Origin of the sequence: Caballeronia sp. INDeC2 (assembly GCF_023631325.1) — a bacterium.
In the GTDB taxonomy this organism is placed as follows: Bacteria; Pseudomonadota; Gammaproteobacteria; order Burkholderiales; family Burkholderiaceae; genus Caballeronia.
In genome coordinates, this window is sequence record NZ_JALQDG010000040.1 from 110,630 (window position 1) to 168,300 (window position 57,671).

Annotated in this window: 46 protein-coding genes and 1 pseudogene (2 of these 47 running past the window's edge); 26 read left to right on the top strand and 21 right to left on the bottom strand. The window is 63.6% G+C overall.

The genetic code is table 11. The features are described from left to right. On the bottom strand, positions 1 to 749 hold the 5' portion of the coding sequence (pdxR, locus tag NCS28_RS24995) for a MocR-like pyridoxine biosynthesis transcription factor PdxR (RefSeq protein ID WP_250516460.1). The gene continues 706 nt to the left of window position 1, outside the view; only the first 749 of its 1,455 coding nucleotides appear in the window; it begins with the start codon at positions 747 to 749; the stop codon falls past the left edge of the window. An 85-nt stretch (positions 750 to 834) separates the two neighbouring features. Here pdxR and NCS28_RS25000 point away from each other — a divergent pair, with 85 nt between their 5' ends. Together NCS28_RS25000 and NCS28_RS25005 are read left to right on the top strand one after the other, a co-directional pair. Next, a complete protein-coding gene (locus NCS28_RS25000; protein WP_250516461.1) occupies positions 835 to 1,458 on the top strand; it encodes an FMN-binding negative transcriptional regulator in 624 nt (207 codons plus the stop codon). 6 nt (positions 1,459 to 1,464) lie between these two features. Continuing rightward, on the top strand, positions 1,465 to 2,088 hold the full coding sequence (locus tag NCS28_RS25005) for a LysE family translocator (RefSeq protein WP_250516462.1): 624 nt from the start codon (positions 1,465 to 1,467) through the stop codon (positions 2,086 to 2,088). A 10-nt stretch (positions 2,089 to 2,098) separates the two neighbouring features. On the opposite strand, the gene NCS28_RS25010 is transcribed toward NCS28_RS25005, so the two are convergent. Genes NCS28_RS25010 through NCS28_RS25025 form a run of 4 tightly spaced genes read right to left on the bottom strand, consistent with a single transcriptional unit; the run spans position 2,099 to position 6,806 of the window. Further along, positions 2,099 to 3,478, bottom strand: coding sequence for a CoA transferase (locus NCS28_RS25010; protein ID WP_250516463.1), 1,380 nt, complete (start codon positions 3,476 to 3,478; stop codon positions 2,099 to 2,101). 52 nt (positions 3,479 to 3,530) lie between these two features. Then, positions 3,531 to 4,532 (bottom strand): 4-hydroxythreonine-4-phosphate dehydrogenase PdxA, encoded by a 1,002-nt coding sequence (gene pdxA / locus NCS28_RS25015; protein ID WP_250516464.1) that lies wholly within the window; start codon positions 4,530 to 4,532, stop codon positions 3,531 to 3,533. 25 nt (positions 4,533 to 4,557) lie between these two features. Next, the gene (locus NCS28_RS25020; RefSeq protein WP_250516465.1) at positions 4,558 to 5,811 is read right to left on the bottom strand and encodes a four-carbon acid sugar kinase family protein; all 1,254 of its coding nucleotides are present in this window, start codon (positions 5,809 to 5,811) and stop codon (positions 4,558 to 4,560) included. Further along, positions 5,808 to 6,806, bottom strand: a complete 999-nt coding sequence (locus NCS28_RS25025) for a 2-keto-3-deoxygluconate permease (RefSeq protein ID WP_250516466.1) — start codon at positions 6,804 to 6,806, stop codon at positions 5,808 to 5,810. Before NCS28_RS25025 ends, NCS28_RS25020 begins: the two co-directional genes overlap by 4 nt. A 231-nt stretch (positions 6,807 to 7,037) precedes the next feature. Between NCS28_RS25025 and NCS28_RS25030 the strand changes: the two genes are divergently transcribed. Further along, the gene (locus NCS28_RS25030; RefSeq protein WP_250516467.1) at positions 7,038 to 7,817 is read left to right on the top strand and encodes a DeoR/GlpR family DNA-binding transcription regulator; all 780 of its coding nucleotides are present in this window, start codon (positions 7,038 to 7,040) and stop codon (positions 7,815 to 7,817) included. Between the two features lie 18 nt (positions 7,818 to 7,835). Here NCS28_RS25030 and NCS28_RS25035 read toward each other — a convergent pair whose 3' ends face one another. Together NCS28_RS25035 and NCS28_RS25040 are read right to left on the bottom strand one after the other, a co-directional pair. Continuing rightward, positions 7,836 to 10,331 carry a hybrid sensor histidine kinase/response regulator gene (locus NCS28_RS25035; protein ID WP_250516468.1) on the bottom strand — a complete coding sequence of 832 codons (2,496 nt, stop codon included), beginning with the start codon at positions 10,329 to 10,331 and terminating at the stop codon, positions 7,836 to 7,838. 165 nt (positions 10,332 to 10,496) lie between these two features. After that, complete coding sequence (locus tag NCS28_RS25040) at positions 10,497 to 11,375, bottom strand: SDR family oxidoreductase (protein ID WP_250516469.1); 879 nt, start codon at positions 11,373 to 11,375, stop codon at positions 10,497 to 10,499. Positions 11,376 to 11,479: 104 nt separating this feature from the next. Between NCS28_RS25040 and NCS28_RS25045 the strand changes: the two genes are divergently transcribed. The 3 genes from NCS28_RS25045 (at position 11,480) to NCS28_RS25055 (ending at position 20,967) form a co-directional block, all read left to right on the top strand. Continuing rightward, entirely contained in the window at positions 11,480 to 12,331 is an 852-nt protein-coding gene (locus NCS28_RS25045; protein ID WP_250516470.1) for a LysR family transcriptional regulator, read from the top strand. A 159-nt stretch (positions 12,332 to 12,490) separates the two neighbouring features. Next, on the top strand, positions 12,491 to 13,768 hold the full coding sequence (locus NCS28_RS25050; RefSeq protein ID WP_250516471.1) for an autotransporter strand-loop-strand O-heptosyltransferase: 1,278 nt from the start codon (positions 12,491 to 12,493) through the stop codon (positions 13,766 to 13,768). A gap of 89 nt (positions 13,769 to 13,857) precedes the next feature. After that, positions 13,858 to 20,967: an AIDA repeat-containing protein gene (locus tag NCS28_RS25055; RefSeq protein WP_250516472.1), complete on the top strand. Its 7,110-nt coding sequence runs from the start codon at positions 13,858 to 13,860 to the stop codon at positions 20,965 to 20,967. A 64-nt stretch (positions 20,968 to 21,031) separates the two neighbouring features. On the opposite strand, the pseudogene NCS28_RS25060 reads toward NCS28_RS25055, so the two are convergent. Further along, positions 21,032 to 22,370, bottom strand: a pseudogene (locus NCS28_RS25060) (aminotransferase-like domain-containing protein). A gap of 82 nt (positions 22,371 to 22,452) precedes the next feature. Here NCS28_RS25060 and NCS28_RS25065 point away from each other — a divergent pair. The 10 genes from NCS28_RS25065 to NCS28_RS25110 all read left to right on the top strand — a co-directional run bounded on the left by NCS28_RS25065 (position 22,453) and on the right by NCS28_RS25110 (position 32,548). Then, a complete protein-coding gene (locus NCS28_RS25065; protein ID WP_250516473.1) occupies positions 22,453 to 23,067 on the top strand; it encodes a DJ-1/PfpI family protein in 615 nt (204 codons plus the stop codon). A gap of 187 nt (positions 23,068 to 23,254) precedes the next feature. After that, a complete protein-coding gene (locus NCS28_RS25070; protein ID WP_250516474.1) occupies positions 23,255 to 23,950 on the top strand; it encodes a GntR family transcriptional regulator in 696 nt (231 codons plus the stop codon). Positions 23,951 to 23,968: 18 nt separating this feature from the next. Beyond that, the gene (gene mtnK, locus NCS28_RS25075; RefSeq protein WP_250516475.1) at positions 23,969 to 25,234 is read left to right on the top strand and encodes an S-methyl-5-thioribose kinase; all 1,266 of its coding nucleotides are present in this window, start codon (positions 23,969 to 23,971) and stop codon (positions 25,232 to 25,234) included. A gap of 11 nt (positions 25,235 to 25,245) precedes the next feature. Next, positions 25,246 to 26,325 carry an S-methyl-5-thioribose-1-phosphate isomerase gene (gene mtnA / locus NCS28_RS25080; protein ID WP_250516476.1) on the top strand — a complete coding sequence of 360 codons (1,080 nt, stop codon included), beginning with the start codon at positions 25,246 to 25,248 and terminating at the stop codon, positions 26,323 to 26,325. Continuing rightward, the gene (locus NCS28_RS25085; RefSeq protein WP_250516477.1) at positions 26,322 to 26,993 is read left to right on the top strand and encodes an L-fuculose-phosphate aldolase; all 672 of its coding nucleotides are present in this window, start codon (positions 26,322 to 26,324) and stop codon (positions 26,991 to 26,993) included. Before mtnA ends, NCS28_RS25085 begins: the two co-directional genes overlap by 4 nt. 51 nt (positions 26,994 to 27,044) lie before the next feature. Further along, positions 27,045 to 28,160: a sugar ABC transporter substrate-binding protein gene (locus tag NCS28_RS25090; RefSeq protein ID WP_250516478.1), complete on the top strand. Its 1,116-nt coding sequence runs from the start codon at positions 27,045 to 27,047 to the stop codon at positions 28,158 to 28,160. 49 nt (positions 28,161 to 28,209) lie between these two features. After that, positions 28,210 to 29,754: a sugar ABC transporter ATP-binding protein gene (locus NCS28_RS25095; RefSeq protein WP_350029819.1), complete on the top strand. Its 1,545-nt coding sequence runs from the start codon at positions 28,210 to 28,212 to the stop codon at positions 29,752 to 29,754. Further along, on the top strand, positions 29,751 to 30,752 hold the full coding sequence (locus NCS28_RS25100; RefSeq protein WP_250516480.1) for an ABC transporter permease: 1,002 nt from the start codon (positions 29,751 to 29,753) through the stop codon (positions 30,750 to 30,752). Before NCS28_RS25095 ends, NCS28_RS25100 begins: the two co-directional genes overlap by 4 nt. Positions 30,753 to 30,900: 148 nt before the next feature. Next, positions 30,901 to 31,911 (top strand): dihydroxyacetone kinase subunit DhaK, encoded by a 1,011-nt coding sequence (locus tag NCS28_RS25105; protein ID WP_250516481.1) that lies wholly within the window; start codon positions 30,901 to 30,903, stop codon positions 31,909 to 31,911. A gap of 10 nt (positions 31,912 to 31,921) precedes the next feature. After that, on the top strand, positions 31,922 to 32,548 hold the full coding sequence (locus NCS28_RS25110; protein ID WP_250516482.1) for a DAK2 domain-containing protein: 627 nt from the start codon (positions 31,922 to 31,924) through the stop codon (positions 32,546 to 32,548). Positions 32,549 to 32,560: 12 nt separating this feature from the next. On the opposite strand, the gene proP is transcribed toward NCS28_RS25110, so the two are convergent. Next, on the bottom strand, positions 32,561 to 34,033 hold the full coding sequence (proP, locus tag NCS28_RS25115; protein WP_250516483.1) for a glycine betaine/L-proline transporter ProP: 1,473 nt from the start codon (positions 34,031 to 34,033) through the stop codon (positions 32,561 to 32,563). Between the two features lie 371 nt (positions 34,034 to 34,404). Here proP and NCS28_RS25120 point away from each other — a divergent pair, with 371 nt between their 5' ends. Then, positions 34,405 to 34,644 (top strand): hypothetical protein, encoded by a 240-nt coding sequence (locus tag NCS28_RS25120; protein WP_250516484.1) that lies wholly within the window; start codon positions 34,405 to 34,407, stop codon positions 34,642 to 34,644. Positions 34,645 to 34,655: 11 nt separating this feature from the next. On the opposite strand, the gene NCS28_RS25125 is transcribed toward NCS28_RS25120, so the two are convergent. From NCS28_RS25125 to NCS28_RS25170, 10 genes are all read right to left on the bottom strand, one after another. Beyond that, positions 34,656 to 36,263, bottom strand: a complete 1,608-nt coding sequence (locus NCS28_RS25125; RefSeq protein ID WP_250516485.1) for an ABC transporter substrate-binding protein — start codon at positions 36,261 to 36,263, stop codon at positions 34,656 to 34,658. 85 nt (positions 36,264 to 36,348) lie between these two features. Further along, positions 36,349 to 37,986, bottom strand: a complete 1,638-nt coding sequence (locus NCS28_RS25130; protein WP_250516486.1) for an AMP-binding protein — start codon at positions 37,984 to 37,986, stop codon at positions 36,349 to 36,351. A gap of 12 nt (positions 37,987 to 37,998) precedes the next feature. Then, entirely contained in the window at positions 37,999 to 38,394 is a 396-nt protein-coding gene (locus tag NCS28_RS25135; protein ID WP_250516487.1) for a RidA family protein, read from the bottom strand. Then, positions 38,391 to 38,840, bottom strand: a complete 450-nt coding sequence (locus NCS28_RS25140; protein ID WP_250516488.1) for an acyl-CoA thioesterase — start codon at positions 38,838 to 38,840, stop codon at positions 38,391 to 38,393. The genes NCS28_RS25135 and NCS28_RS25140 overlap by 4 nt, the downstream gene beginning before the upstream one ends. Beyond that, positions 38,837 to 40,018, bottom strand: a complete 1,182-nt coding sequence (locus NCS28_RS25145; RefSeq protein ID WP_250516489.1) for an acyl-CoA dehydrogenase family protein — start codon at positions 40,016 to 40,018, stop codon at positions 38,837 to 38,839. Before NCS28_RS25145 ends, NCS28_RS25140 begins: the two co-directional genes overlap by 4 nt. Then, positions 40,019 to 40,870 carry an enoyl-CoA hydratase family protein gene (locus tag NCS28_RS25150; protein WP_250516490.1) on the bottom strand — a complete coding sequence of 284 codons (852 nt, stop codon included), beginning with the start codon at positions 40,868 to 40,870 and terminating at the stop codon, positions 40,019 to 40,021. Between the two features lie 11 nt (positions 40,871 to 40,881). After that, positions 40,882 to 41,442 (bottom strand): MarR family winged helix-turn-helix transcriptional regulator, encoded by a 561-nt coding sequence (locus NCS28_RS25155; RefSeq protein ID WP_250516491.1) that lies wholly within the window; start codon positions 41,440 to 41,442, stop codon positions 40,882 to 40,884. Beyond that, positions 41,439 to 42,200, bottom strand: a complete 762-nt coding sequence (locus NCS28_RS25160) for an SDR family NAD(P)-dependent oxidoreductase (RefSeq protein ID WP_250516492.1) — start codon at positions 42,198 to 42,200, stop codon at positions 41,439 to 41,441. The genes NCS28_RS25155 and NCS28_RS25160 overlap by 4 nt, the downstream gene beginning before the upstream one ends. A 2-nt stretch (positions 42,201 to 42,202) precedes the next feature. Further along, positions 42,203 to 44,587 carry a bifunctional salicylyl-CoA 5-hydroxylase/oxidoreductase gene (locus tag NCS28_RS25165; RefSeq protein WP_250516493.1) on the bottom strand — a complete coding sequence of 795 codons (2,385 nt, stop codon included), beginning with the start codon at positions 44,585 to 44,587 and terminating at the stop codon, positions 42,203 to 42,205. 108 nt (positions 44,588 to 44,695) lie between these two features. After that, positions 44,696 to 45,655, bottom strand: coding sequence for an SGNH/GDSL hydrolase family protein (locus NCS28_RS25170; RefSeq protein WP_250516494.1), 960 nt, complete (start codon positions 45,653 to 45,655; stop codon positions 44,696 to 44,698). 347 nt (positions 45,656 to 46,002) lie between these two features. On the opposite strand from NCS28_RS25170, the gene NCS28_RS25175 reads away from it, so the two are divergent. After that, positions 46,003 to 49,044 (top strand): ATP-binding protein, encoded by a 3,042-nt coding sequence (locus NCS28_RS25175; RefSeq protein ID WP_250516495.1) that lies wholly within the window; start codon positions 46,003 to 46,005, stop codon positions 49,042 to 49,044. A gap of 197 nt (positions 49,045 to 49,241) precedes the next feature. Next, a complete protein-coding gene (locus NCS28_RS25180; protein ID WP_250516496.1) occupies positions 49,242 to 49,883 on the top strand; it encodes an HD domain-containing protein in 642 nt (213 codons plus the stop codon). Between the two features lie 28 nt (positions 49,884 to 49,911). Here NCS28_RS25180 and NCS28_RS25185 read toward each other — a convergent pair whose 3' ends face one another. Both NCS28_RS25185 and NCS28_RS25190 read right to left on the bottom strand, forming a co-directional pair. Continuing rightward, entirely contained in the window at positions 49,912 to 50,097 is a 186-nt protein-coding gene (locus NCS28_RS25185) for a DUF1427 family protein (protein WP_250516598.1), read from the bottom strand. A 121-nt stretch (positions 50,098 to 50,218) separates the two neighbouring features. Beyond that, entirely contained in the window at positions 50,219 to 50,908 is a 690-nt protein-coding gene (locus tag NCS28_RS25190) for a hydrolase (protein ID WP_250516497.1), read from the bottom strand. 262 nt (positions 50,909 to 51,170) lie between these two features. On the opposite strand from NCS28_RS25190, the gene NCS28_RS25195 reads away from it, so the two are divergent. The 7 genes from NCS28_RS25195 to NCS28_RS25225 all read left to right on the top strand — a co-directional run. Beyond that, a complete protein-coding gene (locus NCS28_RS25195) occupies positions 51,171 to 51,461 on the top strand; it encodes a XapX domain-containing protein (protein WP_250516498.1) in 291 nt (96 codons plus the stop codon). After that, complete coding sequence (locus NCS28_RS25200) at positions 51,458 to 53,344, top strand: amidohydrolase (RefSeq protein ID WP_250516499.1); 1,887 nt, start codon at positions 51,458 to 51,460, stop codon at positions 53,342 to 53,344. The genes NCS28_RS25195 and NCS28_RS25200 overlap by 4 nt, the downstream gene beginning before the upstream one ends. Next, positions 53,323 to 53,778 carry a DoxX family protein gene (locus NCS28_RS25205; protein WP_250516500.1) on the top strand — a complete coding sequence of 152 codons (456 nt, stop codon included), beginning with the start codon at positions 53,323 to 53,325 and terminating at the stop codon, positions 53,776 to 53,778. The genes NCS28_RS25200 and NCS28_RS25205 overlap by 22 nt, the downstream gene beginning before the upstream one ends. Before the next feature lie 21 nt (positions 53,779 to 53,799). After that, on the top strand, positions 53,800 to 54,717 hold the full coding sequence (locus tag NCS28_RS25210; RefSeq protein WP_250516501.1) for a VOC family protein: 918 nt from the start codon (positions 53,800 to 53,802) through the stop codon (positions 54,715 to 54,717). Between the two features lie 53 nt (positions 54,718 to 54,770). Beyond that, complete coding sequence (locus NCS28_RS25215; RefSeq protein WP_250516502.1) at positions 54,771 to 55,454, top strand: YoaK family protein; 684 nt, start codon at positions 54,771 to 54,773, stop codon at positions 55,452 to 55,454. Between the two features lie 71 nt (positions 55,455 to 55,525). Then, complete coding sequence (locus tag NCS28_RS25220; protein WP_250516503.1) at positions 55,526 to 56,965, top strand: alginate export family protein; 1,440 nt, start codon at positions 55,526 to 55,528, stop codon at positions 56,963 to 56,965. A gap of 142 nt (positions 56,966 to 57,107) precedes the next feature. Beyond that, a protein-coding gene (locus NCS28_RS25225) for an AraC family transcriptional regulator (RefSeq protein WP_250516504.1) crosses the window boundary here: on the top strand, positions 57,108 to 57,671 show its 5' portion. The gene runs 339 nt beyond the window's last position; the window shows 564 of its 903 coding nt (coding positions 1-564); the start codon lies at positions 57,108 to 57,110; the stop codon falls past the right edge of the window.

The window sequence follows — 57,671 nt, forward strand, 5'->3', positions numbered from 1 at the left end:
GCGAGCCGCGCGCGGCCATCGGCGGGCAGGCGGCGCGTGTCGAGACCTTGTTCGTCGACGGCAACGGGCAGCGGCACGCCGCCCGACGCTTCGAAGCAGTGGCGCGCGATCAGATAACCGGGCTCTTCGAACACGAACGTATCGCCGGGATCGAGAAGGACGCGCGCGCTTAGATCGAGCGCCTGCTGCGTGCCGTTCACCACGACGATCTGCTCGCTGTCGCAGACGAGTCCGCGCGCCCGCCCGAGATACGCCTGCAGCGCACGCCGCAATGAGGCATCTCCTTCGGGCGCGACGTAGTAGAGGCTGTCCGGCTGATGCAGCAATTCCGCTTGGTAAGCGCGCTTCCAGATCAGCGAAGGAAAGTCGCGCGCGGACACAGCACCGTAGAGGAAGTCGACGCTGCCCGTTTTCGTCCGAGGCAGAACGGGCACGGGCAGAGTCGAGACGCGCTGGCCGTACTTCGAAAGCGCAGGCGTCGAGCGGGCGGCGCGCGTGGATTCGGGCGGCGCGAGCGGTACCGGCGGCGTCGCGACGCGCGCAACGCGGCCTGCGGATGTGACGAGGAAACCTTCCGCCGCGAGCTGCTCGTAGGCGGCCGTGACCGTCGTGCGCGAGACGCCCAGATCGGCCGCAAGCGCGCGCGTCGATGGCGCGGGTGCGCCCGCGGGCAGCGTTCCATCGGCGATTTGGGCGCGAAGCAGATCGTATATGCGTTGCCCCGTGCCGACTTTGCTCGACTGGACCATGAAAATTGCTCGAAACTGGACCTTCTTATTGTGCCTGTTTCGCGCGATAGTCACGGAGTTCCGTCACCACCGTCGAGCATTCACGATGTATATCCCGCCGCATTTCGCAGAGACTCGCCCCGACGAACTGCATCGGATCATTCGCGCGCATCCGCTGGGAATTCTCGTCACGCGCGACGACGCCGGTCTGGACGCCAATCACATTCCGTTCGAGTTCGATCCGGCTCATGGCACGCAGGGCCTGCTTACGGCGCACGTGGCGCGCGCCAACGACATCTGGCAGCGATGCCCGACCGGCACGCCCGTCATGGTGATTTTTCGCGGCGCCGAAGGTTACATCTCGCCGAACTGGTATCCGAGCAAGCACGAGACACATCGGCAGGTGCCGACGTGGAATTACGAAGTCGTGCATGCGCATGGCGTGCTCACCATCCGCGACGACGAGCCCTTCGTGCGCGGCCTCGTCGCGCGCCTGACGCGGCGGCATGAGGCGAGCGAGCCGAAGCCGTGGAAGATGGGCGATTCCGAGCCGGAGTTCATCGACGGCATGTTGCGCAACATCGTGGGGATCGAGATCGCCGTGACATCGCTCGTGGGCAAAGCGAAGCTGAGCCAGAACAAGGAGACGCGCGATCGCCTCAATGCCGCCGAGACGTTGAAGGCGCGCGGAAATGACGAGCTGGCTCAGGCGATGTCGCGGGCCGGGTGACACATCATGACCTTCATTCCATTCCTGATTGCGGCGATCTTGCTTGCCATAACGCCCGGTCCGGGCATCACTTATGTGGTCGCGCGGACGGTCGCCGGAGGCCGCTCCGAAGGCATGGCGTCGTGTCTCGGCACGGCGCTCGGCGGTCTGTTCCACGTCGCTGCGGCGGCGCTCGGTCTTTCCCTGCTGATCGCGAGGTCGGCGATGCTCTTCGGCATCGTCAAATACGTCGGGGCCGCGTACCTGATCTATCTGGGCATTCGCCTTCTGCTGCGAAAGCACGAGGCGGCCGATATCGCTCCGGTCGCCTCCCACGGTGCGCGACGCGCCTTCCGCGAAGGCATTCTCGTCGAGGCGCTCAACGTGAAGACAGCGCTCTTTTTCCTCGCGTTCCTTCCGCAGTTCGTCTCGCCGGATCACACGCTGATTCCGCAACTGGTGCTGCTCGGGAGCATCTGCGTGACGTTGAATACGCTCGTCGATGTGGGCGCGGTGCTCGCGGCTACGCGCCTGCTCAAATCCAGCACCGCCCGCGCCGCGCGCGCGAGATTGCTCACGCGCACGTCGGGTGCCGTCATGCTGGGATTGGGCGGCTATCTCGCGCTGGCGCGCAGGACGATCGCGCTGTAGCGAGCGTTCGTCACCACCGCGCCGCCGATGCCCCCGGCGGCGCCGAATTCCGCGCATAGCCCGCCGGCGTGCGCGCCAGTTGTGCGCTTGGCCGCACGGCCATCAACTCGCCGAAGCCCGATTCATACCGCTCCATATACGGCGCGAATTCCGGCTTCGCCGTCTTCAATCCGCCCTCGATGCGCCCGAGTCCACGCAGCCAGTGCCCCGTCTGCGCGAGCGAAACCTGAACGTGCCAGCTTCCGCCTTCGTGCTGCTGTTTCCATAACGCGGCGGCCGCGCCGAATGCCATCAGGAAGCCGCTCGCCATGTCGAGCATCTGCATCGGCAAGGGACGCGGCTTCGCTTCGCCGGCCGCTTCTCCTTCGGCTGCGTTGAAGCCCATCGCGGTCTGAACGAGCGAGTCGAAGCCGCGCCGTTCGGCCCACGGACCTTCGGTGCCATACGCCGTCAGCGACGTATAGACGATCCCCGGCCTGCGCTCCGCCAGCGCTTGCGGCCCGAACCCCAGCGACGCGATTCCGCCCGGCCTATACCCTTGCGCGAACACATTCGCATCGTCAATCAAGCGCCAGAGCGCGTCCTGATCCGAAGTCGAGCGAAGATCGAGCAATGCCGAGCGCTTGCCCCGGCTCGTATCCGCAATCGCCGGAATGTTCGGCAGATGCGGACCGTTCACGAGCATCACGTCCGCGCCGAACGCGGCAAGCGCCCGCCCGCCGACAGGCCCGGCGAGAATGCGCGTGAAATCGAGCACGCGCAGGCCGTCGAGCGGACGCGCATCGGCGGAAAAGGGCGGCAACGCTATAGGCGCCGCATCGCCGATGCGCGTGATCGTCATCAACGGCTGCGCGGCGACGGCTTGCGCTTGCGGCGTCGCGTCCCATTCGTCGAACGTGCGCAGCATCGTGACGACGAGCCCGCGCTCCGCCGCCGCGTTCTCGAAATCGCAACCGCGCCACGCGAGCAACGCGCGCTCCGCGTCCTCGCGCGTCGCCGTCTTCGGATGGAGCCCGAGCAGACGCAGCGCGCCATCCTGATGATGCTCGAAGTTCGCGTGGATGCGCACGTAGCCGTCGGCGCAGCGATAGAGCCCGGAAAAGCGTCCCCACGTCTCCGGCTCCTTGCCATTGACCGTGAACGCGCCAGTGCATTCGACCGCCGCATGCGTCATGTCGACGGACACGCGCTGCCGGCCGCCGCCACGCAGCGCGCCGAGTTCGCACGCCGCGAGCGCGGCCGCGCCGATGCTCGCCTGCGCCGCCGTGCCGATGGCAAAACTGGAGGGAAAAACCGGATCGCGACCCGGAAGGTCGATGAAAGAAAGCGCATCGTCGGGCAAGCCGGCGGTGCGCCATATGTCGTGCAGCGTATCGAAGGAAGAAGTCATGATCGGTCGGCGCGCGTGCTTCGAAGGAAGCACCCATTATCGCGCCGCCGCGTCAATGACGCCGCGTCGCCAGCTCCGCGCCCTGGCGCAGCGCTTCGAGCATGCTGCCTTCATCGGCGATGCCCTTGCCCGCGATATCGAACGCCGTGCCGTGATCGACCGACGTGCGGATCACATCGAGCCCGACCGTCACGTTTACGCCCGCTTCGAGACCGAGCACCTTCACGGGACCGTGCCCCTGATCGTGATACATCGCGACGACGAGATCGAAGTCGCCACGCCCCGCGCGATAGAACAGCGTATCGGCGGGCAGCGGGCCGGTCACGTCCAGACCGCGTTCGTGCAGCACTTTCACGGCGGGAATGATCTTTTCCTCTTCCTCGCCGTAGCCGAAGAGCCCGTTCTCTCCCGCATGCGGATTGATCCCGCACACGCCGATGCGCGGCTTCTCGATGCCCGCCTTCACGAGCGTCGCGTTGCCGCGCTCGATCGTGCGCTGCACGAGGCCCGGCTCGATCTTGCGGATGGCATCGATGATGCCGATGTGCGTCGTCACGTGGATCACGCGCAATTGCGGCGCGACGAGCATCATCGACACTTCGTCGACGCCCGTCAGATGCGCGAGCATTTCCGTGTGGCCGGGGAACTTGTGGCCGCCCGCGTGCAGCGCTTCCTTGTTGAGCGGCGCGGTGCAGATCGCGTCGATCTGATGCGCCTGCGCCAGTTCCACGGCGCGCGCGATGTACCGATACGCCGCATCGCCCGCGACGGCGGACAGCTCGCCGAAGGGCAGATCGTCGGGAATCAGGCCGAGATCGATGCAGTCGATCACGCCCGGTTCGTAACGCGCTTCTGTCGCATCCTTGATGCGCCGCACCGTCGCCTTGCCGCCGACGAGTTCGTTCGCGCGTTCGAGACGGCGCGCATCGCCGATCACGAGCGGACGGCACTGCCGATGCACCGCGTCGTGCGCGAGGCTCTTGACGACGACTTCCGGGCCTACGCCGCTCGCGTCGCCCATCGTGATGCCGATTACGGGGAGAGTGTTGGTCATGATGTTTCGTCTGTGATGTCGTGTCTCAACGCGCGACGGGAATATCCGCGCCGCGCAAATGCAGGTAAGCGCCGAGCAGTGCGTGCTCGCTGCCGAACGCGCCCGCTTTCGTGACGATCGAAGGGCCGATGCCGCCCGATGGCCGGCCGAGCGCGACGCCCGCTTCGATTTCGCGCACGAGTTCGAGGCTGCCGACGTTCGCGGCGGCGAGCATCGCGCGCGCGGTTTCGCCGCCGGTCGCGATCAGTCCGCCGAGCGCGTCGAAGTGAGGCGCGACGAGCGCTGCGAGCGCGGTCGACAGCAGCGCGCCTTCGGCGGGATCGAACGCTTCGTCGCGGCCGATGCGCACGATCGCGTCCACTTTGCCGCGCACCGAATCGCCGATGCGCTCATGCCACGCCCGCCATTGCGGATGACCCGCGCCGTCGCGCAGCACGGCGGGCGGCACGATCATTTCGCGCACGCCGGCTTCGGCGCGCAGCATCGCGCATTGACGCTCGGAGATCGCCGAGAGGCTGCCGACGAGCGCGAGGATCGGGCCTTGCGTCGGATCGATCGAGCTTGTTTGCTGCACGGACGCATCGGCATCGAAGAGATCGGGCAAGGCGGCCAGTTCGCGCGCGAGTCCGCCCGAGCCGACCCAGAAAAACGGCGCATCGACCGACGCCGTCACGCGGGCGAGCGCGGCGAGATCGTCGCTCGTTTCTGCGTCGACGATGATCGCGTCGATGCCATGCGCCGACGCCGCCGCCGACGCGACCATCGCGGCGACATCCCGCGGTGCGGCGCGGAACGCGTCGAGCGAAACGTGCGCGACGCGCAGGCCGACCATGTCGAGCAGCGCGCGCAATTCGGCGTTTTGCCCGGCGTGCTCGAGTTGCCACGTTTCGGTGTCTTCGAGCGGCACGCCGCGCACGAACACGCGGCCGTCGCGCACGGTGCGGCCCGTCGCCGGGAACGCGGGCGTGACGATCGCCGGTCCGGCGAGCCGCGTCAGCGCGGCGACTTCGGCGGCCCAGTTGCCGCGCAAGGTCGAATCGATCTTCTTGTAGAGACGCCGGCCCGGCGCGCGCAGCGTCTGCCAGGCGCTCGCCGTGCGTTTCGCGGCGTCGGCGGGCGTGAGGCGGCGCGTGTCGGTGTCGGCGGCGATGACCGTCGCGTTCGCGTGCGATGCATCGGCGTCGAGCGAGACGACGGTCTTCAGGCCGGCCGCCGCGAACGCGATGGCGCAATCGGCGGCGCCCGAGAGATCGTCGGCGACGATCAGCAAGCTCTTCATTGCGCGGCCTCGCGTGTCTTCGACGACGAACGCGCATCGAGCCGCGCGTTCACGCGTTTGGCGATCGACGCCGTGAGTATCGGCGACACGATCGCCGTCACGACGACGCACGCCGCGACGAGCAGCGTCGCGGACTTGGCCGCTTCGGCATAAACCGGATTGGCCGCCGCGATCAGCGCCGGGACGGCGGCCGCGTTACCCGCGGTGTTCGCCGCCGCCGCGCCTGCCACGCCCGTGCCGCCCGTCAGACGATCCGCAAAGTACAGCGGAATACCCGTCACGACGACGACCGCGAAACCCAGCCCGATGCCGAGCAAGCCGGCTTGCCAGACCTTGTGCAGATCGAGACTCGCGCCGAGCGCCAGCGCGAAGAACGGAATCATCACCGGGACGGCGCGGCCGAGGAACTCGCGCATTTCGCGATCGAGATTGCCGAGCAGCATGCCGACCGCGAGCGGCAGAATGCTGCCGACGAGCGTCGGCCACGGAAACGCCGAGAGACCCGCGACGCCGAGCGTGACCATCGTCAGGAACGGGCCGGATTCGAGCGACATGATCGTGTACGCGCCCACGTCTTCCGAACGGCCGTATTGGCCCATCAGCGCCATGTACAGGCCGCCGTTGGTGTCGTTCATCGCGGCGACGACAGCCAGTGTCGAGATGCCCGCGAACACGCCCGACGTGATCGGCTGCTCGCCGAGGAAATGCCCGAGCACGATGCCCGCGACGATCGCCGTGCCGACTTTCGTCGCGAACAGCGCGCCGCCCTTTTTCAGGAGATAGGGCGTTGCCTTCACGTCGATGCTCGCGCCCATGCAGACATAGAACACCGCGAGAATCGGCAGCGATCCGGTGAAGAGCGCGTTCGTGAACGAGCCGAAGAATTTCGGCATGTTCGGCGCGAAGGTCGCGATCAGCGAGCCGATCAGCAGCGGGACGATCATCATCCCGCCGGGCACGCGCTCGACGGCGCGCTTGATATGAATCTGAGCCATGCATGTCTCCAGAGTGGTTTTGCCCGATTCGGTCATAAAGTGACTGAATCGGGCAAATGGAGTGTAGCCCTCCCGCGCATTTTGCGCAAACCAGTCGCCGTGGGTGTTTATCCTGATCGAATCGATCAAACTGAACACGATACGCTCAGAAGGGATCGCAGCATTCGCCGGACCCGGACGGTTCGTTACACTGTGCGTCGCCTCGAAACAGCAAAGAATTCAGGGAACGGGATGAAAGTCGAGAAACGCCGCGAAGCCATGCTCAAGGCCGTGCTCTCCGGCATGAACGATGTGGCCGCGTTGTGCGATCACTTCGGCATGTCGGAAGCGACGGTACGCCGCGACCTGCGCGCGCTCGCCGACGAGCGTCGCATCGTGCGCACGTACGGCGGCGCGGCGTCGGTAGGCATGCACGAGCCGGAAGAATCGCTCGATATGCGCCGCGAGAGTTTTCGCGAGCAAAAGGAAGCGATCGCGCGCGCGGCGGCGCGTCACGTGCAGGACGGCGACACGATCTTCCTCGACGGCGGCACGACCACGGCGGCGCTCGCGCGCGGCCTCGCCGGCCGTTCGGAAGTCCACGTCGTGACGAACAATCTCCTCGCCGTGAACGTGCTTGCCTCGGCGGACGTGCGCGTGACGCTGATCGGCGGCGATGTGCGGCCATCGAGCATGAGCACGCTCGGGCCGATCGCGCAGGTGGCGCTCACGCGCGTCACGTTCGACAAGGCGTTTCTCGGCGCGGACGGCGTCGTCGCGGGACGCGGGCTGTGCGAAGCGACGGCGGAGCAGGCGTTCCTGAAGGAATGCGTGATCGCGCAGGCGGCGGGCGTGTTCGTGCTGGTCACGTCGAACAAGCTGGAGCGCGCGAGCCAGCAGCACTGGACGCCGCTCGAGCGCGACTGGACGCTCGTCACCGACGCGCTGGCCGAAGCGCCGGTGCTCGCGCGCTTCGAGGAGCGGGGAAACGTGACGGTGGAATGCGCCGAGGTGATGTCGAAAGAAACGTGACCGGCGCGCCTGAACTCGTCAGACGCGCGCCGCCAGCGCCAGCACGCGCTCCAGTTCCGGAAGATCGACCGGCTTGACGAGATGCGCGTCGAAACCGGCGGCGCGCGTGCGCGCCATGTCTTCGTCGGAACCGAGGCCGGTCATTGCCGCGACGACCACGCGCTCTCTATCGTCACGCATGCGGCGGATCACGTCGAAGCCCGTCATGCCCGGCATCGACAGATCGAGCAGCACGACCTGCGGCCGTAGCGCTTCGAATGAATCGAGCGCGCCCAGCCCGTCGTACGCGGCGCGCGCATTGTGGCCGAGCATCTCGACGAGCAGCGTCATGCTGTCGGCGGAATCGCGGTTGTCGTCGACGACGAGCACGTCGAGCTGACGGCTCGTGACCGCATACGGCGTCGCGCCGGCCGGTGCGCCGTTCGTGGGCGCCTCGGCGAGCGGCAGCCACAGCGAAAACACGCTGCCTCGTCCCGCGCCGCCGCTCTTCGCTTCGACATGGCCGCCGTGCAACTCCGCGATCGCGCGCACGAGCGTGAGGCCGATGCCGAGACCGCCTTCGTCCAGATGCGCGCCCGGCGGATGTTCCTGCACGAAAAGATCGAAGACGCTGCCGAGCGCACCGGAGGAAATGCCGCGGCCCTCGTCGGTCACGCGCACCAGCACCGAGCCGCCGCGCGGGCCGACTTCGAGCGTGATCGTCGAGTTGGGCGGACTGAATTTCGACGCGTTGTTGAGCAGATTGTTGAGCGCCTGCACGAGCCGCGTCGCATCGCCGTTGACGAAAAGCGGCTGACCGCCGTCCTTCACGTCGATGCGTTGCCCGCGCTCGTCGCAGAGCGGCTGGCTCGCCTCGACGCTCAGATGCACGACATCGGCGATATCGACGGTCGCGGTCGCGAGGCGAATCTTGCCCGAGCTGACGCGCCCGGCTTCGAGCAGATCGTCGACGAGCCGCGTCAGATGCGCGAGCTGACGATCGACGATCTCGCGGCTGCGGATCACCTCGGCATCGTCGGACGCCTTGAGCTTGAGGATGCTCACCGCGTTGCGGATCGGCGCGAGCGGATTGCGCAGCTCGTGGCCGAGCAGGGCGAGAAACTCGTTCATGCGCCGGCTCGACGCTTCCAGTTCTTCGAGACGCCGCCGCGCGGTCATGTCGCGCGTGATCTTGACGAAGCTCTGCTCGCCGCCGTTGTTGCCGGGCAGCGCGCTCAGCATGACGTGCGCCCAGAACTCGGAGCCGTCCTTGCGCACGCGCCAGTCCTCGTGCTCGACGCGGCCGCGCTTGGCGGCGAGCGCGAGGTCGTCGCCGGGACGGTCGCGGCCGTGTTCGTCGGACGTGTAGAAGAGCGCAAAGTGCCGGCCGATCGCTTCGGAGGCCGTGAAGCCGTAGATCGCGCGCGCGCCGTCGTTCCACGAGCGCACGTAGCCGCTCTGGTCGAGCATGCAGATCGCGTAGTCGCTCACCGAGTCGATGAGCAGGCGCAGGCGTTCGTTCGCCTCCGTCGCGACGTGCCGGTCGGTGACGTCGTGCACGAAGCACGCGAACTGGCGCTGGCCTTCGTACCAGACTTCGCTGATCGTCAGCTCGGCGGCGAACTCGCTGCCGTCGCGGCGCAGCGCGGGCAGCTCGAAGCGCCGGTTGATCATGCGCGCCTCGCCCGTCGCGAGATAGCGCGTGAGCCCGGCGCGATGCGCGTCGCGCAAGCGCTCGGGCACGATGTGCGATGCGAGTTCGCGGCCTGCCACTTCATGCTGCTTCCAGCCGAAGAGAACCGTCGCGGCCTCGTTCCAGTCGACGACCATGCCGGCCTCGTCCATCGACACGAACGCGACGTGCGCGTTGTCGAGCACGGTCTGACGGCGGCGCAGGGCGTCGGCGAGCTTCTTTTCATATTCGATGCGCAGCGACGACTCGACCGAAAGATCCGCGGCGACGCTGGCGTTTTCCTTCACGAGCTTGCGGTTTTCCTGCGCGATTTCTTCGCGCGCGATGGTCTCGGCGATGCACGCGCAAAACGCGTCGAGGATGCTGATATCGGACGGCCCGAAGTGATCGGCCTCGCCGGAGATGAGCTTCAGCACGGCGACCGAGCGGCCTTCGTAGACGACGGGCGCGACGACCATCGACACGGCGCCGACCGCCTCGCACGCCGCGCGATCGACGCGATGGTCCGTCGCCGAATTGCGGCAGATGAGCGCCTGCTGGCGCGTGATGCAAAGGCCCGACAGACTGCCGGCAGTGGGCAGCCGCACGCCGATATGCGCCGCCGCCGCGCCGCTCGCCGCGCGATAGACGAGCGAATCGCCCTCGATCCATTCCACCACGGCGGACGCGACGTTCGCGACTTCTCTCAGCGTGTCGGTGACTTTTTGCAGATAGGCGGGCAGCGGGAGCCGCGAATGCGCGAGGCTGGCGAATGTGGCGAACCATCGCCGGAAATGCGCGAGATGCTGATGTTTCGCCTTGACATTATCTTCTGGGGTCGACGCCTCGTATTGAGTCGGCATGGGCCATGTCCAATCGATGGATCGCGATGATGAATCGCGGAGGCATCGGAGTTTGCAAGACGGATCGTGGCGTCAATTGAAACATAAATATCGCGCAAACGTTTGCGGTGAATTAAACGTCGTGGCCGGGCGTCGTGTTGTCGAGCCCGGCGTTTTCGATTCGCTTTATTGCGTGGTCCATTCGCGTGCGGCTTCGGCGGCGAAATCCCGATATGCGCGCGGCGCCCGGCCGAGCAGCGATGTAAGCCGCTCGATTTCCTGCGCCGAAGCCACCGCGCCATCCTGCTGATAGCGCTGCATCATGAGACGCATGTCGTAGGCGAGCCATTCCGGGCCCGCGCCTTTCATGCGCGCTTCGAGCGCGTCGAGATCGTCGCCGCCGTAGCGGATCTCGCGTTGCAACGCGTCGCGCCAGATCGCGGTGATGCTGTCGGCTATGAGCGCATCGGGACCGGCGAGTTCGTAGGCTTCGCGCGGCAAGGGCGTATCGCTGCGTTCGCGGCGCAAGAGTTCGCGCGCAGCGGCATCGCCGATATCGCGGACATCGACCATCGAAATTCCTTTTGCGCCGATCGGCATGCCGTACACGCCGTGATGCAGCAGTGCATCTTTCAGGCCGATGTCGTTCTGCATGAAGTACGCGGGGCGCAGGATCGTCGCGGGCAAATCGCAGTGCTCGATCATGCGTTCGACCGTGTGCTTGCTGGTGAAGTGAGGTACGTCCGTGTAGGCGTCGCCCTTGAACACCGACAGATACACGATGCCCTTCACGCCCGCCTCGCGCGCGATGCTCATCGCCTGCAGCGCCTGCGTGAGTTCGTCCGCGGCGTTCGGCGCGAGCAGAAAGAGCGTGTCGATGTCTTTCATCGACTCGCGCAACGCGCCGATTTCGCCCAGGTCGCCCTTGACCGCCGTCACGCCCGCCGGAAACTTCGCGCGCTCCGGCGAACGCGTGAGCGCGCGCACGTTCGCGCCGCTGTCCTTCAGATGGTCGAGAACCTGCGTGCCGATCACGCCGGTGCTGCCGGTTACGAGAATGGTCATGTCGATCTCCTTGGATCCGTTGAGTACACCGCCTACGATAGTTGTTCCGCTTTCGAGCCGATAGACCGTGGTTCGAGACATGTCGTCTCAACGACGGAACGATCATGGACCTCACCGCACTCACCGATTTCAACGCCGTTGCGTTACACGGCGGTTTCGGACCCGCCGCGCGCCGCACGGGCCGCCCGAAAGCCACGCTCTCGCGGCGCGTCGCGGAGCTGGAGCAACGCCTCGGCGTGCGGCTCCTCGAGCGCGGCTCGCGAACGCTGCGTCTGACCGAGGAAGGCCGCGCGCTGCACGAACGCACGCGCGGCCTGCTTGCCGAAATCGACGATGCAGCCGAGGCGATTCGCTCGCGCGCGCCTGTGCCGAGCGGACGCCTGCGAGTGAGCGCGCCGATCGTTTTCGCGCATGTCGTGCTGCCGCGCATCGCGTCGCGGTTTGCGTCGGCGTATCCGCAGGTGGAGCTCGAGATCGTCGCGGAGGATCGTGTCGCGGATCCGGTGCAGGACGGATACGACCTCGTCATCCGCATCGACCCCGACGCCGACGAGTTGCTCGTCGGACGCCGCATCGCGACCGACCGGCGCGTGCTGGTCGCGGCGCGCGGCTTCATGACCGACGATCGCGCATCTTCCTTGCCTGCCGTCGTGCTCGCGCGCGCGGCCAGCACGCCTTGGCAAATCCGAAGCGACGATGGCCGCGAACGCACGATCATGCCCGAACCGGTGCTGCGTCTGTCGTCGTTGCTGATGGCGCGCGAGGCCGTGCTCGAAGGCGCGGGCGTGGCGTTGCTGCCGGGCTTGCTGGTCGAGCAGCAGATCGCCGATGGAAGACTCGTCAGGCTAGGGCTCGATGCGGGGCCGGCCGTCGAAATCTGGGCGCTTTATAGCTCGCGGCGTTTGTTGAGCGCGAAAGTGCGCGCCTTTATCGACATGCTGCAAAGCGCGGCGTGAACGTAACGCGAACGCGGCGGCAAAAAATACCGTGACGCCGATCAAATCTTTTAAATAATTACGCGAAACATTCTTCAGCACATCTGAAAGCGGCCGTTAAGGAAATGGTCTAGCGCTCTCGCCGGATTACGGCGCCTCAAGTCCGACCTCTTGCTTTCGATGACTGCCTCGATTCCTCACGACATCCTCGCCGTGCCCGCCGGCGACACTCCGTCAGCCGCATTGACGCCCGTGCGCCTCGTATCGACGAACGGCGCCGCGAAGCCGCCGTTCCCATTGCCCGCGCCCATTCCCACTCAGGACGCGGGCGCGGGCGTGCGCTTCGACTTCAACGACGGCTGTCGCGTGACGCTGCCCGAAGGCGAATGGCATGTGGTGCTGCGCGACTTCGAAACCGGCAACGTGCTGTTCGAAACGGATATCGGCGCGGGCGCGGTGGCGAGCGGCAAGAAGTATTTCGTGCCGTTCGAGCTCGAAGTGCAAAGGCGCGGCAAGGACGCCGACGCGGCCGTTATCCATCGCTACGATGCGAAGGATCGCGAAGTGCTGATCCAGTTTCCGGTCGGCACGCTGGGCGACTTGATGGGCTGGTTCCCGTATGCGGTGAAGTTCCAGCGCAAGCACGGCTGCCGCCTGGCCTGCTCGATGTCCGCGCTGATCGCGCCGCTCTTTCGTGGCGCCTACCCTGAAATCGAATTCATCACGCCGGAAGAAGTCGATCCCGCGCGCTATTACGCGACCTACAACATCGGCCTCTTCTTCGACGACGAAGCCCACACGCATCAGCCGGTCGATTTCCGGCACGTCGGCCTGCATCGCACGGCGGGACATATTCTCGGCGTCGATCCGGAAGAGATCCGCCCGGAGATGGTTCTCGCCGATGCATCGCGCCCGATCGACGAGCGCTATGTCTGCATCGCCGTGCAAAGCTCAACGCAGTGCAAGTATTGGAATCATCCGACGGGCTGGCGCGAAATCGTCGCCTTCCTGAAGGACGCGGGCTATCGCGTGATCTGCATCGACCAGAAAGCGACGCATGGCTCGGGCCTCGTATGGAATCACATTCCGCACGGCGCGGAAGATCAGACCGGCGATCGTCCGCTCGAAGAGCGCGCGCGCTGGCTCAAGCATGCGGATTTTTTCGTCGGCCTGTCGAGCGGACTTGCGTGGCTCGCGTGGGCATGCGGGACGCCGGTCGCGATGATCAGCGGCTTCACGCACGAGAACAACGAATTCGCCACGCCTTATCGCGTGATCAATTACCACGCCTGCAACGGCTGCTGGAACGACGTGCGTCATCGCTTCGATCATCAGGACTTCTTCTGGTGCCCGCGCCACAAGGACACGCCGCGCCAGTTCGAGTGCACGCGGCTCATCACGCCCGAACAGGTGAAGCGCACGCTGCGCCGCATTCCGGGATTTGGCACGGAAGCCTGACCGCACTCACTACCTACGACGTTCGAGACCCGATCGCATCGCGCCTTCATCCGAAGGCGTGAGGGAAGCACACATACCAACACGAACAAATGAAGCCGCTTACTTATCGCCGTAAATTCTGTCTGCATGTCTTCGGGGCGCGCCGGCGCCGCTTGTCGCGCCTGTTGTCCGGCATGTTCACGCTGCTGGGCATGCAACTGGCATTCACGTCAAACGCACACGCCGACTACACGGCGGATGTTCCCGGCGGACAGGCCGTCAATGGCGAATCGGTCAGCGGCACGCAGAATATCGCCGGCTTGGCGAACGCGTCGACCATCACTTACGGGGGCACGCAAAACGTGCTGGCGGGCGGTTATGCGAATGCGACAAACGTGAACGGCGGCGGCACGCAGCACATCGCCGCCGGCGGGTTCGCGAACGCCACGACCGTTTCCGCGGGCGCCAAGGCAGTGATCGACGCCGGCGGCACGGTGAGCGCGCTCTCGCTGTCTTCCGGCTCGGTGATCTCGGCGACGACTTCGGGCGACATCAGCGCGATCAACGCGAACGGCTCGTTGTTCACCGTCCACGGCAACGTTGCGACGGGCGCGCTGCTCACGGACGGCAGCGAGCTCGACGTGCTCGGTGCCGGCACGGCGCGCGGCACGGTCGCGAGCGCGGGCGGCACGGAGCATGTTTTCGCGAACGGCACGGCGAGCGGCAGCCAGATTCTCGGCGGCGCGCAGATCGTGGAGGCGGGCGGCATCGCACTATCGACGCTCGTGACGAGCGGCGGCGAGCAAACGGTTCATGGCGGCGCGTCCGGCACGACCGTGAACTCCGGCGGCACGCAGAACGTGGCGCAGGGCGGCCTTGCGGTCTCGACATGGGTCGGGAGCGGCGGAACGCTCGTCACGGCGGGCAACGCGAACAATGTCGACATTGCCTATGGCGGCAACGCATCGGTGACGCAGACGGGTTCGATCGACAACGCGACGGTCCACGGCGGCGCGTATCTGAATGTCGATTCAGGCGGTGTCGCGTTCGGCTCGACGCTGAGCGGCAACGGCAGCGACTACGCGAGACAGGACGTTTGGGGCGTCGAAAGCGGCACGACGGTCGGCGCGTATTCCACGGACACCGTACACACGGGCGGCCTTGCCATCGACACGACGGTCGGCGGCCCGGGCGCATCGCAGACGGTGAACTCGGGCGGGCAGACTGCCGGCGTCACGATCAACGACGCCGGCACGGTCTACGTGCAGACGGGCGCGAGCGCGACGGCGGCGGCGATCAATTCTGGCGGCACGCTCTCGGTCGCGTCCGGCGCGATCGCCGACGGCGTGACGCAAAACGAAGGCGGCGGCCTCGTCGCCAATACGTCGTCGACGGTCTTGAACGGCACCAACACGCGCACGGACGGCACGAGCTTCTCCATCGACAACGGCGTCGCGACGCACGCGCAGATCGTCGGCACGGGCTATCTCACGGTGCTCGCGGGCGGCTCGGCGCACGACACGGTCTACTCGGCGGGCGGCATCTTCCAGGTCGATGCAAGCGGCTTTGCCGATCTCGCGCATCAGGGCGCGGGCGGCCAGATCGTCACGAACACGTCGGCGACCATCGCGAACGGCTCGACGGATTCCGGCCGCAACTTCTATATCGCGAACAACGTCGCGTCGGGCGTGATGCTCGACGGATGGAGCGCGAAGCTCGAAGTGATGAGCGGCGGCTTCGCCAACGACACGCTGCACGCGAACGGCATCCTGCAAGTGGATGCGGGCGGCTCGGCGAACATCGTCCAGCAGGACGCGGGCGCGGCGCTCATCACCAACACGTCGGCGACGATCACGAGCGGCCACAACCGCATGGGCGATTACTCGGTGACGAGCAACGTCGCGTCGAACGTCGTGGTCGAAAGCCGCGGCGATCTCACCGTGCTCTCGGGCGGCTCCGCAGTCTCGACGACCATCGGCACGAACGGCAACGCGACGGTCAACAACGGCGGCATCGCGACTTCGGTCACGGTCGCGAACTCGGGGCGCTTCCAGGTCGATGCGGGCGGCACGGCGGATATCGTCGATATCGACAACGGCGGGGCGCTCGTCACCAACACGTCGGCGACGATCACGCACGGCAGCAACACGCTCGGCGGCTTCACGGTGAGCGGCAACGTTGCATCGAACGTGCTGGCGGAGAACGGCGGCTCGCTGACCGTGCTCGACGGCGGCACCGCGAGCGCGACGACGGTCGGCAGCGGCGGCGCGATCGTCGTGTCGGGCGGCGTGGCGCAGGACACGACGATCAACGCCTGGGGCTACGGCGTCGCGAGCGGGGGCACGATGAACGATGCCGTCGTGAACGGCAACGCATCGCTCACGGTGTCGGGCGGCGTCGCCAACGATACGGTCGTCAACGCGGGCGGCAGCGCGGTCGTAACGGGCAGCGGCACGACGAACGACACGCAGTTGAACGCCGGCGCGGTCGAGCGCGTGTATGGCGGCGTCGCGAGCGGCACGGTGATCTCGGCGGGCGCGACGGCTTATATCGACGGCGGTGAAACGCGCGGCGAGATCATCGCGGGCGGCACGCAGCTCGTGCGCGGCGGCACGACCTACGACACCCGGTTCGACAGCGGCACGCTCGTGGTATCGGGCGGCGGCACGACCTCGGGAACGATCGCGGCGACGGGCACCTACGTCGACGTGCGCGGCGGCACGACGGTCGGCACGCTGCTCGCGACCGGCGCGCAGGAAGTCGTGACGAGCGGCAGCGCGATCGGCACCGTTGTCGGCAGCGGCGCGACGCAGACGATCGAGCGGAACGGCTACGCGTCGGGCACGCAGATTCAGGCGAACGGCAATGAAAACGTCCTCGGCGGCAGCGAAGGCGCGGTCGTATCGGCGGGCGGCAATCAGACGGTGACGGGACGCTATGCGTGGTCCGAATCGGCGACCGTGCTCGCGGGCGGATCGGTGACGATTGCGGCCGGCGCATCGGCGAGCGGCGCGCAATTGCAGGGCGGCGCGCTCGTCGTGTCGTCGGGTTCGCAGGCCGACGGCACGCACGTTCTCGCGGGCGGCACGCTCTCGATTCTCTCGGGCGGCTCGGGCAGCAATGCGACGATCGGCACGAGCGGCACGGAAGTCATCGCATCGGGCGGCAAGTCCTACAGCGACATGGTGAGCGGCGGCACGCAAAGCATTCAGGCGGGCGCTTACGCGCAGGACGCGACCGTGTCGGACGGCGGCCAGCAGTCTGTGCTCGCGGGCGGCTCCGCGGCAAATACGACGATTTCGAGCGGCGGCCTGCAGTCGGTGAGCGGCACCGTCAGCGGCACGGTGGTGTCCGGCGGCACGCAGTCCGTCGAAACGGGCGGCCACGCGAACGGCACGACGCTCTACGGCGGCACCCAGGTCGTGAGTTCCGGCGGCGTCGCCAACGACGCGGGCGTCTACGGCGGCACGCAGCAGGTATTGTCGGGCGCGCATGTCTCCGGCGCCGATGTCCTGTTCGGCGGACGGCAGCAAGTGGCCTCGGGCGGCGTGGCATCGGGGACGTACTTCGCCCTCGGCGGCACGCTCGACATGGCGGCGGGCGGCTCGGCGCTGGGCGTTCAGCAGGACGCCGGCGGCGCGCTCGTCGCGAACACCGACGCCACGGTCGTCGGTCAGAACAACAACGGCGCGTTCAGCATCAGCGGACATGTCGCGTCGAACGTGTTCGTCGAGAACGGCGGGCAGCTTGCGGTGAAGGCGGGCGGCAGCGCGATCGATACGCACGTCGCGAACGGCGGCACGGTGACGGTCGCATCCACGGGCGTGGCGAGCGGCAGCATCGTCGGCTCGGGTGGCGTGCAGCGCGTCAGTTCGGGCGGTCATGCTAGCGGCACGCTGATCGGTGACGGCGGCGTGGAAGCCGTCGCGTCGGGCGGGGTTTCGCGCGATGCGTCGGTGACGAGCGGCGGTGCGCAGAGCGTCGCGTCGGGCGGCACGGCGACCGGCACGATGGTGTCGGCGGGCGGGATGCAGGCGGTGCAGTCGGGCGGCGTGGCATCGGGCACGCAGGTGTTGTCGGGCGGCGTGCAGGATCTCGCGGCGGGCGGCAGCGCGGTATCGACGCTGATCGCGGGCGGCGGCCTGCAAACGGTGCAGACGGGCGCGACCGCGATCGACACGACCGTCGCGAGCGGCGGCGTGCAGGAAGTCGCCTCGGGCGGCACGGCCACCGGCACGCTCGTGAGCGCAGGCGGCGTGCAGCGCGTGTCGTCGGGCGGCCATGCCGGCTCGGTCACGCTCGGCAGCGGCGGCAATCAGTATGTGTCGTCGGGCGGCGCGGCCAACGGCGTCGCGGTGACGAACGGCGGCACGCAGACCGTGCTCGCGGGCGGCAACGTCAGCGGCACCAACGTGTCGAGCGGCGGCACGCAGGCGGTGTCCTCGGGCGGACGCTCGACCAATGCGGTCGTATCGAACGGCGGCCAGCAGACGATCACCCTCGGCGGCGCGGCGAGCGGCACGCTCGTGCAGAGCGGCGGCTCGCTGACGGTATCGAGCGGCGGCGCGGCGGGCAGCGTGACCGTCGACGGCGGCGGCCGCGCCACCATCACGCGAGCGGGCAGTGCGACCATCGACCAACGATCGGGCGCGGCGCTCGTCACCGATACCTCGGCGACGGTCAGCGGCATCAACACGGGCGGCGCGTTCCAGGTCGCGGGCAACGTCGGCTCGAACGTGCTCGTCGAGAATGGCGGCACGTTCCAGGTGCTGTCGGGCGGCGTCGCGAGCGGCACGCACGTCGGCGCGGGCGGCACGGAGAACGTGTCGGCGGGCGGTTCGGCGCTGCGCTCGATCGTCTCCGGCGGCTCGCAGCGCGTATCGGCGGGCGGTCTGGCCAGCGGCGCGACGGTCGGCGCGGCGGGCGTGCAGCAAGTCGCGGCGGGCGCGAGCGCCATCGACACGACGGTCGGCGCGGGCGGCAATCAAAACGTCGCAGGCCTCGCGAGCGGCACGACGGTTTCGGGCGGCACGCAGACGGTGTCGTCGGGCGGCGTTGCGCGTGGCACGACGGTCGCGGGCGGCGGTGCGCAGAACGTGAATTCGGGCGGCACGGCCATCGCGACGACGCTTGCATCGAACGGCACGCAGACGCTGACCTCGGGCGCCGTGGCGAGCGCGACGACGATCAACGGCGGCACGCAGAACATTCTTGCGGGCGGCGTGGCGAACGACACGACCGTCAACGCGGGCGGCTTGCAGTATGTCGATGGCGTCATCGAAGGCTATGCGTACAACACCGTGGTCAATAGCGGTGGCGTGCAGCAAGTCGCGTTCGGCGGCTTCGCGGGCAACGCGGTGATCAACGGTGGCGCGTTGCAGGAAGTGCAGGCGGACGGCATCGCGAGCGGCACGACGGTGAACGGCGGCACACAAGTGGTCAACTCGGGCGGCACGGCGCAGAACACGACGCTCGACGCCGGCGGCGTGCAGCGCGTGAACTCGGGCGCGCTTGTGACGAATACGCTCGTGGCGAGCGGCGGCACGCTGACGGGCGACGGCAACGTGGCGGGCGTCCACGTGACGAGCGGCGGCCTCGTGCAGAACCTGGCGCGCGCGAGCCTCGGCATCGTCGACGATGGCGGCACGGTGCAGGTCGATACGGTAACGGCGGCGAACGTCGCGGTGAACGGCGGCGGCAAGCTGATGGGCAGCGGCACGCTCGTCGGCAATGCGACGATCAACGCGGGCGGCGCGCTCGCCACGACGACGCCGGGGCAGACGCTGCGCGTGAACGGCAACGTCGCGCTCAACGACGGCTCGACGTTCGTCGTCGGCGCGAACGCGGCGGGCCAGACGGGCAGCGTCGCGGTGACAGGCGACGTGAGCATCGCGCAAACCGGTGCCAACGGCGGCGCGACGGTCGTCGTGAACGCGTCGCCGGATGCCTGGAAGCCGAACACGAAGTACACGATTCTCACGTACACGGGCGCGCTGACCGGCTCGTTCGCGGGCGTCGGGATGGACTTCGCGTATCTGACGCCGACGCTCACGTATGCACCGCAGGAAATCGACCTGACGTTGAAGATCGCATCGATCTTCTATCAGACGGGCGAGTTCGCGGGCTTCGGCATGGTCGGGCAGAACCGCAACCAGTTGCAGGTGGCGAGCGCGCTCAACCGCATACTCGCGACGGGCGGCAATGCCGTCACCGACAAGCTGCTGTTCGAAACGCGGGCGGGCGCGCAGTCGGCGCTTTCGCAGATGGACGGCGACGAAGCAACCGGCCTCTTGCGCATCGCGCGCCAGAGCACCGAAGCGTTCGGCAACACGGTTGGCGAGCGGCTGACGGCGGCGGCGCTGGAGCGTCCGTCGAACGACGTGTGGGCCACGGTGCGCTACGGCCAGTCGCACGCATCGGGCGATGCATCGGCCGGCAGCAACGCGCTCGATGCGCGCACGAGTTCGCTTGCGATCGGCTTCGATCGCGAAGTGCTGCGCGACGTGCGCGCGGGCGTCGCCGTCGATGCGGACTACAGCGATCTGGGCTTCAACACGCCGGGCGCGAGCGGTCATGCGAACGGCTGGCAGGCGCTGATCTACGGCGCGTGGCAACCGGCGGCGCAGCCGTTCTTTGTGCGCGGCATGGCGGGGATCGGGCGCTGGAGCAATTCGGTGAATCGCGTCGTGTCGTTCGGCGGGATGTCGGGCACGCCGCAAGGCAGCGTCGAGACGCGTTCGGCGACCGCGTACGCGGAAACCGGTCTGAACCTGCACGTGCGCGACGACATGACGTTGCAGCCGTATGTCGGCGTGCGTGTCGGCCGATACAACCAGGACGGCTTCGGCGAGAGCAATGGCAACGCGTTCGACCTCGTCTATCAGGGCAGCAGTCAGGCCGCGACGACGGGCGTGGCGGGCGTGCGTTATCTGCTGAAGCAGAAGCGTCAGAGCGGCGCGAGCAATATATGGGAGATCGACGCCAACGTGCAGCAGCGCTTCGGCAATCTGGACCAGACGCTCAATGCCGCGTTCGCGACGGCGCCGGGCTCGGTGTATCAGGTGTCGGGCACGCCGCTCGCGCGCACGGTCGGCCATGTGGCGACGGGCGGGGCCTGGGAAGTCGGCCGTTATGCGTCGGTGTTCGCTCGCGTTGCGGTGGATTTCGGCAAGCACGAGCAGGACTACAGCGGCGTCGTGGGATTGAACTGGAAGTGGTAAGGAAGGCGGCGCGTGCGGGAGCACGCGCCGTTTTTTTATGAGCGTAATTACTTCGGATGGCGAATCAAATATCGATCTGCGCTTCGACGATCTCTCTGACCCGTCCCAACGCGTCCCTCAACGTTTCCGCATCCACCGATCCCAGCGCCAAACGCAACGCATGCGGCACCTGCACCGCGGTGCAAAACGGCTCGGCCGTCGACACCGAAATGCGCTCTTTCATCAGCGCCGCCGCGATGCGGTCCGCACGCACTTCCCCGGGCATCGGGAGCCACACGAAATACGAAGCAGGATGCGCGACGCGCTTCAATCGGCCCAACGCGCTCGCCGCGATAGTCTGCCGCATCGACGCATCCGCGCGCTTTTCGGCTTCGAGCCTGTCCACCGTGCCGTCTTCGAGCCAGCCGCACGCGATGGCCGTCATCACGCCCGGCGTATTCCACGTCGTCACCCTGATCGCGCGCTCTATCTTCGGCACGCATTCGAGAGGCGCGACGACATAGCCGACGCGCAAGCCCGTCGCCACGTTCTTCGACAATCCCGATACGTACACCGTGAGTTCAGGCGCGATCGCGGCGATAGGCGGCGGTGCATCGTCGGCGAGAAAGGCGTAGGCCGCATCTTCGATGATGAAGAAGCCATGCTTGCGCGCGAGCGATGCCAGTTGCCTGCGCCGCGTCGCCGTCATCACCCAGCCGAGCGGATTGTGCAGCGTCGGCATCGTGTAGACGGCTCGCACGCGCCGCCGCTTGCATAACATGTCGAGCGCCGGGATCGGGGCCCGTACCGGACGCCGGCAGCGGCGCGAGTTCGAGCCGATGCGCCTCGGCCAATAGCTTGAATCCCGGATAGGTCAGCGTGTCGACGGCCACCACGTCGCCGGGTTTCAGCAGCGCCATCACGGTCGTGGCGAGGCCGTGCTGCGCACCATCGACGATCATCACGCGATCCGCGCCCGCATCGAGCCCACGGCGCGTGAGATGCCGCGAGACGGTCGCCCGGTCGCGCGCGCGGCCGCCATGCGGCTGATAGCGAAGCAGCGCTTCCAGATCGCCCGCCAACGACAACTGCCGTAGCGCATTGCGCAACAATTCCGCTTGACCGGCCAGCGCGGGATAGTTGAAGTTCAGATCGACGATGTCCGCGGCGATGGCGACCTGATCGATGCCGAGCCCACGTGCGAGAGTCGTTTCCTTCACGAAGGTGCCGCGTCCCGTCTCGCCGCTGACGAGGCCCATCGCGTTCAGCTCCGCATAGACGCGCGTCGCGGTGACGATGCCGAGTCCCTCGCGCGCGGCGAGCTCACGATGCGTGGGCAGCCGTGTTCCCGCTTTGAGACGGCCGGAACGAATGTCCTCGACGAATCTGTCGACGATTTGCTTGTAGCGTGGCGGTTTCGGCATGTATTCATGACAATTTTTTGATTGTATTTATTCTGGGCCGTAGCATGCGTAGATGCAACACATGCGCTGAAAGGAGCACATCATGCACATCGCCATTCTCACCTTCGAGGGCTTCAACGAACTGGATTCGCTGATTGCGCTCGGCATTCTCAATCGCGTGAAAAAGCCCGACTGGCAAGTGTCGATCGCGTGTCCGCAAAAAGAAGTGCGTTCGATGAACGGCGTCGTGCTGAAGGCGCAAGCCACGCTCGACGACGCCGCGAACGCCGACGCCGTGATCGTCGGCAGCGGCATGCTGACGCGCCAGGTCGTAGCCGATGCGTCGCTGATGGCGCGCATCAGGCTCGATCCCGCACGCCAGTTATTGGGCGCGCAATGCTCGGGCACGCTCATTCTCGCGAAGCTCGGTCTGCTTCATGACGTTCCCGCCTGCACCGACGTCACGACGAAGCCGTGGGTCGAAGAAGCGGGCGTGCGCACGCTCGATCAACCGTTCGTCGCGAACGGCAACGTCGCCACGGCGGGCGGATGTCTCGCATCGCAGTATCTTGCGGCATGGGTGATCGCGCGGCTCGAAGGCGTCGAAGCGGCGCGCAGTGCGATGCATTACGTTGCGCCTGTCGGCGAAAAAGAGGCCTACGTCGAGCGCGCGATGAAAAACATCGCGCCGTATGCCGACGTCGTTACAACGGCGTAAATCGTGCACTGCAAAGCCCGTCCCGACTCGCGTGACGGCCTCTTCGTGCTGCACCTGCGTAAAGAAAACCGCTTGTACAAAGCATTAAACGCTTCGGGAAAGTCCTTAGAGAAACATCAGACGTCTGATGTATATTTCAGGGACCGTCATCCGAGAGACCTTCATGCGTTTGAGCGTCGAGCGATCGATGAGCGACAAGATTCAAGAGTCGCTCCTCACCATGATCCGTGAGCGCAAGCTCAAGCCCGGCGATCAGATTCCCACTGAAATAGAGCTTTGCGAGCTGCTCGGCGTCGGCCGTTCCAGCTTGCGCGAAGCCGTCGCGCAGATGATCTCGCATGGCTTGTTGTCGCGTCAGCAAGGCAAGGGCACCTTCATCAGACAAATTTCGCTGAAGCTGCACGGCGGGCTCGATGATCTGATGTCGGTGACGGATATGATTCGCAGCGTGGGCGCGGTGCCGTCGACGAGCCGCATTCAGTTGGATACCGTTGCGGCATCGGAGAGCCTCGCGGAAAAGCTCGCCATCAAGCACGGCGATCCGTGCGTGAGAATCGAGCGCGTGCGGCGCGCGGACGACGCCGTCGCGGCGTATTGCATCGACACGATTCCGAAGCACGTATTCGATGCCGCCGAGGGCGAACTTGGCGAATCGCTCTTCGGCATGTTCGCGCGCACGGGGCGGCGGCTGTCGCATACGCATACGTCGATACAGCCGACCATCCTCACGCCGCGCGATCTGCCGGAACTGGGCGACGGCTTCGGCCTCTTTCTGCTGCTGGACGAAGTGGATTTCGATCAGAGCGGCGAGCCGCTTTGCTATAGCAACGACTACTACAACACGAGCATCTTCAAGTTCGATCTGGTGCGCAAGCGTCGCTGAACATCGGAGGAGACACCGATGGAGTTTGAAGCTTTCACCGCGCAGGAGCTCGCCGCCTATCTCGGCGACGTGCCCGATGTGCGCGCGCTGCTGGGCGACCCCGACGATCTCGAAGTCGTCGAAGTCGGGGACGGCAATCTGAACTACGTGTACTTCGTGACGAATGCGAAGGCGCCCGCGCGCAGCGTCGTCGTCAAGCAGGCGCCGCCGTTTCTGCGGCTCGTCGGCAAGACGTGGCCGCTGTCGTGTCAGCGCATGGAGCACGAAGTCGCTGCGTTGCGGCGCTTCGGCGCGCTGTGTCCGATGCATGTGCCGAAGGTCTATCACGCGGACAGCAAGCGCTTTCTCGTGGTGATGCAGCGCCTTGCGTCGCATCGCATCTTGCGGCAAGGACTGATGGATGGCGCGATGTATCCGCGTCTCGCGGATCATCTCTCGACCTATCTCGCGCATACGCTTTTCCACGGCTCCGATCTCTTTCTCGCGCCCGACATCAAGAAGCAGGCCGCGAGCGCGGCGGTCAATGCGGAGCTGTGCAAGATCACCGAAGACCTCGTGTTCACGTTCCCGTTCGAGGATCATTCGTCGAACGTCTATAGTCCCGCGCTGCCCGGAGCGGCGATCGAAAGATTGCGAACGCATGCGCCTTTGCGCATCGCGGCGGCCGACATGAAATGGGCGTTCATGAATCACGCCGAGACCCTGCTGCACGGCGATCTACATACCGGTTCGATCATGGTCGACGAAGACGACACCTTCGTGATCGATCCCGAGTTCGCGTTCTATGGGCCGATGGGCTTCGATGTCGGCGCGCTGATCGCAAACTTGCTGCTTGCGTACTTCTCGCGCGATTGGCACGGACGTATCGACGGGCGCGATCCTGTTGCATATCAGGAATGGCTGCTCGAACAGATGATGCGCATCTGGACCGGCTTCAGCGCGCAATTCGTCGAACTGTGGCACGACCATGAAAGCCGCAGCAAGCGGCGATTCATCGGCGGCGATGCGGAAAGCCGAGCGCTAACGGCGTATCGCGCGCATTTCATGCGGCGTCTCCTGGCCGATACGCTCGGCTTCGCGGGCTGCAAGATGATTCGACGCATCGTCGGCATGGCGAAGGTCGCGGAGATCACGCGCATTCCGGATACGCAAGCGCGCGCGAATATCGAAGTGCGATGTCTGCGTTGCGCTGAAGCGTTGCTCGTCGAACGCGCCACGCTTGGCGATATCGAACAGGTGGCGATGCTCGCGCGCGAAATTCAGCGCGACACCGCGACGATGTGACAGGAGATCTCATGGCTTCGCAGCCCTTGTTCACGACGCTTCCGCCGACGATCGAATGGCGCGACGGCGACTTGCTGCTGCTCGATCAGACGCGTTTGCCGCACGAGATCGTGGTGGAGAACGTCGCCGATGTGAAAGCGGTGTGGCGCGCCATTCGCGAGTTGCGCGTGCGTGGCGCGCCGGCGATCGGCGTCGCGGCGGCGTATGGGCTGTGCATCGCGATGCGCGGATCGGCCGCGCTGCCCGTCGCGCAGTTTCGCGCGGAGCTGGAACGTCACGCGAACTGGCTCGAAACGGCGCGGCCCACGGCGGTCAACTTGAGCTGGGGCGTGCGGCGCATGCTACGTCATTCACGCGATGTCGATACGAACGATGCCGCGACGCTCTTCGAAGCGCTCGTCGACGAAGCGAAGCGCATACACGCGGAAGATCAGTCCTTGTGCGAAGGCATCGGCGAGCACGGCATGCCGCTCATCCGCGAAGGATGCGGCGTGCTCACGCACTGCAATGCGGGCGCGCTCGCGACGACCGGCATCGGCACCGCCACCGCGCCGATCTATGCGGCGCATCGCGCGGGCATCGAATTCAAAGTCTATGCCGATGAAACGCGTCCGCTTCTGCAAGGCGCGCGTCTCACGGCGTTCGAACTGCAGCAGGCGGGCGTCGACGTCACGCTCATCATGGACAGCGCCGCGGCGTCGATCATGTCGCAAGGGCTCGTGGATGTCGTCATCGTCGGGACGGACCGCGTCGCCGCGAATGGCGACTTCGCCAACAAGATCGGCACATTGGGCCTCGCCATCGCCGCGCATTATTACGGCATTCCGTTCTATGTCGCGTGTCCTTCATCGACGCTCGATCTGCGCACGCCGGGCGGGTCGCGCATCGAAATCGAGGAACGCGATGCCGAAGAAGTCACGCACCTCGCCGGACGACGCATCGCGCCCGATTCGATGAAGGCGCGCAATCCCGCGTTCGATGTCACGCCGCATGCGCTCGTCAGCGGCTTCGTCACGGAGCGCGGCATCGTGCATGCGCCGTTCGAACGCTCGTTGAGAACGCTGTTTGCCGCAGAGGGGAACGCCGCATGATCGCGGCCGATGAAAGCGCGCTGCGTCGCGCGATCGTCGAGACGTCGCTCGAAATGGAGCGGCTCGGCATCAATCAGGGCACGTCGGGGAACGTGAGCGCGCGGTATCGTGAGGGCTTGCTGATCACGCCGAGCGGCGTGAGCGCGCGCGAGCTCGACGAAAAGCACATCGTGTGGATGCCGCTCGATATCACCGACGACGCCGAACTTCTGCGCGTGGAACGGCCATCGTCGGAATGGCGCATTCATCGCGACATTCTGCGCGCGCGTGTCGAAGTCAACGCAGTCGTGCATACGCATTCGATCGCGGCCACCGCGCTCGCCATTCATGGACGCGACATATCCGCGCTGCATTACATGGTCGCGGCGGCGGGAGGCAAGTCGATACGCTGCGCGCCGTATGCCGTCTTCGGCAGCCAGCAGTTGTCCGATCATGCGCTTGCCGCGCTCGACGATCGCCGCGCATGTCTGCTCGCGCATCATGGCGTGATCGCGCTCGGCGCGGACCTCGCGCGCGCCGTGTGGCTCGCGCATGAAGTGGAAGTGCTGGCGAAGCAATATCTGCTCGCGTTGCAGATCGGCCCGCCGCCCTTGCTTTCCGATGAACAGATGGATGAAGTGCTGGAGAAGTTCAAGACTTACGGCAGGCGCAACGAAGAGGATCGCTGACACACGCGTTAACGAAATTCGCATTGAACAACTCGTACAACGGAGACAGTCATGGCCTGGAGCTCGGCAAGATTCGACAGTTGGGGAACGTTCGGCAAGTCAACAAGCACCGTGTTGTTATGCGCGGCCGCCGCGTTGAGCGGATGCTCGAAGAGCGACAACTCGTCGTCGACGAGCAGCACGAGTTCGGCGGCGAGCGCGAGCGCACCCGCCAGCGCCCCGGCGAGCGCGCCGGCCGCAACCGCCGCGGGCGGTAAGCCCAAGATCGGCTTCTCGATCGCGACGTTGAACAACGCGTTCTTCGTCGGACTGAAGGCGGGCGTCGAGCGCGGCGCGAAGGATCAGGGCTTCGATCTCGTGCAAACCAACGCGAACGGCGACGCGCAGCAGCAGGTCAACGATGCGATCAATCTGCTGAGCCAGGGCGTGACGGCGCTCGTGCTCAATCCGATCGATTCGAAGGCGATCATTCCCGCCGTCGAGAAAGCCAACTCGATGAACATCCCGGTCTTCACGCTCGATCGCGGCTCGGATGGCGGCAAGGTCACGTCGTTCGTCGCGTCGGATAACGTCGCGCTCGGGCAGACGGGCGCGAAGTGGATCGCCGAGCAACTGAAGAAGCGCTATGGCGAGGAGAAGGGCAATGTCGTCGATCTGATCGGTCTCGTCGGCACCACCGCCGCGACGGATCGCGAAAAGGGCTTCAGCGAGGAGATCGCTAAGTACCCGAACATCAAGGTGGTCGCGCGTCAGGAAGGCGCCTTCGATCAGGAGAAGTCGCTCAACGCGATGACGAGCATCCTGCAGAAATACCCGCAGATCGATGCGGTCTTCGGCGCGAACGACGACAACACCGTGGGCGCGGAAAAGGCTATCGACAACGCGGGCCGCTACAAGCCGCTCGGCGACAAGGAGCACATTCTCGTGATCGGCGCCGACGGCACCGCGCAGGCGCTCTCCGCGATCCGCGCGGGCAAGCAGGACGCGACGATCTCGCAGAACCCGATCCAGATGGCCGCGAAGTCGCTGCAGTTCATCGCGGACTACAACGCGAAGAAGGACGTGCCCGCAAACTATGCGTGGCCGACGATGCTCATCGACAAGTCGAACATCGATTCGGATGAAGTGAAGAAGTACGGCCTGTGGTCCGAGGAAGTGAAGCAGTAAGGGCAACCGGCGGCCGCGTGTCTATAGCGACGCGCGGCCCGCAGACGGAATGCACATCATGACAGTCGAAACCGCGGCGCGAGCGAGCGCCGCATCGAATGCAGCGAAGCCGTTGTTGCGCATGCAGGGCATCGTCAAGAGTTTTCCCGGCGTGAAGGCGCTGCGCGGCGTGAGCCTCGATCTGCAAGCGGGACATGTGCTCGCGATCGTCGGCGAGAACGGTGCGGGCAAGTCCTCGCTCGTGAAGGTGCTCTCGGGCGCGTATGAACCCGACGAAGGCACGATCGAGATCGACGGCATGCCCCTCGCGCGCGGCACGCATGCGGCGATCGATGCGGGCGTGGCCGTCATCTATCAGGAGCTTTCGCTCATCAATGACATGACGGTCGCGGAGAATCTCTTCCTCGGCCGCATGCCTTCGCGCAACGGCTTCGTGAGAATGCGCGACGCCAACACGATGGCGCGCGAGGCACTGGCGCGCGTCGGCCTCGACAACGTGCCGCCGTGGATGCGCTTAGGCGACCTGCCGTTGAACAAGCGGCAACTCGTCGAAGTGGCGAAGGCGATCGCGCGCGATGCGCGCATCCTCGTGATGGACGAACCGACGGCCGCGCTGCAAAGCCATGACATCGCGAATCTGTATGCGGTGGTGCGGCGGCTGCGCGCGGAAGGCATGGGCATCATCTTCATCTCGCATCATCTGGAAGAGGTGTTCGAGCTGGCGGATTCCGCCGTCGTGATGCGCGATGGCGCGACCGTCGGCGCACGTCCGATGTCCGAATGGACCGAAGCGGATCTCGTGCAGGCGATGGTCGCGCGCAATCTCGAATCGTTCTATCCGTGGGAGCCGCGCGACTATGGTCCCGTGGTGCTCGAAGTGCGCAATCTCGCGAGCGCGCCGCTTCTGCGCAACGCGAGCTTTACGGTGCGCGCAGGCGAGATCGTCGGCATTGCGGGCATCGCGGGCGCGGGGCGCACGGAATTGCTGAAGACGATCTTCGGCGCGCTGCCGGTGACGAACGGCGAGATTCTCGTGAAGGGCAGGAAGATCGCCAATCATTCGCCGACGCAGGGCGTGCGTCACGGGCTCGTCTATACGTCGGAGGATCGCAAGCTCGAAGGGCTCGTGCTCGAAGCGAACATCGAGGAGAACATCGCGTTGTCGAGCCTGAAGGCGCTGGCGAGCGGCGGCTTCGTGAGCCGCGCGAAGAAGCGCAAGCTCGCGCAGGATGCGAGCGCGCGCTTCGGCGTGCGTGCGTCGTCGGTGTTGCAGATCACGGGGACGCTTTCGGGCGGCAATCAGCAGAAGGTGATTCTCGGCCGCGCGACGGCGACGAGTCCCGTCGTCATCATGCTCGATGAACCGACGCGGGGCATCGACGTAGGTGCGAAGTCCGAGATCTACGCGCATATGGTGACGATGGCCCGCGCGGGCGCGGCTGTCGTGATGGTGAGTTCGGAACTGCCGGAGTTGCTCGGCATGTCGGATCGCGTGCTGGTGATGTATCGCGGCAGCATCGTGACCGAGATCGCGCGCGACAAGGCGGATTCGGAAACGGTCATTCAGTGGGCAACGACAGGAGCAGGCGCATGACCTCCACGGCAGCCGATCGTTCGGATACGGAGGCGCTGTCGCGCCGCGTGATCCGTCAATTGAGGAGCGGCATCGGGCCTTTGTTCGCGGCGCTCGTCATTATCTGTATTGCGTTGTCGATCGCATCGCCCGAGTTTCTCACCACTAGCACGCTCACGAACATCATGGTGCAAGTGTCCGTGGTGGGCATCGCGGCGGTGGGCGGCACGTTCGTCATCATCACATCGGGGATCGACTTGTCGGTCGGCTCGCTCGTCGCGTTGAGCGGCATGGTGGCGGCCACCGTCATGGCGGGGTCCAGTCCGGGCGCGGTCGGTCTGGGCGTTGCGGGACTGTGCGTCGCGCTTGCGGTGGGCGCGTTCGCGGGCGCGCTCAACGGGCTGGTGGTGTCCTGGCTGAGGCTCGTTCCCTTCATCGTGACCTTGGCCGCGATGGCGATGGCGCGCGGCCTCACGCTCGCCATTTCCGATGGCCGCACGAAGTTCGATTTTCCCAACGCGTTCACGATGTTCGGCGCGAAGACCGTCGCGGGTTTGCCGATGCCGATGATCGTCATGCTGGTCGTGTTCGTCGCGGGGCACGTGTTGTTGCGCAAGACGACGTTTGGGCATCAGGTGTTTGCCGTCGGCGGCAATCAGGAAGCGGCTCGGCTGGCTGGCATTCCTGTGAGGCGTGTCGTGTTTTTCACATACATGCTTGCCGGTGTCACGGCGGCGATTGCTGGGATCGTGCTTGCTGGGCGGCTGAATTCCGCCTTGCCATCGGCGGCTAATGGGCTCGAGTTGCAGGTCATCGCGGCTATTGTGATCGGGGGGACTTCGCTTGCTGGCGGGCGTGGGTCTATCGTTGGCACGTTCATCGGCGTTGTGCTGATCGGCGTGATCAATGTGGGGCTTTCGTTGCTCGGCGTGAATCCGTTCTGGACTCAGTTCATTCAAGGCGGGGTTATTTTTGCTGCCGTATTGCTCGATGCGCTTAGTCAGCGGCGGAAGGTTTGAAGGGGCTTTTTTGCTTCGCGGGATCCCGTTTTGTTAGCGGTTCATTAGCGTTGCCCCGCACAGGGACAGTGCTAATAGACCGACATGAAAACAGGATTCCACGCAAACGCAAACGCACGAACCGACAAAACACAGGAGTCACAAAACCATGAAAAAGATCATCAACCAACCCGAAACTTTCGTCGATGAAATCATCGAATCCTTACTGATAGCCCATCCAAAATGGATCAAATCGGCGACAGAAGACCACCGCGCGCTGGTCCGAGCCGACGCTCCGAAACATGACTGCGTAGGTATCGTCACCGGCGGCGGCTCCGGCCACATGCCCGGCTTCCTCGGCTACGTAGGCGAAGGCCTATGCAGCGGCGTAGCGGTGGGCAACGTATTCTCCTCGCCCTCATCGGAGCAGATTTTCGAAGCAACGAAAGCGGTGAACGGCGGCACGGGCGTGCTCTACGTCTATGGCAACTACGGCGGCGACGTGCTCAACTTCGACCTCGCAGCGGACCTGGCGGAAGCCGAAGGCATAGACATCAAAACGGTCGTGCTGACCGACGATGTCGCCTCCGCGCCGAAAGACCGCGCAGCCGACCGGCGCGGCGTCGCAGGCATGGTCTTCGCCTTCAAATGCGCAGGCGCCGCAGCCGAACGCGGCGATTCGCTCGATGATGTCGCGCGCATCTGCGCCAAGGCCAATGCGAACTGCCGCACGATGGGCGTCGGCCTTTCGCCCACGATCCTGCCCGCCGCAGGCAAGCCCACGTTCACGCTGCCCGAAGGCGAAATGGAGATCGGCATCGGCATTCATGGCGAGCCGGGCACGCATCGCGGCAAGCTCGAATCCGCAGATGCCATCGCCGAGCGCATCACGCGACAGATCGTCGACGATCTCGCGGCGCCGAAAGGTTCGCGCGTCGCGCTGCTCGTCAACGGTCTCGGCGCAACGCCGCTCGAGGAACTCTATCTGCTCTATCGGCGTTCGGCGAAGCTCATTGCCGACGAAGGGCTGAAGATCGCGCGCTCGTATGTCGGCGAATACGTGACGAGCCTCGAAATGGCGGGCGCATCGATCACAGTGATACTGCTCGACGACGAACTCGAAGCGCTGCTCGAAGCGCCCGCGCGTTCGCCGTTCTTCCGCGACGGCACCGAGTCCTGAGGAGCGTGCGATGAGTGCAACGAGCAAGGAACTGCGGGACATCCTCACGCGCACGCTGAACGCGCTGCCCGCGCATGCCGATGAACTCCGCGATCTCGACGCCGCGCTCGGCGATGGCGATCTCGGGATCACGGTGCAGTCGGGTTCGGCGGCGGTCGTGAAGGCATTGGGCGCGCTGCACGAAGAGGCGACGCTGAACGAAGTCATGCTGGCCGCCGCCAAGGCGTTTTCGACGGCGAATCCATCGACGTTCGCGGCGCTCGTCGGCGGTGGTCTGCTCGCTGCGGCGAAGACGGTGAAGGACAAGGACGCGATCGGGAGCGAGGAAGCGCTCGCGATCGGGCAGGCTGTGGCGGCGCGCATCATCGAACGCGGCAAGAGTCAGGTCGGCGACAAGACCGTGCTCGATGCGCTCGTGCCGAGTCTCGATGTGTTGGCCGCATCGCAAGGCAGCGCGACGGACACGCTCGACGCGATGATCGCGAAAGCAAGCGAGCAGGTCAGCGCGACCGCCTCGATGCAATCGAAGAAGGGCCGCGCGGCGTGGGTGCAAGAGCGCAGCATCGGCCACGCGGATCCGGGCGCGACCGCTTATGTCAGGTTTCTCGAAGCGTTGAGAAGCGCGCTTGCCGCATGAATGCATCGACGCTCAAGCGCGCTTCTTTTGCGCGACGACTTCGCGTACGCGCTTGTCCGATCGAACGACCTTCAGCTTCTTGCGTGTGAGCGCGAGCGCTTCCGCTTTCGTCGCGACGCACGGCCCCGAGCCGAGCAAAGACTCGCGCGCCGTCTCGCGCAACGCGAGCACGGACATCACGCCGATCACGGATGCGGCCATCAGGTAATACGCGGGCATCATCAGATTGCCCGTTGCATCGACGAGCCACGCGGTGACGAGCGGCGTCGTGCCGCCGAACAAGGACACGGACACATTGAAGCCGATCGCAAGCGCGCCATAACGAATGCGTGTCGGAAAGAGCGCGGGCAGCGCCGAAGGCATCACGCCGGTGAACGTCGAAAGGAGCGCGCCGAGCATCAGGAGGCCGAGGAACACCGGCAGCAGCGCGCCCGTGCGCACGAGCAGCAGCGCGGGAATCGACAGCACGAAGAGGCCGATGCAGCCGCACAGCATCACCGGCTTGCGACCGATCATGTCGGAGAGATGGCCCGCGAAGAGCGTCATCGGAATCATCAGCACCATCACGAGCAGCACGAGAAAGAGGCCATGCGTTTCGTCGAAATGCAGTGTCGCCGACAGAAAGCTCGGCAGGTACGACAGCGCCATATAGTCGGTCACGTTGAAGATCAGCACGAGGCCGACGCATTGCATCATCGCCTTGAATTGCTGCGATAGAAGCTGCGTGAACGTTTGCTTCGGACGCGACCGTTCATGCGCCTCGCGTGTCTCGGCTTCCTTCTTGAACGCGGGCGTTTCTTCGAGCTTCATGCGGATATACAGGCCCACGAGACCCAGCGGCCCCGCGATCATGAAGGGCACGCGCCATCCCCATGACAGCAGCGCGTCGTGCGGGAGCAGCGCGGTCAGCAGCGCGACCGTGCCCGCGCCGAGGATATAGCCCGCGAGCGTGCCGACTTCGAGAAAGCTGCCGTAAAAGCCGCGCCGCGCATCGGTCGCGAATTCGGCGATGAACGTCGCCGCGCCGCCATACTCGCCGCCCGTCGAGAAGCCCTGCACGAGACGCGCGACGAGCAGCAGCACGGGCGCGAGAATACCGATCGAGTGATAGCTCGGAATCAGGCCGATACAGAACGTGCCGACGGCCATCATGATCATCGTCATCGCGAGCACGCGCTGGCGCCCGATCCTGTCGCCGAGCGGGCCGAACACCATGCCGCCGATGGGTCGCACGAGAAACGCCGCGGCGAACGTGCCGAAAGTCGCGATCAACTGCGCGGACGGACTGCTCGACGGGAAAAATACTTTGCCCAGCACGACGGCGATATAGCTATAGACGCCGAAGTCGAACCATTCCATCGCATTGCCGAGCGCCATCGCGCCGACGGCACGTTTCAGCAGAGCGTGATCGACGACGGTGATATCGCCCAGCGTGAGATTGGGCGACGAATTGCTGCGGGCATGGCGCTCGTGCGAGAGGCTCAATTGTCTCACTCCTGATTTTCAAGGCGAACGCGAGGACTGCGGTCTGTTCGCGCAGAAAGCCGCCGATGAGGCGTGCGGCCCTCGGCATGATGGTTCTAGAGTGTGCGGATTGCGGGGCGTGTATGCCTTCGCTCACGCGTCTGGAAATCGGCAGAAAACGACACCCGCGCGTTGGTGATGTCGGATCGCATCGCACAGGCATTGCGCAAGCGTTGGTTGCGATCCGACACGCGCGCGGTTCGGCGATGAACCCGCGTCACGCCGAAACCCCTTCATTTGCGGGCCTTTCAGCGCATCAAAGTAATGCGTGCGTCGTGATTGGCACAGGCCGTGCAATCGATGGATTCATCGACACGTTCACGGAGATCGCCATGAAAGCGAAGACCATCGCCGTTCTTATCGTCGCGAGCGCGGCGTCATCAGCCGTTACCGCGTTCGCGGACGATTCAGGCACGGTCGCATCGGCATCGCATGCCGCGTCCGCCGTTCATGCGATGAGCGCGAAGAACAATGCGCCCGATTCCACCACCACCGCAGCCGATGCGTACAAGACGCGATCGGGCAAGCGTGAGCAGCGCGACAGTATCGACGCGTCGCTTCGCGGCGGTTGAAATCACCGCAATCAATCGAGCGTGATGCCGTCGAAGCGATGTCCGCCGAGCGGGCTGATCAGATAGCCGTGCACGCGCTTCGATATCGGCTGAAAAATGTTGGCGTGCGCGAGCGGCGTGTACGGCACCTGATCCTTGAAGACCACTTGCGCTTCTTCATAGAGCTTCGTGCGCGCGTTCTGATCGGTGACGAGGCGCGCTTTCGCGAGCAGATCGTCGAACTGCCTGTTGCACCACTTCGCCATGTTGCTGCCGTGAACCGCATCGCAACCGAGCGTCGTGCCGAGCCAGTTGTCGGGGTCGCCGTTGTCGCCGAGCCAGCCGTAAAGAATCGCGTCGTGCTCGCCGTTCGTCTTCGCGCGCTTGTTGTATTCGGCCCATTCGTACGTGACGATGTTCGCCTTCACGCCGATCTTCGCCCAGTCCGATTGAATCAGTTGCGCCATCAAACGCGCGTTCGGGTTATAGCCGCGCTGCACGGGCATTGCCCAAAGCGTGATGGTGAAGCCGTTCGGAAAGCCCGCTTCCTTCAGCAGTTCTTTCGCCTTCGCGGGATCGCGCGGCGCGTCTTTCAACGCCTTGTTGTACGACCATTGCGAAGGCGGCATCGGATTCGTAGCGAGGGTCGCCGCGCCTTCGTAGACGGTCTTGATGATCGCCTGCTTGTCGATGGCCATGTCGAGCGCGCGTCGCACGTTCACGTTATCGAGCGGCTTGTGCGTCGTGTTGTAGCCCACGTACGCGACATTGAAGCCGACACCCGACAGCACAGTGAGCTTCGGATCCTGCTTCGATGCGGCGATGTCGGCAGGGCGCGGGAAAGACGTCACCTGGCATTCGCCGCTCGATAACTTTTGCTGGCGCACGGCGGCATCCGGCGTGATCGAGAAGACGACCTTGTCGATATGCACGTCCTTGCGGTTCCAGTACGTCGGATTCGCGTCGTAGCGGATCGTCGCATCTTTCTGATAATCGCGGAATACGAATGCGCCCGTGCCCACAGGCTTCTGATTGATATCTTCGGGCTTGTTCTGCTTCAGCAATTGCGCGGCATATTCCGCGGATACGATCGATGCGAATTCCATCGCGATGTTGCGCACGAACACGACATCGGCGGTCTTGAGCGTGATGCGCACGGTGTAATCGTCGAGCTTCTCGACCGACGCAATGTTCTTGTCATAGCCGAGATCGGTCAGATACGGAAAGCTGACCGGATGCGCCTTCTGGAATGGTTCGTTCGGATCGATCATGCGCTTGAACGTGAACACGACGTCGTCCGCGTTGAAGTCGCGCGTGGGCGTGAACCACGCCGTCGATTGAAACTTCACGCCATGCCGCAGATGAAACGTGAAGCTCTTCGCATCCGGCGACTCGTCCCACTTCTCCGCGAGACCGGGCACGAGATCGAGCGTGCCGCGCTTGAATTCGACGAGCTGATCATAGACGGCGTGCGCGCCCGCATCGAAGTCCGTGCTCGTGGTGTACTGCGCGGAATCGAAGCCTGCGGGGCTGCCTTCGGAGCAGAACACGAGCGTCTTGCTCGCGGCCGATGCGGTTTGCGCGGTGATTGCAAGCGCGGCGGAAAGAGAAACAACAAGGAAACGTCGTGAAAAAAGCATTTTTCTTGTTCGCTCGGAAGAGTGGGCAAGCCGCCTCGCGGCGGGCATGACCCGTACTCTACCAAGCAAACGTCTTTCTTTCCCGCTACATCGAGCGTAACGCGAAGCGCTTGAGCTTGCCCGTTTCGGTGCGCGGCAATGCATCGAGAAAGGCCACCGCGCGCGGATACTTATAAGGCGCGACATTGCGCTTCACGAAGTCCTGCAACTCGGCGACGAGCGCATCGCCGGCCGTGAAGCCGCGATTGAGCACGACGAACGCCTTCACCACTTGCCCGCGCGTTTCATCGGGCACGCCGATCACGCCGCATTCCGCGACGGCTTCGTGCTGCATCAACACGCTTTCCACTTCCGGGCCGGAAATGTTGTAGCCCGCCGATACGATCATGTCGTCGGCGCGCGCCTGATAGAAGACGTAGCCGTCTTCATCGATCACGACGGAATCGCCGGGCAGGTTCCAGCCGTCGCGCACGAACTTCGTCTGACGCTCGTCGGCGAGATAACGGCAGCCGGTCGGACCGCGCACCGCGAGCTTGCCGATCGTGCCGGGCGGCACCGGCTGCATCGCATCGTCGACGGCCTGCACGACATAGCCCGGCACCGCGCGTCCGATCGCATGCTCGCGCACGTCCGCGCCCGCCGACGATATGAAGATGTGGATCATCTCCGTGCCGCCGATGCCGTCGATCATCTCGATGCCGCTCGCTTCGCGCCATAGCGCGCGCGTCGAATCGGGCAGGGCTTCGCCCGCGGACACGGTCTTCTTCAGGCTTCGTATGTCCATGCCCTCGACGAGCGGCGCCATCTGCCGATAGAACGTCGGCGCAGTGAACATGATCGTCGCGCGATAACGTTCGACGGTGCGCAGCAGCGTTTCCGGCGTGAGCTTTTCGAGCAATACCGTCGATGCGCCCACGCGCAGCGGAAAGCACAGCAGGCCGCCGAGACCGAACGTGAAAGCGAGCGGCGGCGTGCCGCAGAACACGTCGTCCGATGTGGGTTTGAGAATGTGCCGCGGGAACAGATCGCACATGGCGAGCACGTCGCGATGAAAGTGCATGCAGCCCTTCGGCGCGCCCGTCGTGCCGCTCGTGAATGCGATGAGGCACACGTCGTCGGCGGCGGTATCGCAGGCATCGAAATGATCGGGCTTCGTCGCCGCGAGCGATTCGAGCGAACCGGGTGCGTCGTCATGAAACATAAGAACGCGCGCAAGCTCTTCGCAATGGAACTCGTCGCCCTTCGTTGCGCAACGTTTCAGTTCTTCCGTCAGACGCACATCGCAAAGCGCTGCTGAAATGCGCGCCTTGTCGATGATCTGCTTCAACTCTTTCGCGCGCAGGAGCGGCATGGTGGGCACGACGACGAGGCCCGCCTTCAACGCCGCGAAGAACGCGACCGCCATCTGCAAGGTATTCGGCCCGCGCAGCAATACGCGATTGCCCGGACGCAAGCCCATCTCATCGACGAGCACATGCGCGCTGCGATTCACGAGCGCGCGCAACTCGCGATAAGTCGTCGCGTGTGGCGCACCGTTCACATCGGACCAGACCGCGGGACGATCGCCATGTCCGCGTTCGATTGCGCGATCCAGCAACTCGGTCGCGCAATTGATGCGCGCGGGGTAGGCGACATCCGCGGTGTCGAGCATGAACACCGGCCATTGTTCCTGCGGCGGCAGATGATCGCGCGCGAATGTATCGACGTGTGCTGACCGTTCCATCGTGCTCTCCGCTTAGTCGGGGATAACAGCCGTGGCCTCGATTTCCACCAGTGCTTCGTCTTCGATGAGCGCGACGACCTGCACTGCGCTCATCGCGATGTCGTAATCGCCGATCAGCTCGCGAAACGCCGCGCCGATTTCCTTCGCCGCGGCCAGATACGCGCGTTTGTCGGTCACGTACCACGTCATGCGCACGAGGTGCTCGGGCTTGCCGCCCGCTTTACGCAGAATGGCCACGACGTTGCGCAACGCTTGCGCGGCCTGCGCGCCGAACTCGCTGCTGACGAAGCGCGCCTCTTCGTCCCAACCGATCTGCCCGGCGATAAACACCTGCGTGCCGCGCGTTGCGACGCCGTTCGCATAGCCGCGCGGCTTGATCCAGCCCGAAGGCAGAAGCGTCTTCTTCATGAGCGTGTCTCCTCTTTCAATGCGCGGCTCGTGCCCGGCGCGAACTGTTCGATGGCGCGGGCGATGTCGCCGGGAATGTCGATCGAGCGGCCATCGTCGAGCGATGTCGTCACGAGAACCTGCTTCGCGCGAAAGCGCACTTCACCATCGCAATGACAGACGATGTCGATGCGAATCGAGCGCTGCCCGACGGAATCGACGGAGAGCGTGAGCGTGACCGTCTCGCCCATGCGGCTCGGCCGCGAGAACTCGCAATTGAGCTTGACGATGGGCAGCCCGACGCGACGCGCGGAGATCATGCGCGCATAGTCGATGCCGAGCGCATCGTTGAACCAGTCTTCGACGAGCGCGTTCGTCATCACGAGGTACTGCGGAAAATAGACGATGCCCGCCGGGTCGCAATGCGCGAAGCGGATGCGCATCGGCATATCGAAGGTTCGCGTCATCGTTGATGTGCTCCGTGCGCTTTCAGCAAGTCCCGTCCTACGATCAACTGCTGCACTTCCGTCGCGCCTTCATAGATGCGCAGCGCGCGAATCTCGCGATACAGCGATTCGACCGCCGTGCCGCGCTTCAGGCCGAGGCCGCCCCATAACTGCACGGCGGCGTCGATCACTTGCTGCGCGCCTTCGCTCGCGTGCCACTTCGCCATGGCCGCTTCGCGCGTGACGCTTTCACCCTGATCGCGCAACCACGCGGCGCGATAGACGAGCAGCGCGCTCGTGTCGATGGTCAACGCCATCTGCGCGAGCTTTGCTTGCGTGAGCTGAAAGTCGCCGAGCGTCTGACCGAACATCTTGCGCGATGCGGCGCGATCGAGGCCTTCCTGCATCGCGCGGCGTGCGAAGCCCAGCGATGCAGCCGCAACGGATGTGCGGAATATATCGAGCGTGCGCATTGCGATTTTGAAGCCTTCGCCCGCTGCGCCGAGCATCTGGCTGCGCGGCGCGCGCGCGTTATCGAAGTGCAGACGTGCGAGGGGATGCGGCGCGATCACGTCGATGCGTTCGGCGATCTCCAGGCCTGGCGTATCCGCATCGACGATGAACGCGCTGATGCCGCGCGCGCCAGGCGCTTCGCCGGTGCGCGCGAACACGACATAGAAATCCGCGATGCCGCCGTTCGAGATCCAGGTCTTGTCGCCGTTTAACACATAGTCATCGCCATCGACGCGCGCATCGAGCGACATCGCCGCGACATCCGAGCCTGCTTCGGGCTCGGACAATGCAAATGCAGCCAGCGCCGTGCCGTTCGCGACGCGCGGCAAATAGCGCGCCTTTTGTTCGTCCGTTCCCGCGAGCGAGATCGCGCCGGAGCCGAGGCCTTGCATCGCGAAGGCGAAGTCGGCGAGGCCGTCGTGCTTCGCGAGCGTCTCGCGAAGAAGGCAGACGGCGCGCGTATCGATCGACTCGTTCGACGCGCCGTATTGCGTGCCGCCGATGCAGTGTTTGAGCCAGCCTGCGTCGCCCAGCATGCGCACGAGGCGCTTGCATGACGCGTCGGTATCGGCATGATCGACGTGCTTGAGATGCGCGTCGGCCCATGCATCGACATTGCGCGCGAGTTCGCGATGCCGTTCGTCGAAGAAGGGCCACGCGAGCGCGCTGTGCAGGTCGACGTTCATTCAGTCTCCTTCGAACTCGGGGCGCGTCTTCGCGGCGAACGCGCGGTAAGCGCGTTCGAAATCGCGTGTGCTCATGCAGATGGCTTGCGCCTGCGCTTCCGATTCGATCGCTTCGTCGATGCTCATGCTCCATTCCTGATGCAGCATCTTCTTCGTGATGCCATGCGCGAATGTCGGGCCCGCAACGAGTTCGGATGCGAGCTTCGCGGCTTCATCGAGCAAGGTTTCGGGCGCGCAGAGCCGGTTGTAGAAGCCCCAGTGATAGCCTTCCTCGCCGCTCGCGGACCGGCCCGTGAAGAGCAGTTCGGCCGCGCGTCCCTGACCGATGATGCGCGGCAGGATCGAGCATGCGCCCATGTCGCAGCCCGCGAGGCCGACGCGCGCAAACAGGAACGCGAGCTTGCTGCGCGCGGTGCCGAGACGCATGTCCGACGCCATCGCGAGAATCGCGCCCGCGCCCGCGCAGACGCCGTCGACGGCGGCGACGACCGGCTGCGGGCAATGACGCATCGCCTTGACGAGATCGCCGGTCATGCGCGTGAAGAGCAGCAGCTCGGGCATCGGCAAGTCGATGAGCGGCGCGATGATTTCATGCACGTCGCCGCCGGAACAGAAATTATCGCCCGCGCCGTGAATCACGATAGCTTTCACATCGGTCGCATACGCGAGCTGACGAAACAGGTCGCGCAACTCCGCATACGACTCGAACGTCAACGGGTTCTTGCGCTCGGGGCGATTCAGCATGATGGTCGCGACGCCGTTCGTCACCGACCAGCCGAAGTGCGTCGCGCGATAATCCGCGAGCGTCGTGCGATTGCCGGCGAGAAGCGCGTCGGCGGCGGATGAGGTCATCGCTATCTCCTTCAGTCCTTTAGCGTATTCATCAAGTGCTGCTTCAGCTTGCCGAGCCGCTGATGCGTCTGCGATTTTTCATTCAGTTCGAGGCCGCCGAACATTTCGACGACCCATTGCTCGTGCGCGGCCGCCATCTTGTCGAATGCGACGCGGCCCTGCGGCGTGAGACGCACGCTGATCGAGCGGCGATCGTTCGGATCGGTATAACGCGAGACGAGCCCTTCTTTTTCGAGCTGATCCGTAATGCCCGTCACGTTGCCGCCGGTGACCATCATGCGGCGCGACAGCTCTGTCATCTTCAGGCCTTCCGGATGGCGTTCGAGCTGCGCCATCAGATCGAAACGCGGCAAGGTCGTATCGAACTCCATGCGCAGGCGCTTGCGTAATTCGGCCTGCACGAGGTTCGTCGTCGTCAGCATGCGCAGCCACAGGCGCAATCCCATGTGGCTGTCGACGCCCGTGCTCATCTCCAGATCGACGACGTTCTCCGCGGGCTTTTCGATGCCCTTGCGCGGCGTTTTCGGCTCCGTCGTTGCGGTCGTTTTCTTGTTGCGTGCGGCGTGGGTCACGTGACTTCTCCACCTGATACGGAAATGGACTGGCCGTTCATCGAAGCGGAACCGGGCGCGCACAGCCATAGCACGGCGTGGGCGACTTCTTCCGGTTGCACGAAGCGGCGTTGCGGGTTGTGCCGCACGAGGGCATCGCGCGCGTCCTGTTCGCTGCGCGAGGTCTTCGACATGATCTGATCGAGCGACGCGCGCAGCAGTTCGGTTTCGGTATAACCGGGGCACACTGCGTTGACGGTGACGCCTTTCGTCGCGACTTCGGCGGCGAGCGCGCGTGTAAGTCCGATGACGCCGTGCTTCGCCGCGCAATAAGCGGCGACGTACGCATAGCCGATTTGCCCCGCCGTGCTCGCGACATTCACGATGCGGCCATAGCCGCGTTCGAGCATGGAAGGCAGCACGGCGCGCGTGCAGAAGAACACGCCGGTGAGGTTCACGTCGAGCATGCGTTGCCAGAGTGCGGCATCGGTATGCGTGAAGGGCGCGGCTTGCGCGTGGCCTGCGTTGTTGACGAGGATGTCGACGGGACCGGCGCGCGAGAATGCCTCTTCTACTGCAGCTTCGTTCGTCACATCGACGCTGATGCACGCGACATCGCCATGAGCGCGCATGGCTTCGCGTTGTGCTTCGAGGCGCACGATATCGCGGCCCATCAAAGTGACGCGCGCTCCTGCCTGAGCGAGCGCCGCTGCGCAGGATGCGCCGATGCCGCTGCCGCCGCCCGTGATGACCGCGTGCTTATTTGCGAGGGCCGTCATGATCAGACCGTTCCTTCGGCGCGTTGCACGCGTTCCTGTGGCGTGAGGCGCGCATTGTCGGCGGCCAGCGCGCGCTCGCGTTCGAGATTGCGTTCGAGTTGCGATTTGGCGGCGGTGTATTGCTTCGGCCATGCGATATCGAAGTAACCGATCTTCGCGGCTTCGTTCAATGTCCACGATGGGTTCGCGAGATGCGGACGCGCCACCGCGCAGAGGTCCGCGCGTCCCGCCGCGATAATGCTGTTCACGTGATCCGCTTCCGATATCGCACCGACTGCGATCGTCGCGATACCCGCTTCGTTGCGGATGCGATCGGCGAACGGCGTCTGGAACATGCGGCCATACACGGGCTTTTCCTGCTTGCTGACCTGTCCCGACGACACGTCGATCATGTCCGCGCCCGCTGCCTTGAATGCGCGTGCGATCTCGACAGCATCGTCGGGCGTCGTGCCGCCATCGACCCAATCGTGCGCGGAGATGCGGACGGACACCGGCTTGTCTTGCGGCCATGCCGCGCGCATCGCCGCGAATACTTCGAGCGGATAGCGCAGACGATTTTCGAGCGAGCCGCCGTATTGATCGGTGCGATGATTCGTCAGTGGCGACAGGAAGCTCGACAGAAAATAGCCATGCGCGCAGTGCAGTTCGAGCCAGTCGAAGCCCGCTTGCGCGGACATTTCGGTGGCCCGCACGAATTGCGCTTTAATCTCGCGCAGTTCTTCATGCGACGCCTCGCGCGACCATTGGCTCACGCCTCGCACATACTGTTGCGGCGAGGCGGACACGAGCGGCCAGTTGCCATCGACAAGCGGTTGATCGATGCCTTCCCAGCTCACGCGCGTCGATGCCTTCGCGCCTGCATGACCGAGCTGCATGCCGATCTTCGCATCCGACTGCGCATGCACGAAATCGACGATGCGCGCCCAGGCGGCAAGATGCTCCGGCGCGTACATGCCGGGACATCCCGGCGTGATGCGCGCTTCGGGCGATACGCACGTCATCTCCGTCATCACGAGCGCTGCGCCGCCCATCGCGCGCGCGCCGAGATGCATCAGGTGATAGTCGCCCGCGAGGCCATCGACGGCGGAATACTGCGCCATCGGCGATACGACCACGCGGTTCTTCAGCGTGACGCCGCGCAGCTTGAACGGCGTGAACATCGGCGGCACGGAACGTTGCTGCGCATCGCGCTCGATACCCGCGCGGGCAGCGAGCCAGTCTTCGAAGGAGGCGAGATAGCGCGCATCGCGTTCGCGCAGATTTTCATGCGAGATGCGCTGCGAGCGCGTGAGCAGGGAATACGCGAACTGCTCGGGTTCGAAGGTAGCGTAACGGTCCACATGCTCGAACCATTCCGTCGAATTGCGGGCGGCGTTCTGGATACGCAGGACATCGACGCTGCGCACCTGCGTGTAATGCGCGAGCGCGCCTTCGAGATCGCCGTGCTGTCTTGCAAATGCAGTGTCGATGCTGTTCGCGAGTTCGATCGCGTCTTCGAGCGCGAGCTTCGTGCCCGAACCGATGGAGAAGTGCGCGGTATGCGCCGCATCGCCCATCAGCACGATGGGCGTGCGTTTGCCGTTCGCGCCATCGCGCCAATGCACCCATTCGCGATTCACCACGCGCGGAAAGCGGATCCATTGCGCCGAGCCGCGCAAGTGCGTGGCGTTCGATATCAGCGCATGGCCGTCGAGATACTTCGCGAAGAGCTTCTCGCAAAACGCTATGCCGTCTTCCTTGCTCATGTCGGCGAGGCCGGCCGCGCGCCATACACGCTCGGGCGCTTCGACGATGAACGTCGACATGCTGTCATCGAAACGATAGGCATGCGCCTGAAACCAGCCCCATTCGGTCTTTTCGAACGCGAACGTGAAGGCGTCGAAGCACTTGTTCGTGCCGAGCCACACGAAGCGGCAATCGCGCAGATCGATGTCCGGTCGATACGTCGATGCGTATTTTTGCCGGACCGCGCTGTTTGCGCCGTCGCTCGCGATGACGAGGTCGGCGTCATAGTCTTCGTCGTTCAGGACTTGCGTTTCGAACACGAGTTTCACGCCGAGTTCTTCGCAACGCGCCTGCAGGATATTCAGCAGACGTTTGCGGCCGATGCCGCAGAAGCCATGTCCCGACGAGCGGATCGTGCGGCCGCCGATGTGGACTTCGATGTCGTCCCAGTGATTGAAGGCATCGAGGATGGCGCCGGCGCTTTGCGGGTCAGCCGCGCGCAGGTTGCCGAGCGTCTGGTCGGAGAACACGACGCCCCAGCCGAACGTGTCGTATGGGCGGTTGCGCTCGACGACGGTGATGTCGTAGCCGGGGTGGCGGTGCTTCATCAAAAGCCCGAAATACAGGCCCGCCGGGCCTCCGCCGATGCAGACGATGCGCATGCTTGCTCTCCGACTGTTGTCTCCTCGAGTAGGTAATTTAGGGTTTGATAGTTTAGATGTCAAGTAAATGGTGAGGCGAACTGGTGTTCGAATCGGAGATTCCCCCTTTTACCAGTTCCTGGATGCGATCAGCGTCTTCACCTGCCCCGCAACGATCCTGTATCCGGCGTCGTTGAGATGCACCGGGTCGGAACGCAACGAAGTCGGCGGGATGTTGTGGTTGTGATCCACGACGTCCTGGGGAAGGTTCGGGTCGTACGAACTGACGAGCACGGTTTCGACGTCGATGAAGTTATCCGGATACGCCGTTTTCAAGGACGCGTTGAGATCGTCGATATATTTCGCGGCCTCGCCGCCGATATATTCGTCGCTGAAATCGCCCTTGGTGATCGAAAGCACCGCGAAGTGCGCGCCAGCTGGCTTGAGCCACTGCACGATAGACTTCACGTCCGCAATCACAGTCTGCTCGTCGAAGGCATTGTTGCGACCGACCCAAATGATCGCGGTCCACATGTCATAACCCTCCGCGTCGGCAAGGAATGCCGATCCAGCGGAACACGGCACAGCCGATCCGGCGCTGTCACGCGTGAAGCTATAGGTTTCGGTCGTCGAAGGCGGGCCGCCGTCCGCCGTCCGCTGGAGCGCGCCATGTACCGAACAGAGCGTTCCCGGCTTGCTGCGAGCGGCGTCATCGGCGGGTGTCGACAACAGATCGATCGACAGGCTCGATAAACGGACCGCCGTGTTGCTTGCCGGCAGCGCGTTGCCGTCGAGCGTCACTGAGGATGGCAGTGCTCCGACCCGCGCTGCAATTTGCGTCGATGTTTGTCCTCCGATGCCGAGGTTAGCGTAGGGACGATTATTTAGCATGCCGGACAATATTGCAGGATAACCTCCGCTATCCGAACCGACTCCCTGCGTGAGGCTATCGCCGATCGCGACCAGGTTCGGCGATGAACGCGCGGCAGCGACCGCGGTACTTGCGACGCCAGAAGAAGTGTCGCCACCGCAGGCAGTCAGCAGCGAACTGGCGGCGATTGCCGTCAAAAATGCTTGAGTCCGGTTCATGGTGTCTCCTCTGGAGTAATTGTCGGCACTGCGCATGCGAGCGTACTTTCTGGAAACGGACGCGTACCCTTTCGACGGAAATCGCCAAGACCTTGTCGCGGAACATCGGGTCTGGCGCCGCCATGTCCGTCTGCCGATCGAGCGTTCGTCGTCGTAATAGTGAAAACATCACAAAATTGAGTCGAATTTGACAGACACGATGCACTCGTTGCAGGAAAAATATCGACTTGGAGCTTGCAATGGTTCCTTGAATGGCGGATTGACTGCGCGGCTCACGATGCCGCGTAAGGTGATGCCTCGTTGCAGCGGGGACCGCGAAGCATCGCACTGACCTTGGACTCGCAGCTATGATCCGCATCGGCTCACTGGACGTCGATCTCGAACGCAGACAGTTGTCGCGCAATGGTGCGCCGGTGCAAGTGGGTGGCCGCGCGTTCGACGTGCTCGCCGTGCTGATCGAAGCGCGGGGCGAACTGGTATCGAAGAATGATCTGTTGAGACAAGTGTGGCCGCATACGGTCGTCGAAGAAAACAATCTTCACGTTCATCTGTGCCGCTTGAGAAGCCTGCTAGGCGAAAGCCGCGGCCTTCTTCAGATGATATCCGGACGCGGTTATCGACTCTCCCGCGCAATGCCGCACGAGCGTTCGACGCAAGCGGAGGCCGAGCACCTTGTTCCGAATAACCTGCCGTCGAATGCGAGCGAGATCATCGGGCGCGATGACGCGATTATCGAGATCATCGACTCGCTCGGGTCTGGGAAGCATGTCACGCTGATCGGCGCCGGCGGAATCGGCAAGACGAGACTCGCCGTCGAAGTCGGACATCGGGCGCTGAAGTTGTTCCCGGACGGCGTCTATCTGATTTCGCTCGCATCCGCAACGGACTATGAAAGCATGCTGGACGCAGCGTCGAGGGCAATGGGCATCAATCCGTTAGAGGGTCCGCTCTCGCTCTCGCGCATTGGCGAGGAAGTGGGCGGACCTCGAATACTCTTCGTGCTCGACAATTGCGAGCAGATAGCCGGAGCCGCTGGAGAGTTGGCGGAATCGCTTATCGGCCTTGGCGATGAGACACGCGTTATCGCGACCAGCCGGGAACTGCTCAAGGTCGCCAACGAAAGAGTCTATCGGGTAGAGCCGTTGCACGTGCCGGCGCGGGCTGATCCAGAGCACGATACTGTGCAATGCGGCGCCGTGCAGTTGTTTCTCTCGCGTGCTCGCGCAATCGATCCGCTTTTCCCATCCGACGAACGTAGTGTTGAATTGATTCACACAGTCTGTCGCCGTCTTGACGGCATCCCTCTTGCGATCGAACTCGCCGCGGCGCGCGCGACGATTCTCGGTCTGGAAACCTTGGCTTCACTTCTCGATGACCGGTTTCGCGTACTGACCGGCGGAAATCGTTCCGCATTGCCGCGTCATCAAACGCTCAGGGCGACGTTCGATTGGAGCTATGCACTGCTCGATCAGACAGAGCGCGCCACACTTCGACGTTTGAGCATATTCTCCGCGGGCTTTACGTTGCCGGCCGCTATCGCAGTAGTGGCCGATGGCTCGGTGGACGAATACGCCATCATTGAGGCAGTGTCGGGTCTTGTCGAGAAGTCATTGATCGTAGGGCCTAGCGGCGGGAATGCGGTCGTGTATCGGCTGCTCGAAACCACACGCGCTTATGCACTCGAAAAACTCGATCACAATGGCGAGAGACGCACGGCGAGATTGAGCCATGCAAGATATCTCGCGACACTGCTCGGCGATGCGTCGGATGCAGCCTTGTCGCGGAATTCCTGGGCATGGCAGCGCAACATGCGCGAACTGCTCGACGACGTGCGTGCGGCGCTCACATGGGCGCTCTCGTCGCAAGGAGATAAATGCATTGGCGAGACGCTTTCGGTTCGCTTCGTGCGGCTTCTGTTCGAGCTATCGTCGGTCGACGAATGCTGCTCGTGGGCGCGTCGATCGATCGAGGCAATACAAAATTGGCCTGATGCCATCGGCACGCGAAGTTCGAAGCGCGTCTGCATGGAATTGAAGGCAACGCTTGCGGCGGCGCTCGTCTACGTGCAAGGTCCGGGTAACAGAACGAACGAGCTTTGGTGCGAGGTGCTGTCGCTGGCGATTGCATTCGATGACCGGAACTTCGAGGCGCGCGCGCTATGGGGCTTGTGGAACGCTGCCCAGAGCGCCGGCGACGCTCATGACGCTCTTTCATTTGCGAAGCGCTTCAGGGCGCTGGAGCAGCAAGCTTGCGAGGGCGATGGAAGTAAGACCAATGGCGACCGGCTGCTTGGATACCGCATCGTCGGAATCGCTTCGCACTACGCGGGCAACCAGCACGAGGCATACACCGCATTGCAACGCTTTCTATTGCGCGCGCAGGGTGTGCGGTCATGGATGCCGCTGGGCCGCTCGATCGATCAGCAGGTCGTTGGCAACGCCACGTTCGCGCGTGTGTTGTGGATGAAGGGAGAACGCGACGAAGCACTGCGGCTCGCCGAACAGTGCTTAACCGGCGCGCTCGCGCAGGAGCAGGCGATCGTCATCTGTTACGTATTGATCGAAGCGGCTATTCCTGTCGCGCTGTTATCGGACGAGCGGGAGCGCGCAGCGGAAGCCATAGGCACGTTGCACGAGATCTCGACTCGCATGGGCCTGAACATCCCGCAGGCATGCAGCCGCGCGTTTCTTGGATATCTTGCATCGCTCAACGACATTAATTCTCCGCAGTTACGTGAATTCGCCGATGCAATGACAAAACTCGATGCGCTCGGCTTCCACTCGCCGACTGCGATGCTCATCGGTCAGTACGCGAACGCGCTGGGACGAACGGGCAGGAGAGACGAAGCTATCACGCTAGTCGCTCGTACCTTGGAGCGCTTCGAGGAAACCGGGGACATGTGGTTCGCTAGCGAGCTCTATCGCATTCGCGGGGAGTTATCGATCAGTGACCCACTCGATCTCAACAGGTCTTCGATTCACGGCCCCATAACCGATGCCGAAAGATATCTCGTCAAGGCATTGGATATTGCAGTGAGCCAAGGGGCGTCATCGCTACAACTGCGAGCAGCTCTAAGTCTTGCGCTGTTCAGGTACACGGAAGGCGATTACGTGCGGGCTCGCAGCGTGTTAGAACCGGCGTGCGCATTGTTTCCCGGGGGCCGGGAATGGCCGGATTATCAGGAAGCCATGCGCTTGCTGCAAGCCATACAGAAAGCGAGCGTGTCACGGTCGGGTAATCCCGACGCGCTGCACGTTCGCAGTGCGGCCTCGTATGTCGATGCGTACGGTCTGGATGCACAGCCGTTCGCCGTATTTGGTGGGACAAACGGCGGCGAGTTGGTTAGCGACTGGTGTCTTGTGCAGGATAGTCGCGGTCGAGAAAGATGAAGGGCCGGAAAACGTTATGCGATTGCGTTAATCAAATTTAAGAACTCTTAGCGACCGTTCGACCTACACTCGAATAGGCGTCCCGTTCGTGGAGCGACTATTCACTCCTGGTTACAACAGAGAGGCGCAATGCTTTCTGCTTGGACTGTAGAGGCGGCCACCAAGCGGGCATCAGGGTGATCGAACAAGGAGAAACAATGACGGCGCGGGTCGCGGGAGTCGAGATACCGGACAGCGAGATGGCGCGGCGGGCGGTCGCCCTCGTCAGGCAGGAAATGCCGGATGTTCTACTCGGCCATGCATTCCGCGTGTTCCTGTTCGCGTCTCTTATAGGCCGTTACAGGAAGGCGGATTATTCAGCCGAACTGTTGTTCGTTGCGGCCACATTTCATCATCACGGGCTCGCGCCGTGTTTCGGCCGGTCTAATCGGCGGTTCGAATTGGACAGCGCCGATGCCGCATGCAAGTTTTTACAGCTGCATGGGATATCCGGGCCGGAATTGCGCAATGTCTGGTACGCGATCGTGCTGCATTCGACATTCGGTCTGGATAGTGTCGACTCCTCGCTCGTCAGCTTATTGCGTGCTGGCGTCGAAACGGACCTGATGGCGTTGCATTTCGACGAGATATCGAATGTCGATCGTGCCGCAGTGGTACGTGCGTATCCGCGTGAACCTGCGTTCAAGTCGCAAGTAATCAACGCGCTGGCCGACGGCATGGTGTGGCGGCCGGAAACGACCTTTGGCAATGTCAATGCTGATGTGCTGGAGCGCTGTAACCCGGACTTCAGCCGGATCAATTTCTGCGGTCTGATTCTAGGATCGCAATGGGATGATTGAGAACTGGCGGAACACGTAAGCGCCCATCTTATCTTGACAACAGCGACGTGCTCATCAGGATCTGATGTCCCATTGGGATGAGTTGCGCGCCAATCACCATCCCCAGCAATCCGACAAGAGCGATGATAGGCGGCGCCGGCGAACGCACGCGAACGACGCTGTATATGACGCCGGCTAAAAGACCGGCGAGAAGGGAAAAAATATAAGATTCCATTAACTGAAGTTCAACAGTTGAAACTGCGACGTAGCGAACGGTGAGGTGCGGGCATCGACGGGCCGGCAGCAAAAACAAGCGTCTCCGCTGCGAGCCCGTCACATTGCGGATGCAAGGGCGCTCAGTCCTTCGCCGGGACTGCCGCGAGCGACTCGTGCTTCCCTTCCGTGCGCTGGGGCGCTTTATGGACCATCGTGTAAGCGTAGTCCACGCCCATGCCGTACGCACCGGAATGCTCTTTCGCAATGCCCATCACGGCGTCGTATGTTTCGCGGTGTGCCCAGTCGCGTTGCCACTCCAGCAGAACCTGCTGCCAGGTAACCGGTACGGCACCGGCCTGGACCATCCGTTGCATCGCATAGTCGTGTGCATCCTTCGATGTCCCGCCGGACGCGTCCGCAACCATGTAAATCTCGTAGCCGCCTTCCAGCATTGCGCAGAGAGCGAACGTGGTGTTGCAGACCTCCGTCCAGAGACCGGCTACCACGACCTTGTTCCGGCCGTTCTTCTTCAGCGCGTCTCGCACCTTCTGGTCATCCCATGAGTTCATCGACGTTCGTTCGAGAGTGGGATGGTCGGGGAAAACATCGAGCAGCTCGGGATACGTGAAGCCAGAAAAAGATTCGCTTTCGACGGTCGTGATGGTGGTCGGAATGTTGAATGTCTTCGCGGCTTTGGCGAGACCGACGACATTGTTCTTTAGCGTCTGCCGGTCGATCGACTGGACCCCAAACGCCATCTGCGGTTGTTGATCGATGAAGATGATCTGGCTATTCGTCGGAGTAAGAACTTCCAGTTTCTCTTTGCTCATGATGTCGTCCGTTTGAAGAAGAGATTCAACCGTTACGCCCTGATTGCAGGGACCGTTAGCCGTTATGCCTCATTGGAGCCTCGAGATACGGCTGCGCGATGTCGCTTGTGCCGTTGAATGAAGCATAGTCGAGAGTCTCACATTGTTTAACGGCTGATCGCTCCATTAAGAATTATTAATTCGTTAAGCATCCTGAGGCTACTTATATTTGGAAGCGTGAAAGCCGGGCTCCGGTAAAGCAATCCTCTTTCGGAGGTCGTCGATGAAAGCGTACGTGCTGTCGCTTCTGGCCGGGATCCTCGTAGGCGTGGTCTACGGGTGGATCGGCGTGCCGTCTCCGGCGCCGCCCATCGTCGCCTTGATAGGCCTTCTCGGCATTCTGGCGGGCGAGCAGATCATTCCCGTCGCAAAGAAGATGTTTTCAGGCGTTCATTTTGGCGTGGCCTGGCGCGAAGAGCACTGCAATCAACATGTATTCGGGTCGTTGCCTGGAAGAAATCCCGGCGTGTCTCGGCCCACGACGGGAACATCATCCGAGGAGAAGCGTTCATGACATCTCACCAGGATTCGCCGGAGTTGATTCTCTTCAATGGCAGATTCACGACATTGGATAAATCGAAGCCGACTGCGAGCGCGGTTGCGATCAAGGGCGGAAAATTCAGCGGCGTCGGCAGCGATAGCGAGATCAATCGACTGAAGGCGGATAACACGCGGACGATCGACCTGAAAGGCCGTTCGGTTCTCCCGGGTCTCATCGATAACCATCTTCATATCATCCGCGGCGGATTGAACTTCAATATGGAGCTTCGCTGGGACGGCGTGCGCTCTCTCGCAACGGCAATGGAGATGCTGAAGGCACAGGTGGCCATCACGCCGCCGCCGCAATGGGTGCGGGTCGTCGGAGGGTTCACCGAGCACCAGTTCGACGAGAAGCGTTTGCCGACCATCGACGAACTGAATGCAGTAGCGCCGGATACTCCGGTCTTCCTGCTTCATCTCTATGATCGCGCGATGCTCAATGCGGCCGCGCTGCGAGTGGTCGGATACACGAAAGACACACCGGAGCCGCCCGGAGGCGAGATCGTGCGCGATAGCGCTGGCAATCCAACGGGGCTGTTGCTGGCAAAGCCGAACGCCGGCATTCTCTATGCGACCCTTGCGAGAGGGCCCAAGCTCCCTCCCGAATATCAACTGAATTCGACGCGTCACTTCATGCGCGAGTTGAATCGTCTGGGCGTGACGGGCGCCATCGATGCAGGGGGCGGCTCACAGAACTTCCCCGAGGACTACGAGGTTATCAAGAAGCTCGACGCCGAAGGGCTATTGACCATCCGGCTTGCTTATAACCTGTTCACCCAGAAGCCGAAGGATGAGAAGGAGGACTTTCTCAACTGGACGAAGACATCGAAGTACAAGGACGGCAATGATTTCTTTCGTCATAACGGCGCGGGCGAAATGCTCGTCTTCTCGGCCGCGGACTTCGAAGACTTCCGGGTTGCGCGACCGGACATGCCGCCCGAGATGGAAGGCGATCTCGAAGGGGTCATCCGTGTGCTCGCGGAAAACCGCTGGCCGTGGCGCATGCACGCAACTTATGACGAGACTATCAGCCGCGCGCTCGACGTGTTCGAGAAGGTGAACCGCGACACGCCGCTCGCGGGACTCAACTGGTTCTTCGACCACGCCGAAACCATCACCGAGAAGTCGATGGATCGCATTGCGGCGCTGGGCGGCGGCATTGCGGTTCAACATCGAATGGCATATCAAGGCGAGTACTTCGTCGAGCGCTATGGCGAGAGAGCGGCCGAGGCGACGCCGCCCGTTGCGCGCATGCTCGAAAAGGGCGTGCATGCATCGGCCGGTACCGATGCGACTCGTGTAGCGTCGTACAACCCTTGGGTCTCGCTGTCGTGGCTCGTGACCGGCCGGACGGTCGGCGGCATGCGCATCTATCCGCAGCGCAATTGCCTCGACCGGGAGACAGCCCTGCGCATGTGGACCGAGAAAGTCACGTGGTTCTCGAATGAAGTCGGGAAGAAAGGGCAAATTGCGGAAGGGCGACTCGCGGATATCATCGTCCCGGACCGCGACTATTTTGCTTGCGCGGAGGACGATATCGCGGGGACTTCATCGTTGCTTACGGTCGTTGGCGGTAAGGTCGTATATGCTGCGGGCGAATTTGCTTCGCTGGATGACAGCCCGCCGCCCCCTGCGATGCCCGACTGGTCGCCCGTGCGGAAATACGGCGGATTTGGCGCGTGGAAGCAATACGGCGAGTCCGGCGCTCCGCTTCAGCAGATCGCTGCCGGATGCGCGTGTGCGCGCGCTTGCAACGTGCACGGACACGACCATCGTCGCGCATGGCTCGGCAATGCGCCGACGTCGGACGTTAAGGGCTTCTGGGGAGCATTGGGATGCGCGTGCTGGGCGGTCTAGAGGGACATCGAATGCTCGACAGTCCATCGTGGGTCGTGGCGCTCCTGCGTCAGCCTTGGGTCATGCTGACCGTGCGTATCGGCCTCGTCTCCGCGTACTTCATTGGTGGCGTCGCAAAGTTGCTGCATTTCGACGCCGCGGCCGCCGAACAGGTGCACTTCGGTTTGCATCCGGGTTGGCTCTGGGCGTCCATCGCGATCTTCGTGGAGCTGGTCGGATCCTTGTGCATCATCTTCGCCCGGTTCACGTGGCTCGCGGCGGGCGCGTTGGCTGCATTGACGCTGGTAGCCATGTTCGTGGCAAACGATTTTTGGCGTCTCGAAGGGGCCGCACACTTCATTGCATTGAATAGCTTTTTCGAGCATCTTGGGCTCATCGCTGCATTCGTGATGGTCACTCGCCTGGTCGATGTCGGGCGGCGCTCGTCTGAGTAACCGAACAGGGAATTCACCACCATGCTCAACATTCGATCTTTCGGTATCGCGGCTTTCCTTGCTATCGGCGTGGTCGCGACCGCGGCACCGGTTTCATCTGCCAAGGGCACCGGTGGGCCGCAGCAATCGGCCTCGCTTGCAGTCGGCCCGCAATACGACACGACGCATATCTACGTTGCGCCGGAAGACTTCGACAAATTCACTGACAGCTTCGTCGCCACGTTCGGAGGCCATAAATCGCAGCAGGGCGTGTTTCAAGTGACGCCGACACCTAGTCAGACGATGTCGCAACTGGTCTTCACGCCGGTCGGCACGGTTTCGGTATTCGGCTTCAAAACGCCTGTTCCCTATCCGTTCGGCGACGAGCGCACGGGCTATCTCGTCACGGACATGGATGCTGCAGTCAAGTCGGCAAAGGCCCACGGTGCGGATGTGATCGTCGATACCTTTCCCGACCCGATCGGACGCGATGTGATCGTGTCCTGGCCGGGCGGCGTGCACATGCAGCTCTACTGGCACACGAAGGCGCCGAATTACGAGCCGCTCGAGGCGGTTCCCGAGAATCGCGTGTACGTATCGCCCGCGCGCGTGAACTCGCTCATCACGAACTGGCTCGCGTTCTCGCATGGCAAGGTCGTCTCCGATAATCATCGTGCGCCGGGCGTGGAAATCGGCCGCCCTGACGATACCTTTCGGCGCGTGCGGCTCACATCGGGCTTCGGGGATATGACGATCTTCGCAACCGATGGCCACTTGCCGTACCCGTATGGACGAGAGATGACAGGCTATGAAGTGAAGGACTTCGACGACACCATGAAGAAAGCCGCGGCGGCCGGTGTGACGGTTCTCGTGCAGCCTTTCACATCGGACCGGAGAGAGTCGGCGGTCGTTCAGTTTCCCGGCGGATACATCGCGGAGATTCACGCAGCGGCGAAATAAGATGCGATCCTGTAGGACCAATTCTCGCTGAGCGCTTCTCCATGAAATGGTCAATGAACGACGACAATCTGCTCTCCGCGACTGCCGGATATGTCGACACGCTCAGTTTCGTGTCGCTGTTCGGTCTGTTCACGGCGCACGTGACCGGGAACTTCGTGCTTATCGGCGGTGGTATCGCAGGTTATGGGCAGGGCATCTTCCTGAAGCTGATGGCGTTTCCTGCGTTCATCGTCGGAGTCGTGCTCAGCAGTCTCGTCATTCGCACGCGCAACCCCGAGACGCCGATGCGCGGTGCATGCATGCTCTATGCGATGCAGGCAGTACTGCTTCTGGCGTTCTGCGTCGCCGGGTTCGATCTCGGACGACAATTCAGCCCCGATAGCTGGTCAGTGGTCGTCTGCGGAATGATTGGCGCGAGCGCGATGGGTGTGCAGAACGCCCACAGTCGCCTGATCGCGCGGCCCGGCGTGCCGAACACGGTCATGACCGGCAACGTGACCCAGGTCATTCTCGACCTGCTCGATCTTTGTTCGCCGCGCGTGCCGGCCGATGCAAAGCTCGCTTCGCGTGCGCGCGCCGCGAAGATGCTGCCGGCAATCGTCGCGTTCGGGCTGGGTGCGATCGCCGGCGCGTTGGCCTATAGAACCTTCGGCTTTCTGGCTTTACTGCTGCCAGTCGTCGTAGTGACCTTATTGGCCATACGCGCGTGGAGGGACCGTAACGAACCTTCGCGATAACGTCGGCCTCGCTGGCGCCGCGAGACAAAGGCCGGACCTACAACCTTCAACAGGGCGGGAGGCCCGGGCAGATGCAACTCGCGGCATGTACAGGGATTGCCGTTGCGGGACTCGCGTTCGGCCTGTGTCAGAATGCGCGGGCGGATAACGAAGCACAACAACGTCAAGAGACGGCTGCGCCAGAGCAGACATGTACCGCGAAGCGGCCGACTGTCATGTTCAATCGCTGGCAGGAGGACTGGAGTGTTCTCAAGAATCCCTGTGTGCCGCGCAAGCCACTGGATAGCCTCAAGTACATCCCGGTCGGCGGTGATCCGGAAAGCTATCTATCTTTAGGCGCGAATTTGCGGGAGCGAGTCGAGGTCAGCGAAAGCCCGCTGTTCGGTCTGAGCCCGACGGCGAAATCGGATACCTATCTGATTCAGCGCGCACAGGTTCATGCGGACGCACACATCAGCCCGTATTTGCAGTTCTTCGTTCAGTTCGAGGATGCAAGAGCGTTCGACAAGGATGTGGTGCGACCGACGGACAAGAATCCATTGGACCTGGAGCAAGCGTTCGTCGCGTGGGTGAGCCCGCTCGGACCGGGCACGATCAAGCTGCGCGTCGGGCGGCAGGAGATGGCGTTCGACTTGCAGAGATTCATCTCCGTTCGCGATGGGCCTAACGTGCGGCAGGCCTACGATGCGCTATGGGCGGACTATGAGTACGCGAAATGGCGATTCATCGCCTATGCGACGCGGCCGGTTCAGTATCGAGACGTCTCGGCATTCGACGACACGTCGAACCGTCATTTGACCTTTAGCGGCGTGCGTTTTGAGCGTCAGGACGCCGGACCGGGAGATCTCTCCGGATATTATTCCCTCTACACCCGCGCTGACGCGCAGTTCCTCGATGCACAAGGCGACGAGCACCGTAATGTATTCGACTTGCGATACACCGGGAAAGCCGCAGCCTTCGACTATGACTTGGAGTCGATGTATCAGACGGGCCATGTAGGCAACAAGACGATTGCCGCATGGGCTGTCGGCTCGCTGTTCGGCTATACGCTCGCTTCGCCTTGGACGCCGCGGTTCGGCCTTCAGATCGACGCTGCGTCGGGCGATCGTCATCCGAACGACGGGCGCGTCGAGACATTCAATCCTCTCTTTCCGAACGGCTACTATTTCACGCTGGCGGGCTACACCGGCTATGCCAATCTTATCCACGTAAAGCCTTCGCTCACGCTCAAGCCGTCGAGCAAACTGAGCTTGTTGTTTGCATTCGCGTTTCAATGGCGGGTGACCACGAACGACGCCATCTATCAGCAGGGAAGTGCCGTTGTTCCTGGGACAGCCGGGCACGGTACGCGATGGACCGGAACCTATGCGCAGATACGCGCTGACTGGGCCGTTGCCACGAACCTGATTGCGTCGGTCGAAGCCGTTCACTTCCAGATCGGGGATTCGATCCGTCAACTCGGCGGGAGCAATTCCGATTACATAGGCGTGGAATTAAAGTACGGCTGGTGAAGGCTGGCCTGACGTGAAGAAGTCACGAACCCTGCCAATTTCGTTCAGGTATATTACAGACGAGTGCCAGCGCAGGTGCGCCGGGGCCGAATCCTTTCGGCAAGTCTCCGTCGCAGGCTTCTTCACGCTCGAGGAGGGTTCATTGAAAGCCGACTTGACCGGCTCGCTAGCTATACCGGAATCGCATTGGAGTCAGCGGCCGGTAGTTCTTACACGAGAAGACAGTTTTCGTGCGATTCTCAGCAAGTGGAGCCTGCCTAAACCGAAGCAGCCGCTCGAGTTCAGGCAGGAGTTCACCGATGGCACCCATACGATAACTGTCAACCGGAGTGTCAGCGCGGGGCGATTTCTGGTCGGAAAGAAAGAAGTTTCGCTAAGCGATGTACCCATTCGCTCGAGCCTGCTCGTGCCGCCGGGAGAGGCAACGCGCATTGTTTTTACCGAGGCCGCGGAAGCCTATCGCCTTTATCTTTCCGCGGTATTGCTCGCTGAATGCCATGAGCACATTTTCGGGGTGCCGGCCAGCACCGATATTGTGCTGTCGAACATAACTTTCCTGGACGACAGGCCGATTCGTCACCTGCTTCAGGCTATCCTCGAAATCAGTGAAGAGGATTGTCCCGCTAATCGCCTGGTTCTCGAAAGCATCAGTCTCGCCATTGCATCGCGGTGCGTATCGCTGAATCTCAACAAGCCTGCCAAAAAG

Coding starts and splice junctions, on each gene's coding strand:
- NCS28_RS25130 (WP_250516486.1), bottom strand. CDS start 37,986: ATGGAACGGTCAGCACACGTCGATACATTCGCGCGCGATCATCTGCCG.
- NCS28_RS25160 (WP_250516492.1), bottom strand. CDS start 42,200: ATGACGGCCCTCGCAAATAAGCACGCGGTCATCACGGGCGGCGGCAGC.
- NCS28_RS25175 (WP_250516495.1), top strand. CDS start 46,003: ATGATCCGCATCGGCTCACTGGACGTCGATCTCGAACGCAGACAGTTG.
- NCS28_RS25210 (WP_250516501.1), top strand. CDS start 53,800: ATGCTCAACATTCGATCTTTCGGTATCGCGGCTTTCCTTGCTATCGGC.
- NCS28_RS25215 (WP_250516502.1), top strand. CDS start 54,771: ATGAACGACGACAATCTGCTCTCCGCGACTGCCGGATATGTCGACACG.
- NCS28_RS25045 (WP_250516470.1), top strand. CDS start 11,480: ATGGACCTCACCGCACTCACCGATTTCAACGCCGTTGCGTTACACGGC.
- NCS28_RS25000 (WP_250516461.1), top strand. CDS start 835: ATGTATATCCCGCCGCATTTCGCAGAGACTCGCCCCGACGAACTGCAT.
- NCS28_RS25095 (WP_350029819.1), top strand. CDS start 28,210: ATGCACATCATGACAGTCGAAACCGCGGCGCGAGCGAGCGCCGCATCG.
- NCS28_RS25030 (WP_250516467.1), top strand. CDS start 7,038: ATGAAAGTCGAGAAACGCCGCGAAGCCATGCTCAAGGCCGTGCTCTCC.
- pdxA (WP_250516464.1), bottom strand. CDS start 4,532: ATGACCAACACTCTCCCCGTAATCGGCATCACGATGGGCGACGCGAGC.
- NCS28_RS25025 (WP_250516466.1), bottom strand. CDS start 6,806: ATGGCTCAGATTCATATCAAGCGCGCCGTCGAGCGCGTGCCCGGCGGG.
- NCS28_RS25090 (WP_250516478.1), top strand. CDS start 27,045: ATGGCCTGGAGCTCGGCAAGATTCGACAGTTGGGGAACGTTCGGCAAG.
- NCS28_RS25220 (WP_250516503.1), top strand. CDS start 55,526: ATGCAACTCGCGGCATGTACAGGGATTGCCGTTGCGGGACTCGCGTTC.
- NCS28_RS25185 (WP_250516598.1), bottom strand. CDS start 50,097: ATGGAATCTTATATTTTTTCCCTTCTCGCCGGTCTTTTAGCCGGCGTC.
- NCS28_RS25135 (WP_250516487.1), bottom strand. CDS start 38,394: ATGAAGAAGACGCTTCTGCCTTCGGGCTGGATCAAGCCGCGCGGCTAT.
- NCS28_RS25110 (WP_250516482.1), top strand. CDS start 31,922: ATGAGTGCAACGAGCAAGGAACTGCGGGACATCCTCACGCGCACGCTG.
- NCS28_RS25070 (WP_250516474.1), top strand. CDS start 23,255: ATGAGCGACAAGATTCAAGAGTCGCTCCTCACCATGATCCGTGAGCGC.
- NCS28_RS25195 (WP_250516498.1), top strand. CDS start 51,171: ATGAAAGCGTACGTGCTGTCGCTTCTGGCCGGGATCCTCGTAGGCGTG.
- NCS28_RS25050 (WP_250516471.1), top strand. CDS start 12,491: ATGACTGCCTCGATTCCTCACGACATCCTCGCCGTGCCCGCCGGCGAC.
- NCS28_RS25150 (WP_250516490.1), bottom strand. CDS start 40,870: ATGACCTCATCCGCCGCCGACGCGCTTCTCGCCGGCAATCGCACGACG.
- NCS28_RS25125 (WP_250516485.1), bottom strand. CDS start 36,263: ATGCTTTTTTCACGACGTTTCCTTGTTGTTTCTCTTTCCGCCGCGCTT.
- NCS28_RS25140 (WP_250516488.1), bottom strand. CDS start 38,840: ATGACGCGAACCTTCGATATGCCGATGCGCATCCGCTTCGCGCATTGC.
- NCS28_RS25085 (WP_250516477.1), top strand. CDS start 26,322: ATGATCGCGGCCGATGAAAGCGCGCTGCGTCGCGCGATCGTCGAGACG.
- NCS28_RS25200 (WP_250516499.1), top strand. CDS start 51,458: ATGACATCTCACCAGGATTCGCCGGAGTTGATTCTCTTCAATGGCAGA.
- NCS28_RS25180 (WP_250516496.1), top strand. CDS start 49,242: ATGACGGCGCGGGTCGCGGGAGTCGAGATACCGGACAGCGAGATGGCG.
- NCS28_RS25205 (WP_250516500.1), top strand. CDS start 53,323: ATGCGCGTGCTGGGCGGTCTAGAGGGACATCGAATGCTCGACAGTCCA.
- NCS28_RS25035 (WP_250516468.1), bottom strand. CDS start 10,331: ATGCCGACTCAATACGAGGCGTCGACCCCAGAAGATAATGTCAAGGCG.
- NCS28_RS25020 (WP_250516465.1), bottom strand. CDS start 5,811: ATGAAGAGCTTGCTGATCGTCGCCGACGATCTCTCGGGCGCCGCCGAT.
- NCS28_RS25005 (WP_250516462.1), top strand. CDS start 1,465: ATGACCTTCATTCCATTCCTGATTGCGGCGATCTTGCTTGCCATAACG.
- NCS28_RS25100 (WP_250516480.1), top strand. CDS start 29,751: ATGACCTCCACGGCAGCCGATCGTTCGGATACGGAGGCGCTGTCGCGC.
- mtnK (WP_250516475.1), top strand. CDS start 23,969: ATGGAGTTTGAAGCTTTCACCGCGCAGGAGCTCGCCGCCTATCTCGGC.
- NCS28_RS25145 (WP_250516489.1), bottom strand. CDS start 40,018: ATGAACGTCGACCTGCACAGCGCGCTCGCGTGGCCCTTCTTCGACGAA.
- NCS28_RS25040 (WP_250516469.1), bottom strand. CDS start 11,375: ATGACCATTCTCGTAACCGGCAGCACCGGCGTGATCGGCACGCAGGTT.
- NCS28_RS25170 (WP_250516494.1), bottom strand. CDS start 45,655: ATGAACCGGACTCAAGCATTTTTGACGGCAATCGCCGCCAGTTCGCTG.
- NCS28_RS25055 (WP_250516472.1), top strand. CDS start 13,858: ATGAAGCCGCTTACTTATCGCCGTAAATTCTGTCTGCATGTCTTCGGG.
- NCS28_RS25010 (WP_250516463.1), bottom strand. CDS start 3,478: ATGACTTCTTCCTTCGATACGCTGCACGACATATGGCGCACCGCCGGC.
- NCS28_RS25120 (WP_250516484.1), top strand. CDS start 34,405: ATGAAAGCGAAGACCATCGCCGTTCTTATCGTCGCGAGCGCGGCGTCA.
- NCS28_RS25165 (WP_250516493.1), bottom strand. CDS start 44,587: ATGCGCATCGTCTGCATCGGCGGAGGCCCGGCGGGCCTGTATTTCGGG.
- NCS28_RS25190 (WP_250516497.1), bottom strand. CDS start 50,908: ATGAGCAAAGAGAAACTGGAAGTTCTTACTCCGACGAATAGCCAGATC.
- NCS28_RS25105 (WP_250516481.1), top strand. CDS start 30,901: ATGAAAAAGATCATCAACCAACCCGAAACTTTCGTCGATGAAATCATC.
- NCS28_RS25065 (WP_250516473.1), top strand. CDS start 22,453: ATGCACATCGCCATTCTCACCTTCGAGGGCTTCAACGAACTGGATTCG.
- mtnA (WP_250516476.1), top strand. CDS start 25,246: ATGGCTTCGCAGCCCTTGTTCACGACGCTTCCGCCGACGATCGAATGG.